Annotated in this window: 59 protein-coding genes and 1 riboswitch (1 of these 60 only partly in view); of the genes, 55 read left to right on the plus strand and 4 right to left on the minus strand. The window is 33.2% G+C overall.

The window, feature by feature from the left end:
* The 10 genes from BMY18_RS14715 to BMY18_RS14760 all read left to right on the plus strand — a co-directional run.
* On the plus strand, window positions 1-955 hold the 3' portion of the coding sequence (locus BMY18_RS14715) for a hypothetical protein (protein WP_092455396.1). It extends 71 nt beyond the left edge of the window; only the last 955 of its 1,026 coding nucleotides appear in the window; its start codon lies off the left edge, out of view; it ends in the stop codon at window positions 953-955.
* Window positions 939-1,775: a hypothetical protein gene (locus tag BMY18_RS14720; RefSeq protein ID WP_092455397.1), complete on the plus strand. Its 837-nt coding sequence runs from the start codon at window positions 939-941 to the stop codon at window positions 1,773-1,775. The genes BMY18_RS14715 and BMY18_RS14720 overlap by 17 nt, the downstream gene beginning before the upstream one ends.
* 364 nt (window positions 1,776-2,139) lie before the next feature.
* Window positions 2,140-2,583 carry a hypothetical protein gene (locus BMY18_RS14725; RefSeq protein ID WP_092455399.1) on the plus strand — a complete coding sequence of 148 codons (444 nt, stop codon included), beginning with the start codon at window positions 2,140-2,142 and terminating at the stop codon, window positions 2,581-2,583.
* A gap of 65 nt (window positions 2,584-2,648) precedes the next feature.
* Complete coding sequence (locus tag BMY18_RS14730; protein ID WP_092455401.1) at window positions 2,649-3,662, plus strand: hypothetical protein; 1,014 nt, start codon at window positions 2,649-2,651, stop codon at window positions 3,660-3,662.
* Entirely contained in the window at window positions 3,646-4,482 is an 837-nt protein-coding gene (locus BMY18_RS14735) for a hypothetical protein (RefSeq protein WP_092455403.1), read from the plus strand. The genes BMY18_RS14730 and BMY18_RS14735 overlap by 17 nt, the downstream gene beginning before the upstream one ends.
* Entirely contained in the window at window positions 4,469-5,278 is an 810-nt protein-coding gene (locus BMY18_RS14740; protein ID WP_092455405.1) for a hypothetical protein, read from the plus strand. Before BMY18_RS14735 ends, BMY18_RS14740 begins: the two co-directional genes overlap by 14 nt.
* Window positions 5,256-6,110, plus strand: coding sequence for a hypothetical protein (locus BMY18_RS14745; RefSeq protein WP_092455407.1), 855 nt, complete (start codon window positions 5,256-5,258; stop codon window positions 6,108-6,110). Before BMY18_RS14740 ends, BMY18_RS14745 begins: the two co-directional genes overlap by 23 nt.
* 10 nt (window positions 6,111-6,120) lie before the next feature.
* A complete protein-coding gene (locus BMY18_RS14750) occupies window positions 6,121-6,804 on the plus strand; it encodes an ABC transporter ATP-binding protein (protein ID WP_092455409.1) in 684 nt (227 codons plus the stop codon).
* Between the two features lie 29 nt (window positions 6,805-6,833).
* The gene (locus BMY18_RS14755) at window positions 6,834-7,436 is read left to right on the plus strand and encodes a hypothetical protein (protein ID WP_092455411.1); all 603 of its coding nucleotides are present in this window, start codon (window positions 6,834-6,836) and stop codon (window positions 7,434-7,436) included.
* 228 nt (window positions 7,437-7,664) lie between these two features.
* Window positions 7,665-9,119, plus strand: coding sequence for an MDR family MFS transporter (locus BMY18_RS14760; protein ID WP_092455413.1), 1,455 nt, complete (start codon window positions 7,665-7,667; stop codon window positions 9,117-9,119).
* 216 nt (window positions 9,120-9,335) lie between these two features.
* On the opposite strand, the gene BMY18_RS14765 is transcribed toward BMY18_RS14760, so the two are convergent.
* A complete protein-coding gene (locus BMY18_RS14765) occupies window positions 9,336-10,148 on the minus strand; it encodes an alpha/beta fold hydrolase (protein WP_092455415.1) in 813 nt (270 codons plus the stop codon).
* A gap of 256 nt (window positions 10,149-10,404) precedes the next feature.
* On the opposite strand from BMY18_RS14765, the gene BMY18_RS14770 reads away from it, so the two are divergent.
* The 15 genes from BMY18_RS14770 to BMY18_RS14840 all read left to right on the plus strand — a co-directional run bounded on the left by BMY18_RS14770 (window position 10,405) and on the right by BMY18_RS14840 (window position 26,384).
* Window positions 10,405-11,208: a DUF975 family protein gene (locus BMY18_RS14770; RefSeq protein ID WP_092455417.1), complete on the plus strand. Its 804-nt coding sequence runs from the start codon at window positions 10,405-10,407 to the stop codon at window positions 11,206-11,208.
* Window positions 11,209-11,326: 118 nt separating this feature from the next.
* On the plus strand, window positions 11,327-12,031 hold the full coding sequence (locus BMY18_RS14775) for a response regulator transcription factor (protein ID WP_092455419.1): 705 nt from the start codon (window positions 11,327-11,329) through the stop codon (window positions 12,029-12,031).
* An 18-nt stretch (window positions 12,032-12,049) separates the two neighbouring features.
* Window positions 12,050-13,378, plus strand: a complete 1,329-nt coding sequence (locus BMY18_RS14780) for a HAMP domain-containing sensor histidine kinase (RefSeq protein WP_170841427.1) — start codon at window positions 12,050-12,052, stop codon at window positions 13,376-13,378.
* A 142-nt stretch (window positions 13,379-13,520) separates the two neighbouring features.
* Window positions 13,521-14,633, plus strand: coding sequence for a M20/M25/M40 family metallo-hydrolase (locus BMY18_RS14785; protein ID WP_092455422.1), 1,113 nt, complete (start codon window positions 13,521-13,523; stop codon window positions 14,631-14,633).
* Window positions 14,634-14,668: 35 nt separating this feature from the next.
* Complete coding sequence (locus BMY18_RS14790; RefSeq protein WP_092455423.1) at window positions 14,669-15,286, plus strand: C39 family peptidase; 618 nt, start codon at window positions 14,669-14,671, stop codon at window positions 15,284-15,286.
* Between the two features lie 126 nt (window positions 15,287-15,412).
* Window positions 15,413-18,559, plus strand: coding sequence for a 6-pyruvoyl-tetrahydropterin synthase-related protein (locus BMY18_RS14795; protein WP_092455424.1), 3,147 nt, complete (start codon window positions 15,413-15,415; stop codon window positions 18,557-18,559).
* Window positions 18,510-19,325: a Firmicu-CTERM sorting domain-containing protein gene (locus BMY18_RS14800; protein ID WP_092455425.1), complete on the plus strand. Its 816-nt coding sequence runs from the start codon at window positions 18,510-18,512 to the stop codon at window positions 19,323-19,325. The genes BMY18_RS14795 and BMY18_RS14800 overlap by 50 nt, the downstream gene beginning before the upstream one ends.
* Window positions 19,325-19,939, plus strand: coding sequence for an exosortase family protein XrtG (gene xrtG / locus BMY18_RS14805; RefSeq protein ID WP_092455426.1), 615 nt, complete (start codon window positions 19,325-19,327; stop codon window positions 19,937-19,939). The genes BMY18_RS14800 and xrtG overlap by 1 nt, the downstream gene beginning before the upstream one ends.
* Window positions 19,908-21,278 (plus strand): TIGR03111 family XrtG-associated glycosyltransferase, encoded by a 1,371-nt coding sequence (locus BMY18_RS14810; protein WP_092455427.1) that lies wholly within the window; start codon window positions 19,908-19,910, stop codon window positions 21,276-21,278. The genes xrtG and BMY18_RS14810 overlap by 32 nt, the downstream gene beginning before the upstream one ends.
* Window positions 21,279-21,292: 14 nt before the next feature.
* The gene (locus tag BMY18_RS21430) at window positions 21,293-22,753 is read left to right on the plus strand and encodes a 6-carboxytetrahydropterin synthase (RefSeq protein ID WP_242941052.1); all 1,461 of its coding nucleotides are present in this window, start codon (window positions 21,293-21,295) and stop codon (window positions 22,751-22,753) included.
* Window positions 22,754-22,829: 76 nt separating this feature from the next.
* On the plus strand, window positions 22,830-23,783 hold the full coding sequence (gene msrB / locus BMY18_RS14820) for a peptide-methionine (R)-S-oxide reductase MsrB (RefSeq protein ID WP_092455428.1): 954 nt from the start codon (window positions 22,830-22,832) through the stop codon (window positions 23,781-23,783).
* A gap of 119 nt (window positions 23,784-23,902) precedes the next feature.
* Window positions 23,903-24,118: a hypothetical protein gene (locus BMY18_RS14825; RefSeq protein ID WP_092455429.1), complete on the plus strand. Its 216-nt coding sequence runs from the start codon at window positions 23,903-23,905 to the stop codon at window positions 24,116-24,118.
* Between the two features lie 15 nt (window positions 24,119-24,133).
* Entirely contained in the window at window positions 24,134-24,823 is a 690-nt protein-coding gene (locus BMY18_RS14830) for a CDGSH iron-sulfur domain-containing protein (RefSeq protein WP_092455430.1), read from the plus strand.
* Window positions 24,824-24,911: 88 nt separating this feature from the next.
* The gene (locus tag BMY18_RS14835; protein ID WP_092455431.1) at window positions 24,912-25,754 is read left to right on the plus strand and encodes a pirin family protein; all 843 of its coding nucleotides are present in this window, start codon (window positions 24,912-24,914) and stop codon (window positions 25,752-25,754) included.
* 30 nt (window positions 25,755-25,784) lie between these two features.
* Complete coding sequence (locus BMY18_RS14840) at window positions 25,785-26,384, plus strand: nitroreductase family protein (protein ID WP_092455432.1); 600 nt, start codon at window positions 25,785-25,787, stop codon at window positions 26,382-26,384.
* 144 nt (window positions 26,385-26,528) lie between these two features.
* Here BMY18_RS14840 and BMY18_RS14845 read toward each other — a convergent pair whose 3' ends face one another.
* On the minus strand, window positions 26,529-29,087 hold the full coding sequence (locus BMY18_RS14845; protein ID WP_092455433.1) for an ABC transporter substrate binding protein: 2,559 nt from the start codon (window positions 29,085-29,087) through the stop codon (window positions 26,529-26,531).
* Window positions 29,088-29,386: 299 nt separating this feature from the next.
* Between BMY18_RS14845 and BMY18_RS14850 the strand changes: the two genes are divergently transcribed.
* From BMY18_RS14850 to BMY18_RS21810, 8 genes are all read left to right on the plus strand, one after another.
* Window positions 29,387-29,962 carry a superoxide dismutase gene (locus BMY18_RS14850; protein ID WP_170841428.1) on the plus strand — a complete coding sequence of 192 codons (576 nt, stop codon included), beginning with the start codon at window positions 29,387-29,389 and terminating at the stop codon, window positions 29,960-29,962.
* 109 nt (window positions 29,963-30,071) lie between these two features.
* On the plus strand, window positions 30,072-31,094 hold the full coding sequence (gene splB / locus BMY18_RS14855) for a spore photoproduct lyase (RefSeq protein WP_092455435.1): 1,023 nt from the start codon (window positions 30,072-30,074) through the stop codon (window positions 31,092-31,094).
* 163 nt (window positions 31,095-31,257) lie between these two features.
* Complete coding sequence (locus BMY18_RS14860) at window positions 31,258-32,871, plus strand: spermidine synthase (protein ID WP_092455436.1); 1,614 nt, start codon at window positions 31,258-31,260, stop codon at window positions 32,869-32,871.
* 147 nt (window positions 32,872-33,018) lie between these two features.
* Window positions 33,019-33,999: an aldo/keto reductase gene (locus tag BMY18_RS14865; RefSeq protein ID WP_092455437.1), complete on the plus strand. Its 981-nt coding sequence runs from the start codon at window positions 33,019-33,021 to the stop codon at window positions 33,997-33,999.
* A 485-nt stretch (window positions 34,000-34,484) separates the two neighbouring features.
* On the plus strand, window positions 34,485-35,435 hold the full coding sequence (locus tag BMY18_RS14870) for a WD40/YVTN/BNR-like repeat-containing protein (protein ID WP_092455439.1): 951 nt from the start codon (window positions 34,485-34,487) through the stop codon (window positions 35,433-35,435).
* 211 nt (window positions 35,436-35,646) lie between these two features.
* The gene (locus tag BMY18_RS14875) at window positions 35,647-36,114 is read left to right on the plus strand and encodes a DUF6323 family protein (protein WP_092455440.1); all 468 of its coding nucleotides are present in this window, start codon (window positions 35,647-35,649) and stop codon (window positions 36,112-36,114) included.
* A gap of 78 nt (window positions 36,115-36,192) precedes the next feature.
* A complete protein-coding gene (locus BMY18_RS14880; RefSeq protein WP_092455441.1) occupies window positions 36,193-37,065 on the plus strand; it encodes a DUF6179 domain-containing protein in 873 nt (290 codons plus the stop codon).
* Window positions 37,066-37,276: 211 nt separating this feature from the next.
* Window positions 37,277-37,690 (plus strand): metal-sensing transcriptional repressor, encoded by a 414-nt coding sequence (locus tag BMY18_RS21810; protein WP_408645278.1) that lies wholly within the window; start codon window positions 37,277-37,279, stop codon window positions 37,688-37,690.
* On the opposite strand, the gene BMY18_RS14890 is transcribed toward BMY18_RS21810, so the two are convergent.
* A complete protein-coding gene (locus tag BMY18_RS14890; protein WP_092455444.1) occupies window positions 37,680-38,270 on the minus strand; it encodes a TetR/AcrR family transcriptional regulator in 591 nt (196 codons plus the stop codon). The two genes, BMY18_RS21810 and BMY18_RS14890, sit on opposite strands and share 11 nt — an antisense overlap.
* 541 nt (window positions 38,271-38,811) lie before the next feature.
* Between BMY18_RS14890 and BMY18_RS14895 the strand changes: the two genes are divergently transcribed.
* The 7 genes from BMY18_RS14895 (at window position 38,812) to BMY18_RS14925 (ending at window position 44,034) form a co-directional block, all read left to right on the plus strand.
* Window positions 38,812-39,543, plus strand: coding sequence for an ABC transporter ATP-binding protein (locus BMY18_RS14895; RefSeq protein WP_092455446.1), 732 nt, complete (start codon window positions 38,812-38,814; stop codon window positions 39,541-39,543).
* On the plus strand, window positions 39,528-40,520 hold the full coding sequence (locus tag BMY18_RS14900) for an ABC transporter permease (protein WP_092455448.1): 993 nt from the start codon (window positions 39,528-39,530) through the stop codon (window positions 40,518-40,520). Before BMY18_RS14895 ends, BMY18_RS14900 begins: the two co-directional genes overlap by 16 nt.
* Window positions 40,521-40,787: 267 nt before the next feature.
* Entirely contained in the window at window positions 40,788-41,357 is a 570-nt protein-coding gene (locus BMY18_RS14905) for a helix-turn-helix domain-containing protein (RefSeq protein WP_092455450.1), read from the plus strand.
* A 308-nt stretch (window positions 41,358-41,665) separates the two neighbouring features.
* Window positions 41,666-41,863: a helix-turn-helix transcriptional regulator gene (locus BMY18_RS14910; RefSeq protein WP_092455452.1), complete on the plus strand. Its 198-nt coding sequence runs from the start codon at window positions 41,666-41,668 to the stop codon at window positions 41,861-41,863.
* Between the two features lie 4 nt (window positions 41,864-41,867).
* Window positions 41,868-42,302 (plus strand): hypothetical protein, encoded by a 435-nt coding sequence (locus tag BMY18_RS14915; protein ID WP_092455455.1) that lies wholly within the window; start codon window positions 41,868-41,870, stop codon window positions 42,300-42,302.
* Between the two features lie 204 nt (window positions 42,303-42,506).
* Window positions 42,507-43,097, plus strand: a complete 591-nt coding sequence (locus BMY18_RS14920) for a pentapeptide repeat-containing protein (protein ID WP_092455457.1) — start codon at window positions 42,507-42,509, stop codon at window positions 43,095-43,097.
* 109 nt (window positions 43,098-43,206) lie between these two features.
* Window positions 43,207-44,034 carry a MerR family transcriptional regulator gene (locus BMY18_RS14925; protein ID WP_092455459.1) on the plus strand — a complete coding sequence of 276 codons (828 nt, stop codon included), beginning with the start codon at window positions 43,207-43,209 and terminating at the stop codon, window positions 44,032-44,034.
* A 135-nt stretch (window positions 44,035-44,169) separates the two neighbouring features.
* On the opposite strand, the gene BMY18_RS14930 is transcribed toward BMY18_RS14925, so the two are convergent.
* Window positions 44,170-44,808, minus strand: coding sequence for a type I phosphoribosyltransferase (locus BMY18_RS14930; protein WP_092455461.1), 639 nt, complete (start codon window positions 44,806-44,808; stop codon window positions 44,170-44,172).
* A gap of 252 nt (window positions 44,809-45,060) precedes the next feature.
* On the opposite strand from BMY18_RS14930, the gene BMY18_RS14935 reads away from it, so the two are divergent.
* The 15 genes from BMY18_RS14935 (at window position 45,061) to BMY18_RS15005 (ending at window position 57,594) form a co-directional block, all read left to right on the plus strand.
* A complete protein-coding gene (locus tag BMY18_RS14935) occupies window positions 45,061-45,531 on the plus strand; it encodes a pyridoxamine 5'-phosphate oxidase family protein (protein WP_092455463.1) in 471 nt (156 codons plus the stop codon).
* 295 nt (window positions 45,532-45,826) lie between these two features.
* Window positions 45,827-46,189 (plus strand): GntR family transcriptional regulator, encoded by a 363-nt coding sequence (locus tag BMY18_RS14940; protein WP_092455465.1) that lies wholly within the window; start codon window positions 45,827-45,829, stop codon window positions 46,187-46,189.
* 60 nt (window positions 46,190-46,249) lie between these two features.
* On the plus strand, window positions 46,250-47,152 hold the full coding sequence (locus tag BMY18_RS14945) for an ATP-binding cassette domain-containing protein (protein ID WP_092455467.1): 903 nt from the start codon (window positions 46,250-46,252) through the stop codon (window positions 47,150-47,152).
* Window positions 47,137-48,432: a hypothetical protein gene (locus BMY18_RS14950; RefSeq protein WP_092455469.1), complete on the plus strand. Its 1,296-nt coding sequence runs from the start codon at window positions 47,137-47,139 to the stop codon at window positions 48,430-48,432. Before BMY18_RS14945 ends, BMY18_RS14950 begins: the two co-directional genes overlap by 16 nt.
* 263 nt (window positions 48,433-48,695) lie before the next feature.
* Complete coding sequence (gene thiS, locus BMY18_RS14955; RefSeq protein WP_092455471.1) at window positions 48,696-48,890, plus strand: sulfur carrier protein ThiS; 195 nt, start codon at window positions 48,696-48,698, stop codon at window positions 48,888-48,890.
* Between the two features lie 5 nt (window positions 48,891-48,895).
* Entirely contained in the window at window positions 48,896-49,552 is a 657-nt protein-coding gene (thiF, locus tag BMY18_RS14960; protein ID WP_278281057.1) for a sulfur carrier protein ThiS adenylyltransferase ThiF, read from the plus strand.
* A 7-nt stretch (window positions 49,553-49,559) separates the two neighbouring features.
* Window positions 49,560-50,330 carry a thiazole synthase gene (locus BMY18_RS14965; protein ID WP_092455473.1) on the plus strand — a complete coding sequence of 257 codons (771 nt, stop codon included), beginning with the start codon at window positions 49,560-49,562 and terminating at the stop codon, window positions 50,328-50,330.
* A gap of 65 nt (window positions 50,331-50,395) precedes the next feature.
* Window positions 50,396-51,562: a 2-iminoacetate synthase ThiH gene (thiH, locus tag BMY18_RS14970; RefSeq protein ID WP_092455574.1), complete on the plus strand. Its 1,167-nt coding sequence runs from the start codon at window positions 50,396-50,398 to the stop codon at window positions 51,560-51,562.
* On the plus strand, window positions 51,549-52,133 hold the full coding sequence (locus tag BMY18_RS14975) for a thiamine phosphate synthase (RefSeq protein ID WP_092455475.1): 585 nt from the start codon (window positions 51,549-51,551) through the stop codon (window positions 52,131-52,133). The genes thiH and BMY18_RS14975 overlap by 14 nt, the downstream gene beginning before the upstream one ends.
* 85 nt (window positions 52,134-52,218) lie before the next feature.
* Window positions 52,219-52,325: riboswitch (TPP riboswitch) on the plus strand.
* A 122-nt stretch (window positions 52,326-52,447) separates the two neighbouring features.
* Window positions 52,448-53,641 (plus strand): putative hydroxymethylpyrimidine transporter CytX, encoded by a 1,194-nt coding sequence (gene cytX / locus BMY18_RS14980; RefSeq protein ID WP_092455477.1) that lies wholly within the window; start codon window positions 52,448-52,450, stop codon window positions 53,639-53,641.
* Window positions 53,634-54,458 (plus strand): hydroxyethylthiazole kinase, encoded by an 825-nt coding sequence (gene thiM, locus BMY18_RS14985; RefSeq protein ID WP_092455479.1) that lies wholly within the window; start codon window positions 53,634-53,636, stop codon window positions 54,456-54,458. Before cytX ends, thiM begins: the two co-directional genes overlap by 8 nt.
* On the plus strand, window positions 54,445-55,086 hold the full coding sequence (gene thiE, locus BMY18_RS14990; RefSeq protein WP_092455481.1) for a thiamine phosphate synthase: 642 nt from the start codon (window positions 54,445-54,447) through the stop codon (window positions 55,084-55,086). Before thiM ends, thiE begins: the two co-directional genes overlap by 14 nt.
* Window positions 55,083-55,742 (plus strand): HAD family hydrolase, encoded by a 660-nt coding sequence (locus BMY18_RS14995; protein ID WP_092455576.1) that lies wholly within the window; start codon window positions 55,083-55,085, stop codon window positions 55,740-55,742. The genes thiE and BMY18_RS14995 overlap by 4 nt, the downstream gene beginning before the upstream one ends.
* 35 nt (window positions 55,743-55,777) lie before the next feature.
* Complete coding sequence (gene thiD / locus BMY18_RS15000) at window positions 55,778-56,557, plus strand: bifunctional hydroxymethylpyrimidine kinase/phosphomethylpyrimidine kinase (protein ID WP_334292369.1); 780 nt, start codon at window positions 55,778-55,780, stop codon at window positions 56,555-56,557.
* A 341-nt stretch (window positions 56,558-56,898) separates the two neighbouring features.
* Window positions 56,899-57,594 carry a F0F1 ATP synthase subunit A gene (locus BMY18_RS15005; RefSeq protein WP_092455485.1) on the plus strand — a complete coding sequence of 232 codons (696 nt, stop codon included), beginning with the start codon at window positions 56,899-56,901 and terminating at the stop codon, window positions 57,592-57,594.
* The last annotated feature ends 77 nt before the right edge of the window (window positions 57,595-57,671 follow it).

Here is a 57,671-nt window from a genome sequence, read left to right on the forward strand (position 1 = left end):
ATTGCAGCAGAATGGTGATAAAGACGCTCAGGAATCAACAACAGCAAGTTCTGAGAATAATAGTGAAAGTGGGCAACTGATAGGTTCAAATGGGCAACCTTATACGCTTGCGGTGAGGGAGGATAAATCTGTTAATATGGATATTACTGATAAAATGGACTATTATTCTAAAAAAGTTTACATTACGGAAAGAAATTTTCTGAGTCAGCAGTATGGAAATATTGGCGACACAGTATATTTTTCTACAGTAATTGGAAATTCACCAAATTATGTACCAGCTTCGGCAAAGGTTACTAATATAAAAATTACAAATGAGATAAGTGATGAAGATATGAATTTAGTAGATAAAAGCGTCAGTCGCGCGCAGAAATCAGGCGGGCTTGGCTGGAACTGCTTTGTGAGGAATTTTGCAAATATGGATGAGACAGTAACAAAAGAAAAGGCAGAATCGTTAAGTTCATATGTGATTGCAGATGTTATTTTAACAAATTATTCAGATAATGATATAATAATTAATTTAAGTCAGCTCAAAATGCCGGTGATTGAAGATAATGGGATAATGTCATGGTATACATACTCTGAATCAGTTAATAAGGATTATGTATCAAGATCAGGAGATGGTAATAATATAGTGCTTCTTCAGACGGATAAGTCTGTTGACTATGTTGGAATGATAAGCAGTGCATCGGGGAATTCTGGTGTTGGTAATTCTACATATTACCATGAGCCTGACCCCAGTATGGCTGTTAGTGAAAGTATGTTTTATCTTGCCAAGGGCGAATTAAAATTAAAGTTATTATATGTAATCACGGATAAAGAATTGGCGACTGGAAAGGTGTGCTTTTGTGGTGGGTATGGAACCGAAGGTATATCAACTAGTGCTACCATAAGATATAGGAATGATGGATTTAGGATAAGAATCAACCAGGGGGCAAGCAATGAAGGCAATAACTAGAATGGAATTATCAAGGGCATTTAAAAATAAATATTTCTATTTTGCAATTACAGTTGGTATTGGGATTACGTTATGGCATTATTTCAGGTACAGTTATGTTTTAGCTGAGGATATATATAAGGTATACAAAGGTACAATGTTTTCAACATTTCTTGAAAAGGTAACCTATGGAACACCAGTAGTAGAAGCATGGATTGGAACTCGAAATATTGGATCTAATATTTACTTTTTTATCCTACCTTTATTGTGTGCAATACCATATGGGATTTCTCCGTATTTGGATAAGAAAAGTGGATACATTAATAATATTACGACGCGGGTGGATAAGAAGAAATATTACAAGGCAAAGTTGTTAGCTGTTTTTTTGAGTGGAGGGACGGTTGCTGTGATTCCTCTCATATTTAATTTGCTATTATGTATGTGCACACTGCCAGTTATGTTTCCACTGGCATCTAGTAAACTGTTTCCTGTATCAACAGCTTCAATATTTGGTGATCTATTTTATTCACATACATTTTTATACATATTTATATATTTACTATTTGATTTTATCTTTTTTGGATTACTTAACTGTTTGTGCATTGTTATGACATGTTTTGAAGATAACAGATTTGCGGTTGTATTGTCTCCATTTATCATCTATTTTGCAGTTCATGTATTTTGTTCATGGGGGTTGGGAAAAGGTGGTTATTCACCTATGGTATATACATTTTTCCCACAATTCCATACACAAAATGTCGGAATAATTTTGGCACAGATATTAATATTGCTTGTATTGGCACTGTTGACTATTAGGGGTAGTAAGCATGATACCATATAATAAAATGAAATTCAGAATAGTCGAGTATTTTTCTAGAATAGTTGAAAATTTGATGATTTTCAGGAATTACATAATGGCGGTATTGTTTGCATAAATTTTGTTAGGTGTCATGTATACTAGGAAAGTCAAAATAAAGTCATAAAGTCAATATAAGTAAATTTGATGAGCGGATTTTAAATTATATTGAAGATTAAATTAGGAGAAATAAGATTATTAATATTAGTGTAAACTTTAATTTTTTACATCAACGTATATAGTTTTTTACATCAAGCGGAATATGATAGTGAAATGTGGTAAGATAAAATAAGTTCAATTTATGAACTTATGATGGCTGGGTGGTATATACGATAAATGGAGGAGAATAATGAAAAAAATATCGAAAGAGCACAAAAAAGGTAAGATAATGTCAGTCCTATTGATAGCAATATTTGTTATGTCAATGGGTACATTATGTTTTGCAAATGATACACCAGGTGGATATGATATATCTCAATATGCGTACTATGGAGAATACAATAATGTTTCCGCTTTTATTGAAAAAGATACATATTCTTCAATGTTTGTAAATTGTAATGCAGCATCGTCAGAGTTTATAATCTATGCAGTGGGATCGACTGCAGGAACTGGAGTACAGAGTGATTATATTGACGCTTCTTATGGCTATTATTATCCAATAAGTAGTGGACAGTCTGTTAATGATATGGTTAATAGTGTAAGAGAAAGCGGTTGCTGTAATGCAGGAATCAAAGGGAAATATGCAGGTGATTCCGCTTTTGCTGCAAATGGATATTTTTTAGCAGACAAGTAAAATAAATAAAAAAATTAATATAGTTATATACTACCTCCAATCATATTGAAAGGAAAATATCTTATATGAAAAAGTTACCAATTGTCGAAGTTGTTATGGGCGCAGTTTTATTAATATCAGTCATAGGATTTTATGTATTACAGCAGAATGGTGATAAAGATGCTCAGAAATCAACAACAGCAAGTTCTGAGAATAATAGTGAAAGTGGGCAACTGATAGGTTCAGATGGGCAACCTTATACTCTTGCGGTGCGGGAGAATAAATCTGTTAATATGGATATTACTGATAAAATGGATTATTATTCTAAAAAAGTGTACATTACGGAAGAAGATTTTCTATATCAGCAGTATGGAAATATTGGCGACACAGTATCTTTTTCTACAGTAAGTGGAAATTCGCCAAATTATGTACCAGCTTCGGCAAAGGTTACTAATATAAAAATTACAAATGAGATAAATGATGAGTATATGAATTTAGTAGATAAAAGAGTCAGTCGTGCTCAGAAATCTGGTGATTTAGGGTGGAACTGCTTTGTGAGGAATTTTGCAAATATGGATGAGGTAGTAACAAAAGAAAAAGCAGAATCGTTAAGTTCATATGTAATTGCCGATGTTACTTTAACAAATTATACAGATAGCGATATAATAATTAATTTAGGTGAACTAAAAATGGCGGTAATTGAAGACAATGGGGTAATGTCTTCGGATACATATTCTGAATCCGTTAATTCTGATTATGCATCTAGATCAGGAGATGGTTGCAATATAGTGCTCCTTGAGACGGATAAACCGGTGGACTATGTTGGAATAATAAATAGTGCATCGACAAAGCCTGGTGTTAGTAATTCTTCCCTTTACCATGAGCCAGACGTTAGTATGGCATTTAATCAGAGTATGTTTTATCTTGCGAAAGGTGATCTAAAATTAAAGTTATTATATGTAATCACGGATAAAGAACTGGCGACTGGAAAGATGTGCTTTTGTGGTGGTTATGGAACCGAAGGTATATCAACTAGATATATCAATAATGGATTTAGGATAAGAATCAACCAGGGGGCAAGCAATGAAGGCAATAACTAGAATGGAATTATCAAGGGCTATTAAAAATAAATATTTCTATTTTGCAATTACGATTGGAATTGGAATAACGTTATGGCATTATTTCAGGTATAGCTGTATCTTAGCTGAAAGTATATATAAGGTATACAAAGGAACAATGGCTGCAACATATTTGGAAAAGGTAACCTATGGGGTACCAGTGGTAGAAGCATGGATCGGAACCCGAAGTATTGGATACAATATATACTTTTTTATTATGCCTTTATTGTGTGCAATACCATATGGGATTTCTTTATGCATTGATAAAAAAAGTGGATATATTAATAACATTACTACACGGGTGGATAAGAAAAAATATTACAAGGCAAAGTTGTCAGCTGTTTTTTTGAGTGGAGGGGCAGTTGCAGTGATTCCACTCATATTTAATTTGTTATTATGTATGTGCACATTACCGATTATGTTTCCACTAGCATCTAGTATGCTGTTTCCCGTATCAACAGTTTCAGTGTTTGGTGATTTGTTTTATTCACATACATTTTTATACATATTAATATATTTACTATTTGATTTTATATTTTTTGGATTATTAAACTGTTTGTGCATTGTTATGACATATTTTGAAGATAATAGATTTGCAGTTGTATTGTCTCCATTTATTATCTATTTTGCAGTCCATGTATTTTGTTCCTGGGGGTTGGGAAAAGGTGATTATTCACCTATGGTTTATACATTTTTCCCGAAATTCCATACACAAAATGCCGGAATAATTTTGGCACAGCTATTAATATTGCTTGTATTGGCACTGTTGACTATTAGGGGTAGTAAGCATGATACCATATAATAAAATGAAATTCAGAATAGTGGAGTATTTTTCTAGAATGTTTGAAAATCCGAAGGTTTTCAGGAATTACATAATGGTGGTATTGTTTGCCTGTATTTTATCAGGTATGCTTTCCTATCAATATCAGAAGCTTTGGGGAGTATTCCAAGGTTGCGCTTGGGACGGAGCATTTGCATGGGCAATGAGAAGTATGCTAACTGCTTATGTGATGACGCCTATAGCAATGTTTTTTTCTATGCATATGATTCGAAATGATTTTACTTCGGTAAATGTGATTAGATATAAGAACAGACGGAAATTATGGAACAAGCAGTGTCTTGAGTTATATGGAATCGCTCTCATAACGATTGCGCTTGATATGATCATATCGTTTATTGTAGCCTATGTATATAATGGAGTATGGTGGAATTTTTCATCAACAAACAGTTTGTTCTTTTGGGCAACAGGAATAATGGATGTTCATTTTTACATTCCAATTAAGATTTTATTGGTGTTGTTCATTAATAGTGGGGAAGTATATGTAGTATTAATTGGGGGCCTATTAATATATTGGCTATTTAATTCAAAGATTATCACAATGTTGGCAACTTTATTGTTTTGCTTTTGTGAAAATAGATATCTTCACGTATTATTTACGAAGAGCGGATGGGGTGATTACTATAATGAACTTGTAGATTCCAAGCTGTATGTTAGTTCATTATTAAGAATCATTATCGGGATTTTAATTATTATGTTGATATCTTTTTTTATAACAGGCAGGAAGGATTTTATAAATGGGGATAAAGCAGAACAATAATAGCAAGTGCGGAGTAGGCAGGTTATTTAGATATGATTTGCGCGAAGGAATTGCCGCTGAGTTGAAAAAGTTAGTTGCAGTGGTAGTTTTCTCGCTAATAGCAGGTTTATATATGTACGTACATATCGTTGGGTTAAAGAAGAACTTTGATGTTTCTACAGATGGAACATTTATAGATTATCTTCTTAATATGCTTCATGGAATGAAGCGTTTTGTAGCATCGTCGGGTGGAGACTTTGAGATACCTATTACATTTTTGGGGATAAGCATTTTAACAGCATTCACAATTGGTAATTATGCGGTAAATGACCTTAGCGCATGTGGAATCCAGATAATTACAAGGAGTCAATCGCGGACGAATTGGATTATAAGTAAGATCTTGTGGAATTTTACGGTTGTTATCATGATTTATCTATGTATCGTAATTGTCGCATACATTTTTGGTGGCGGTGGAATCACACCAACAGAACTGATATGCAGTAAAATACTAGATTTTTCCAATATAAATGCAGGCGGAATATCGAATATGACATTATGCGTGCTAGTTATTTTGCTACCGCTTGTTACATCAATGGCAGTTTCACAACTTCAGATGACTATATCATTGATTGTATCACCTGTTGCGGGATTTTTTGTAGCAATAACCATCATGTTTTTATCCGCATATATTACTTCACCATATTTGTTAGGGAATTATTGGATGATTCACAGAAATTCTATTTTCTTAGATGGTGGAATGAATATGGTAATTGGATTTGTTGTGAACGTTATTGTGATTCTAGTAGCTGTCATATGTGACATTTTCTATTTTAAAAGAAAAAATATTATTTAAGGAGAGCTATATGTACATAAAGGTAACAGGATTAAATAAATCTATAAAAAAGGTTCCGATTTTATTAGATATTAATATCGAATTTCAAAGCGGCAGAATATTTGGGCTAAAGGGAAGCAACGGTTCTGGAAAAACGATGCTTATGAGAGCTATCAGCGGATTAATTCTAGCAGATTCAGGAAGCGTGGATATTAATGGAAAGATATTGGGAAAGGATATTTCATTTCCAGATAGTCTTGGCATATTAATTGAGAATCCATCATTTATTTCTGGATATACATCATTTAAAAATCTGAAAATGCTTGCCTCTATTCAAGGAAGAATTAGTGATGATGAAATAAATCATGCAATTGAAAGAGTTGGCCTTGATCCAAAGGATAAAAGAACCTATAAAAAGTATTCACTTGGCATGAAGCAAAGACTTGGGATTGCATGCGCAATTATGGAAAAACCAGAAATTATAATACTTGATGAGCCAGTTAATGCGCTGGATGAGAATGGTGTTGTGCTGGTAAGAGAGATTTTGCAAGAAGAAAAAAATAGAGGTGCACTTATTATTATTGCTTGCCATGATAAAGAAGAATTAGAGTTTTTGTCGGACGAAATATATATAATATCCGATGGTAAGATATTAGATCACTATATAAAAAAAGACAATAATAAAAAAATTGATGAAGAAATCTTAAGTAGTTGATTTAATAATGTTAGATGGAGGCAATGAAAATGTTAATTAGAGTTAAGGGGAGTATAATAAAAAGGTGGAAGCTTTTATCTATTATATTAATTATATTACTTGTTTCTGGAAGAATCGTATATGTGAATGCATATTATCCCCAGACAGTAAAAAGATATTATGCGCAAGGGGACATATTTGAGTATTCAAAATTAAATATTTCAGTTGATAAAATGACTGTCTATACAAAAGACAGTTTTATGAGCTATGCAAATGATAATCTCAAAGGGTTTAATAAAGAAACGATGGCGAAAATAACAATGGACTATTACGTATATATTGTAGATATAACCGTAAACAATCCAACAGATAGAGAAACGAAAGTTAGTTATGGTCAAATGGCGATTTCCATTGGAAATGTAAGTAATGGTTCAAATACATATTTAAATAAACTTCTAAATCAGGAAGAATATTCAATAATATTTGGACCTAGCACAACCAGGAGCGTCTCAATTGCATATACAATACCTAAGGTTAATGATATGACAGATAAAGAGTTTAAAGCAATCCTTGATAAAAAATGTACATATAGTTTCAAGGAATTCTACCATTTGAATATTGTTTCGATCAGTAAATTAGATAAATATGAATAAGGCACTAGTATATTATTGTGTATTAGAGGTATTAAACATAACACTATATTAAAATAAAATAAGGATTCCATAAATTAAAAATAAAGTCACATCGTCAATATAGTAAAGTTGATGATGTGACTTTTTAATTATATGGAAGATTGACTATTAACAATTTTCATTGTATTGTTAACAAGAAATTAATGCACATAGTATGAGCAAATTTAAAATAATGAGGTTTATTACGTAATGGATACACGCAAAAAGAATATAGTAATTGCACTAATGGTAGCGATGTTTTTAGGTGCAGTAGAAGGAACCGTGGTGACAACCGCTATTCCAACAATAGTAAAGGATTTACATGGGTTTGAAATTATCAGTTTGGTATTTTCTATCTATTTATTAACGTCAGCAATTTCAACTCCCATATATGGGAAATTGTCAGATCAGTTTGGAAGAAAAAATGTACTTTCTATCGGTATTGTTATATTTTTAATTGGTAGTATTTTATGCGGACTTTCGAAAAGTATGTATATGCTCATTGCATTTCGTGCTTTACAGGGGCTAGGCGCAGGCGCTATCTTTACGATTACCTATACAATTATCGGAGATGAATTTAGCCTTGAGGAAAGACCGAAGGTTCAAGGCGGTATAGGAACCGTTTGGGGCGTTGCAAGTCTACTAGGCCCGTTTTTAGGTGGATTTTTAATAAATGTACTTTCTTGGCACTGGATTTTCTTTATCAATATACCTTTCGGCATATTGTCCATTGTACTTCTTCAAAAGAGTTTAAAAGAAACATTTCAAAAAAAGAAGGTTAAAATTGATTTCGCAGGGATTATCGTTTTATCAATGGCGATGATGATATTTTTGAACATTTTTTTAGATAGTGGGAGTTTTGGGCTTCAAAAAAATGTGTTTGTTATCCTATCTATTTGTGTCACTACTTTATTATTAATCGTATTTTATTTTATTGAAAGAATAGCAAAGGAACCAATTATTCCATTTGAAATATTTACGAAGACAATTATAAATGTAAATCTAATCAGCTTTTTGTTGTCTGCGATATTAATCGGTGTAGATGTATATATGGCAATCTATATCCAGAATATCCTTGGATTTTCGCCGACTATTTCGGGGCTGGCGATGGCTCCGATGTCAGTTGCATGGCTAATGTCCTCTGTTATTTTGGGAAAATGCATTATGAGTTATGGAGAAAAAGCCGTAATTATGATATCTGTTTTTACGTTATTTATTAGCACTTTATTATTTGCTACATTGAGTGTACATTCTGCATTGACGTTAGTGGTATTGTTTTCTTTTGTAATGGGATTTGGACTGGGTGGAGCATTTACAACGTTAACAATTGTTGTTCAGACATCTGTAGAATATAACAAAAGAGGTGCGGCAACGGCAACCAATTCACTTCTTAGGACGTTGGGACAAACGATAGGTGTAAGTATATTTGGCGGAATTTTCAATGCAAATATAGTGGATTACTTTAATAAAATAGGCATCAATGGAGTAGACAATCGTAATTTGTATAGTACGGCATCCCAAATGGGCGTTTCAGGGGACCAGATAAAGCTGTCATTAAATAGTTCAACTCATATTATATTTATCATATTTGTATTAATTGCAATTTTATGTTTGGTATTATCGATTGGGTTACCGAAAGTGATTCGAAAGAAATTTGTGGAGTAATGTAAGTTAAAACATATTAGGAGGGAATGGGAAAATATGGTGATAGGGCAACTTTCGGTAATTTGCAATTTGTTGCGGATGTTGCGAAAACTGCTAAGTAGTTCCTAAGATAAGGATTAATTAACAAAATAGCTTTCTATGATATAATTATACTTATCATAGAAAGCTATTTTAATTAGCATATTTCTGCTCGGAGAACGCGATGGAAGAAAAACGCTACTGTTCAATGAATGTAGTTAATTCTTCGTTGAATTTGTCACGTTCTTCCCAGAATAATCCATGGCCACTATTTTCAAAGGGTACAAGCGTAGAATTTGCGATCCCATTTTTCATAGCTTCAGCCAATGGAAACAGACAAACTTTATCATGGATGCCATGAAGAATTAAGGTCGGCACGTTGATCTTTTCTAAATCAGAAAATAAAGTTTCGTCCCTAAAGGTGGTAGCACATGCGGCAGTGGCCCATCCAGCAGCTTCTAGACCCAATTGAAAGAACCAGTCTGAAAGAGGCTGAGTGGCATATTGGAATAAAAATATGTCGCCAAAATCTCTGAGCATTTTAGGTCGGTCATTATATGTTTCTTCAATTAATTTTGTTACAGCTTCTTTAGGCAAACCATATGGAAAATCTGGACGCATAGTTAAGCTAGGTGCAGCAGCTCCAAAGAGAGCAAGCTTTGAGACTCCATAGCCATGGTGGCGAGCCATGTATCTAATTGCAGTTGCGCCTCCCATAGAATGTCCAGCCAATGTGAAATTTTGTAGTTTAAGCGTTTCAACGACGGCTCTAACATCGTCGGCCAGGCTATCGTAAGAGTATCCACCCCAAGGTTTATCGGAGGCACCAAAGCCCCTGGTATCCATTCCGATACATCGATATCCCATTTCGGGGAGCTTATCAAACTGGTATTCATACGCCTTATGGCTTAAGGGCCAACCATGTATAAATAAAATTGTTTTCTTGCCCGTAGGATTAAGATCCTCAACAAAAATATTTACATCAGGTTCAACTTTAATATAATATTCCACTTAAAATTCTCCGGTTATTTAATTTTATTCATTAGCATATTATGCATTTATGGGCTAATATGTGAATGGCAAATTAAGCAATTGTTAAGTTTTAAAACACATAGTATAATAGGTATAATATTAGGATGAGGTTTGGTCAGATAAAAAAATGAAATAGGTTTAATGTTTTGTTAAGGAAAAGTGATTTAACCGTTAAGGAATAGATGATATCTTATATACATAACAAAGAGGCAATATATCGTGAAGGAGACAATTTATGTGGTCAAGAGAAGAATTAAAAAGTAAAGCGAAGGAATCATTTTATAGGAATTATTGGAAGGCAGTATTGGTAGCGCTTTTCTCATTAATATTGACGGGCGGTCTACAAGCTAAATATACTTTCGACTCAAATCATTCATTTCCTAGTTTTAACAATAATAGTGGAAATAGTAGTGATCTTGCCGAAGTAAAAGAATTATTAGATGCAAACGGACTTGATGGAATTGTGAATAATGCTTTACAAAAGATTCCCGAATCAGATCGAGTGGCAGTGATTGTAGCCATTATAGTGGTAGTGATTGTGATTGTTTTAATTGCTGTAGCCATTGGTTTGACGCTTGGAGCATTACTGATTAACCCATTGATAGTTGGAATTAAAAGATTTTTTGTGCAGGATTTGGATCATAAAGCAAACATAGGCGAACTTACCTACGCATTTGATAATCACTATAAGAATATTGTTATCACTATGTTTTTTAAGAATCTATTTATATTTTTTTGGACGCTTCTCTTGATTATTCCTGGTATTATTAAAGCATATGAATACCGAATGATTGATTATATCTTGAGTGAGAATCCTGATATGGAGAGACACAATGCATTTGCGTTAAGCAAAGAAATGATGACAGGACAAAAATGGAATGCATTTGTTCTTGATTTATCATTTCTTGGTTGGGATATTTTGAGCCTTTTCACAATAGGATTATTAAGTATATTTTATGTAGCACCTTACCAAAATCATACAAATGCTGCATTGTATGACGCTTTAAAAAATGAAATAAAGAATGGCGCAGTTCAATAAAAGGTAAAATTAATATATATTTTAATAATGATGCCAAGTGAAAATATAATCGGCAGTCCAGAAATAGGATTGCCGATTTTTAGATGTTTATTGAAAGATGGACAGAAATGAGGAAATTATGGTTGATGAGAAATCTGGACATACAATATTAATTGCAGATGATGAGTTGGAAATAAGAGATTTGCTGCGGCTTTATCTTGAAAAAGAAGGTTATCAGGTAGTGGAGGCAATTGATGGATTAGATGCCTGGGTAAAATTTGAAACAATGGATATAGACCTGGCTGTTTTGGATGTTATGATGCCTGGGCTGGATGGATTCCGTCTTTTAAAAAAAATCCGTGAGACAAGCAACATTCCAGTATTGATTTTATCAGCAAGAATCGCGGATAATGATAAAATATTGGGTCTTGACCTTGGCGCCGATGATTATCTTACAAAACCATTTAATCCGTTGGAAGCGGTGGCACGCATTCAAGCAAACATAAGGCGTTATGATTCCATGTGTGGAAAAAAGCAAGAAGTTAGAGAACTTCAGGTCAGAAATTTGAGATTAGATACGGATTCTTGCGTGCTATATAGGGAGCAAAATGCCATTGAGCTAACTTCTGTGGAATACCGATTAATGAAACTGTTTATGGAAAATCCAGGAAAGGTATTTACCAAGCAACAGTTATTTGAACATGGTTGGGGAGAAGAGTTCTATTTATCTGATAATAATATTATTGTTTGTATCAGCAAACTGAGAGCAAAATTGTCTAATGACGTCAATGAGTATATTAAGACAATTCGTGGACTTGGATATCGCTTGGAGAAACTAGTATAATAGAAAATGAGGACAGATATGAGAAAATCAGGAAAAATAAAGAGAAAAGATAAATCTTTGAAACAGTTTTTGAACAGAAGATTTATACTGATCATCCTTTTGCTCGCACTTAGTGAAGGGGTTATTAGTGTGCTCTTTTCTGAATTTCTATATCCATTTATTTCTAAACTCTTAGTATTTACAGATATCAAAATTACGAATTTCTCTTCTGGGGTATTATCTAATATGACCCAGGTTATTTTAGTACTCATTATTATATGTATTCTTTCTCTTTTGCCAAGCTATCTTTCGGAAGCAATGAAAGTGATCTTTCAAAGGGTTAGCGCAGATGTGTTACAAATCAGATTGGATACAAAAATACCGGAACAACTTGGTTCTCCAATATTAGTACAATTATATTATTTCGGGCTCCTCCTATTATTTTTGATTATTCTATTTGTAATATTATTGCCCTATTTGGTTGCGGCGCTTGCGTTTGGACGGATGGTTTCTAAAAAAGTAGAAGGACCAATACATCGATTGACAAAAGGGATGGAACAGGTTAGCGAAGGAAAGCTAGATACTAGATTAACCTTTGAAACAGAGCACGAATTCATTCAAATGCGCAATACGTTTAATGAAATGGCAGAACAAATGGAGCAGAATGCAAAAGATAAAATAGAAATTGAGAACCGTAAAAATACACTTCTTTCTGATATTGCTCACGATTTGAAAACACCGATAACGACGATATCTGGATATGCAACGGCATTGATTGACGGATTGGTCAAAAGTCCCGAAAAAGAAGTGCAATATCTGGAGGCAATCAAAGCAAAATCTCTTCGCATGGATGAATTGATTATGCTTCTATTTGAATATGTAAAATTGGACAGTGTGGGATTTGCACTGAGTAGAGAGAAACTGGACTTAGCAGAGCTTTTGCGGGAAAACATTGCATTGCTGTACACAGATTTTGAAACAAAGAAAATGGAAATCAATATGGATATTCCAACAGAGGCGGTAAACTATGAGGTGGATCGCATTCAATTTTCGCGTGTGATTGCTAATTTATTAAATAATGCGATTCGATATAATCCGGAAGGAAGTTTGGTCACAATCAAATTATTTGTAGGAGATTGTATAAAAATTGTGATTGCCGATAATGGAGCTCCAATTGGGGAAGAAATCGTGGGGCATATTTTCGAACCATTTGTAACAGGTGATGAATCGAGAAACACAAAAAGTGGAAGTGGACTCGGATTAAGCATAGCAAAGAAAGTGGTAATTATGCATGGTGGTGATTTGGTATTAGATCACGAAATAAATGACGAGTATACGAAGGCCTTTGTCATAACGCTACCAATTTGACTTTTATTGTAAATATCTATTGACAGATAACAAGAAATAGCTTATCTTGGATATCATACTAATCCTATAAAATAAGTATGAAAGAAGCACTGCCTTTCATATACAAGATTTGTGAATCTAAAATAATAGTAAGGAGAATCACATGGTAAATAAATCACGTATCTTAGAAGAATTTTGCATACTTGTAGGTATTGATGCATTGTCTTATCAAGAGAGAGAAATTGCAGATATATTAAAAATATACTTAACGGAACTGGGCTTTGAAGTGAAGGAAGATAATGCAGGGACGTTTTACGCTGGAAATTGTGGAAATATCTACGGATATTTAGCAGGTGACCTGAAAGAAGACCCTCTATTGTTTTCTGCACATATGGATACTGTAGGACCAGGTCATAATAAAAAGGCTGTGGTTCATGAAGACGGTAAGATTACTAGTGATGGGAATACAGTACTGGGTGCGGATGATTTATCTGGAATTGTAGCAATACTAGAAGCTGTCAGAACAATAAAAGAAGGCGGACTTTCTCATAGAAGCATAGAAGTATTATTTCCAATAGCAGAAGAAGTATATATTCGCGGAAGTGAAGTATTTGATTATAATATCATAAAGTCGAAGGAAGCTTATGTGTTAGATTTAAGTGGACCAGTAGGTACGGCTGCGTTGTCAGCACCTACGTTAGTATCATTTACAGCACAAATCCAGGGAAAATCTGCTCATGCAGGATTTGCACCGGAACTTGGAATCAATGCAATTGCAGTTGCTGCACAGGCAATTGGTCTGATTAAACAGGGACGAATTGATGATGAAACTACAGTTAATATCGGTTTAATTGAAGGTGGAAAGGCAAGAAATATTGTATCAGACCAATGTATCCTTAAGGGAGAAATACGAAGTCTGACACATGATAAAGCCCTATCAGAAGGAAAAAACATTGAAAGAATCTTTTCTGACATCACCGCGCAGAATCATGCTACGTTAGATTTTTCAACAGAATTTGGATGCCTTTCTTATAAAGTGGAAGAGAAACATCGCGTTGTAAGAAGATTTCAAAAAGTGTGTGACGAATTAGGCTATGATACACAATTAACGAGCACATTTGGTGGTAGTGATAATAATAATTTTATGAGGCATGGTATAACGGGAATTGTAATTGCCTGCGGTATGAATCAGGTACATTCATGCGACGAATATACCCATATAGATGAATTGGTAAAATGCGCAAATATTGTAGTAAAACTGATGACACAAACTTGATATGCACAAAGCGTAATGCAGAAATGAGGTAAACCATGAAAAACCCACTAAGTTATCAATCAACTGAATACGACTGCGGCCCAACATCGATGCTGAATGCGATAAACTTTTTATTTCATAGAAAAGATATTTCACCTGATGTTGTTAAAAATATTATGCTATATTGTCTGGACAGTTATAATAAAAAGGGGGAAGCGTATAAGAGCGGAACTACAGGAATGGCGATGATGTTTTTAGCTAATTGGCTGAATGAGTTTGGAAAGGTCAAGAAGTGGCCGATTAACTGTAGTATGATAAATGGTGAAAATGTACATATCAATCAGAGCAGTAAGATTGCAGAGTGTCTTGGTCAAGGAGGCGTAGCAGTTGCACGCGTGATGCTTGGAGGTTGGCATTATGTACTTTTGACTGGAATTGATGATAAGTATGTCTATTTGTTTGACCCATATTATAGAATAAAATCATTTGCTGTAGACGGAATAGAGATGATTAAGGACGCCCCTACGAAAATGAATCGTAAGATCACATATGATACTCTCAATAGTGAAGGTAGAGGTTATTATGCACTTGGGAAGCTAGAAGATAGAGAGTGTATGATTTTATATAATAAGAAAACAAAGACTTCAATGGACTCCATTGAATACTTTATTTAATAGAAGTGTTTATCTATGACATCATTTTCCATTTATATCCGATTGTAAGCAATAGCAAGTTCACATATAATTAATGTGTATCTTTATATTTATGTATGAGATATTTACAGGAGGTATGTGATAAATATGGGCTTTTGCGGATATAAATATAAATTTGAATTATATGCTTCACATTCTAATATTATTAACAGTGGAGAAAATATACATTTTCATAATTTTACAATGGCGTTATATATTAATACAACGAATCTTAAATTAGATGATAACTTCGCAATTGAAAAAGTCGTGCAGGATTGGTTGAAGCCGTTTCAAGGACAACAATTAGACAACATGGAATTGTTTGTTTCAAAAGAGACAACGGTAGAGGGGATTGGAAATACGTTCTTTGAACCTTTATATTCCTTAATTGAAAAACTAGGATATGAACTGGTGAAATTAGATATATATGAGAATCCTATCAGAGTATATTCAGTGTCAAGAAAATTGCTAGATAGTTCAGTGAATGAAATTAGTAGCGTTCCACTGGTATGTCTCCCATTGATACAAATTGATGAAGACGAAGAAGTATTAATTGATTACAATAATAAATTTCAAAAAGAGGCAGCAGCAACACAAGAACCATTAGTAGAACCATTAGTAGAACCATTAGCAGAAGAGATATTAGAAGAAGTCACACTAGAAGAAATTACATTAGAGGAAATTTCTAATCATAAGAATAGATTATCACCACATAAAACAAGTACTTATAGAGCAAATAAAAGTTCAGTACATAAATCAAATAAAATATTTACAGCATTGAAACTTATACTGGGGTTTGGATGCTTTGTTTTGTTGGCCATGTTAACAATGTATATCGTGAAAATAAGCGGAAGATATCCACAAGGTTCTGACACATTTTGTCACTTATATAGAGCAGATTTGATTTTGAAAAATATAGGGCAGGGGAACTGGTACCCACTATATGATAGTACATGGTACAACGGTGTAGAAATAATGAGATATTGGGGACCAATCCCACTATATATAATTGCAGGATTGGAATGGATTGTACAAAGCACTGTGTTAGATGCATATGTATTATTCCTTGGAGTTCTAGTATTGATAGGTGGCTGTGGATGGATTTTATGGGGGTATCGATATAATAGAGTAGGATTATCTGTGTTTTTGGGGCTGATATGGTTCTATATGCCAGAAAATATTAGAGTTGTCATATACGAGGGAAATCTTCCAAGAGGTGTCATAAATGCATTATTACCATTTTTCTTTTACTTTTTTTGGAGAGTAATAGAAGATAAAAAGAAGAATGCAATATGGCCACTAATGGTAGTTACAGCTTTGATCACATTGTGTCATCTAGGTATTACAATTATGCTTATTGCAACAGTAGCGATTTTTACCGTTATTTATGCAAAAATGAATCACTGTGGAAAGTGGGCGTTGGGCGCAGTGCTAGCGAGTATATCTGGAGTGATGTTAGCAGGAGTATGGGTTGTTCCAGCGTTGATTGGAGGTGCGGCCAGTGGCTCATCAACGAATCAAGTAATGAAGAACTTCTTTGAAAGCGCGACTGTTTCTTTAAATCCAATGATTAGATTAAATGGCGATGCGTTATCGTTTTATTTTGGACTTTCCATATTTATTATTTGTTTAATGGGAATTGTTTTTGGTACAAAGAAAGTAAAACCTGGATTTATTACTGTAGTAATATTGTATTTGTGTACAACGAAATCAATATACACGCTTTTTTCAAAATTACCTTTTAGCCAGTTTTTGTGGATGATTCGATTTATTCCAATTGCGCTAGCCGTAGCAATGGTTTCATTTATTATGTGGAAGCAGTTAAGAAAATGGATGATAGTGCTGTTTGGTATCATGTTGCTTGCAGATTGTTTTGCATCAGCTCAGTATTTATATTATCCCAAGGAAGATAGAATTGAAAATGTTCAGGCTGACTTGGATGCCAAAGCAGAAACGATGATTTTGACTGAGGCTAAAAAAATAACGAACCAACGAATGGCCCTTTTGGATCTGAGTAAATATGGTTCGTTTGCTCCCTATTATATTGCTGGTGTGGGTAAAACCGTCAAATATACCTTTGGAGCAGGATGGGAAGGCGCCAGTACGGCTTCTAATATCGTTAATTTGAATGCAGCAGTTGAAAATGGCTGGTATGTATATTTATTTGATAGAGCATTGGAACTTGGAAATGACACCGTGCTGATTCCTATAACATGTCTAAAAGAAAAAGCGAAGGATATGGAAAAAGTTATTAATTCTGCACAAATAAGTGGATATAATTTAGTTAAAAATAATGGAAGCAGTTTGCTGTTTCATAAAGATACGATAGAACAGTTTGGCGTTATAACACAATACAAGAATATTGCCATAGGAGATTCTGCATCTGGGATAGCAATGATTTTTCCTAGCTTTGAAGAGGGGTCAAAAACCAACATAAGTGATTATACGTTTGAAGAGCTTTGCAAATATAATACCATCTATTTATCGGGTTTTACCTATGATGATAAGGCTAAGGCAGAAGAACTTTTGTTGAAATTATCTAAAAGTGGTGTACAAGTTTATATAGATATGAACAAGGTTCCAGAAGATAGAGCTAAGAAACAGATGGAATTATTTGGAGTGAATGCACAAATCATAACATTTACAGAAACGTATCCTGAATTTCAATATAAAGCAGACACTTATAAAAGTTTGGACTTCTCTGCTGATACGCCTGCGTGGAATACGATATATCTAAATGGTCTGGAAAATGTCGAAGGATATTGTAATATGCCAGAGAAGAATCTTCCGTTTATTGGAACCTCCCAAAATGAGAACCTACATTTTATAGGATTAAACATTGTTTACTATTTGCAGACGACAAAAGATTTAGAAATCAAAAATCTTGTGGGATCAATATTTGGAATGGATGAATTTTCTACTCCGAATAGAAAAGTGGTTCCATTAAGTATTAAGACAGACAGCAATAAGATAACCATATATTCGGAATATAACAATGTGAATACCACATTATCAAGTATTGATATATTTAGTAGCGACAATAATTATAAAACAAATAATAATCTTATTGTAGTTGATTCTGGTGTAACTGTAATTGATATTGGATATCCACATTTTAAAATGGGTATTTTAGTTACTGCTGTTGGCATAATTTTAGCAATTATAACTTATGTTTTAATGCTGAAGATGAAGGAGAAAAAAGAAAATGACGATAATGATGAAATTAAAGAAGAAGACGATAATGACAAAAACTAAGATTATGACGATGGCTAAGAGCATTATGAAACAAAAAAAGATGAAGACAGTTAAAAAATTATTGGCTCTTTGCAGCGTTATATTCATTTTAAGTATGTATTCAGCAGCTACAACATATGCTAGCAACAGTGTTCAGCTACAAACACAAACATCACAGTCAAATACAGCGGGTATAGCTGTAGATGGATATTATGATGATTGGGTGGATAAGCCGATGTCAAAGCTTACATGGAATTCTAATAATGGAACGGCAAATCATGATGTTTCTTTGATAAAGGACGATAATTATATCTATATTTATGTTGGAATGCATCCTAATTATAATAGTCCCATGCCAATTGATGCTATTTATTTATCAATCAATAATGTGGAATGCCAGCTATTTGTCAGATATGTAAATGCTCAAAATACAGTTGATTGGGGCCATCAAGTAAATTTAAATCAGAATGGGACATTTTTGGGATTACATCCCTTTACTTATTATCCAAATAATTCATTAGGAGATGCTGCAATTACTGTATCTCAAGGAAACCCCAATGATAGAATGGAAATAAGAATTAACATTAAGGACTTGGAAAAAGTTATGAGCTTAAAAAGCGGAACGATTAACAATGGTTCACAGATTAAGTTAAGAATGCCAAATGTAGGAGGCGGTTCAATTGAATTACTTGGAACGTCAACAGGTGCATTATTAGGAATTATATTATGTGCGGGAACAGTAATTATTGTAAAATTACGCAGGAATAATAAAGCGAGGTTAGTATAATGAATTGGCTCATTATAGTATGCTTTATAATCTGGTTATATTTTCTTACTGTATTTCATCGCGGTAAGCTGAATTATTTTCAATATCTATGGGGAAGTGTTGGGCTATTCGTTTTTATGTGTATATTTATACAGCCAGCGTTGACGGTGATATTGAAACAATATGTGACTTCGGTTGTTGGAATAATTGGTAAAGTAACGGGAATATGCGAAGCGTATTACGAATATAGCATACTATTTATACCAAAGCAGAGCGTTCTTTCATCAATATCATTGTATATTGATTATGAATGTTCAGGTGTTATAGAAATGATGGCTTTCGTTTCACTGCTTGCATTTTTTCAGGTATATGAAGTTGGACAACGAATCATTGTAGGTATTGTTGGATGTGTATGTATATTCTTTTTCAATGTTATTAGAATCGTGGTCATATGTGGAATTATATTTCGATTTGGAAGTGATTCCTATTATGTTGCACATACTATAATCGGAAGACTTATATTTTATGCTCTTTCAATATTGCTTTACTACTATGTTTTTACAAAACAGCAGATAGTAAAACAAAAGATTGGAGGATTTAACTATGCAGAACATAATGAGAATGCTGACAAGTGAAATGGTATTTTGGACAGCCTGGATTATAATACCTCTAATAATGGAAATTATTCCAGCTGTTTTTGGGTTTTTAGTACTGATTAAGAAGCGACTACGTTATAGAAAAGATATTGAACTGAAATATTTCCCCGAAATATCTGTAATTATTCCCGTTTATAATTCCGCAAGTACTTTAGAAATGTGTATTAATTCTATAGTAGAATCCAATTATCCCTTTGATAAGATGGATATTCTTTTGGTTAATAATGGTAGCAAAGATAATAGCTTTGAGATTTTTAAAAGGTACCAAAAAGAACACAAAGGCGTTAATATAAAATGGATGAATGCGCAGCAAGGAAAATCGAAAGCACTAAATATGGCGTTGTTTAATAGTCAAGGAAAATATATTATACATCTAGATAGTGATGGAATCGTGCATCAAGATGCATTGCTCAATCTAATCAAAAGATTTGAGTCGAATGATAACATTCATTGTATGACAGGCTCAATATTGACAAATCCAGAGCTCATTTCTAATGCAAAACCTGGTTTTATGAGATTTGTTCAAAAACTAGAGTTTTTCGAGTATGCGCAGGCATTTTTGGCAGGACGTAACTTTGAAGCTGAATGGAATAGCATATTTACGATGTCTGGAGCATTTTCGTCATTTCGGAAGTCTACTATTTTAAAAACGCAGTTATATAATACGGAAACAGTGTGTGAAGATACACATGTTACATTTCAGGTTCGACGTCTGTTGAAAAAGAAAATTGATATTTGTGAAAAAGCAATATTTTTTGTTGAGCCCATCGATAGCATTGATACTTTGTATGTGCAACGACAGCGCTGGCAAAGGGGTGAGCTTGAAGTCGCTCATATGTTTCCAACAAATGTTGGGGCAATAAAAGGGTTTTTTACAAATTTTATGACAAGACTTCTTATGTTTGATCATACTTTTGCCTTTCCTAGAATGATATGGTATTTTGCTTTGATTTGTCTTACATTTATGAATTATCCATATATGTTTATTGTTCAATCGGTGATAATTATTTATGCATTGTATACATTTTCGGCATTTTTGTATTATCTGAATGTGTTTTCATATCTTAGTTGGGATAAAAAATTAAGAAGGTATTATGCAAATAAGATACTTTTAGTATTCTTTTTACCTATGTTTAATTTCGTTGTATATTGGTTCCGAATGGCGGGTATTATCAATAGTATTAAAGGTACTAGTACTTGGAAAACAAAGACGTTTCAAGAAGAATGTGAAACTTGTAAAATAATTATAAAAAAAGATTTTAATGTAGTGATAATTGTTATAGATAAATTAAGAGGATTTATTACTACGCAAAAGTAGAATTAGAGGTTTAAGTGGGAAGAAATAAAGACAAAAAAAATAGATTTATCATAGTAGCATCGGTAATTGTACTAGGTGTTATTTTGTTAGTGCTGCTTATATTAGATATTAATAATACAGTGAATAAAACGCTGTCTGCATATAACGATAATCAAAATTTACTCGCGAATACACTTCTTAAGACCGCTGTTGTGCAGGCAGAAAATGATAGTAGTGAATTAAAAGATATCATTCAATTTAATGTAGATGAAAATTTTCCAACATCGTCGAGCTCCTATTGTATTTTCGCGAAAAATGATAATATCATATTCCTAAAAGATGAAAATACTTCATCAACACTAATTGATGAAAGAATTAGCAACTATTTTGATGGAAATAATGTATCTTCAAAGGATAATCAAAAGTATATTATATCAACAGCTCAGACACAAAACGATGGAGACAATTATACGTTTGTAATTTGTACAAGGCAAAACTATCTTTTAAAACAAGTTAAATTTAATGAATTGAGGCTCCATGCGCTTGGATATTTTATTATATATGGAGTTATATTATTAATGATTATTATATATTTACTTTATAAATCACGCGCTGATGAAAAAAGAAATAGAACTTTAGGTGAAGCGGCCAAAAACAATAGAATGATTATTGAAAAACTAGGAAATGATAAAACTAAGAATTATGTAAACCTAGATCGAGATGAAGTAGATTCTTTTTATAGTAGAACTATTGTTGATGAAGTAATCGCATGTATGAGTGAGGAAGAAAAAAAGAAATGTATTGAAATAGATATCCTTGTTCAAAACTTGAAAATCGAACATTTTATATTGATAACGATTATTCTTGGTAGAATTAAGGCAGGTGGTAGTTTGGCATGCTACTGGGAAGAGAATCAGTTTAAAGTGCTATTGTTTAATTCTAATAAAGAAGAAGTAGAAGAATTTATAGATCGATTTATGAATAAATATCGAACAGATAGTGAAGAAAAAGTAGAAGAACTAAAAATCATAGCAACTAGATTTGGGAGAAAAATAATGGAATATAGTCAATACAAATATAATTTTTATCTCAATGCCAGCCATTCTATATATATCAATGGGAATAAGGGCGAAAGACATCCTCATACATGGCAAATATCATTATATGTTGTAAATAGTAAGGACACATTTATAATGTTTAATGAGGTGGAAAAGTTAATTGAGGATTATCTTGGACAATATCAGGAAAAATATATGAATGAGTGTCCTCCATTTGACACAATGAATCCTACTTTGGAAAACATTGCGCATTATTTTATGGAGGAGCTTCAGAAAAATCTTAATCCACTTAATTGGGTTATATTTACGATGGAGATTAGTGAAACACCCTCAAGATCTTATATAATAAGTAATGTTGAGAATAATATTATAAGTGATGTAGAAAAGAAAAATATTGCGGAAAAGATTCTAGAAAAAAATCGAATTAAGAATCAGTAGACAAAACATGAAAAATAAACTATTGTTGAGCTAAATCACCTAGGCTTGTAAAAGGTGCAAAGAAGTGAGGCGAAATATGAAAAAAGAAATTTATTTAGCTGGAGGATGCTTTTGGGGAACTGAGAAGTATTTTGAAGATATACAGGGTGTTATAGAAACGCAAGTAGGATATGCAAATGGAAATACGAAAAATCCTACATATGAAGAGGTTTGTAACAAGGAAACAGGACATGCAGAAACTGTAAAAGTTATCTATGATGAAGAGAAAATTGGATTAGCATTCATTTTAAATCTGTATTACGATGTGATAAATCCAATAACGTTCAACCGTCAAGGTGGAGATGTGGGATCGCAGTATAGAACAGGGATATATTATGTTGACCCTCAAGATGAAAATACGATTGAAAATTCAATTTTAGAGCTTCAGAAGAAATATAAAGAAAAAATAGCAATTGAAGTGAAGCCTCTATTAAATTATTATAAAGCAGAGGAATATCATCAAAAGTATCTAGATAAGAATCCAAACGGATATTGTCATATAGGAAAAGAGAAATTTGATAAATCAAAGCAAGCAGTTGATTATAGTAAGACGTATACCCCAAAATCCAAAGAAGTATTAGCAAGTAGTTTAACGGAAATGCAATATAATGTAACGCAGAATAGTGCCACAGAGCCAGCATTTCAAAATGAATATTACGATGTGTTTAAAGAGGGAATCTATGTTGATATCACTACAGGAGAACCGCTTTTTGTTTCTAGTGATAAGTTTGAATCCGGTTGTGGTTGGCCAAGTTTTGCAAAGCCAATAAATAAAAATGCGATTATAGAAATAAAAGATAAAACTCATGGAATGGTACGTACTGAGGTGCGAAACAAGGTAGGAGATGCACATCTTGGACATGTATTTTCTGATGGGCCAATTGAATCAGGAGGACTTCGCTATTGTATCAATAGTGCATCTTTAAAGTTTGTTTCAAAAGAAAAGATGGAGATGGAAGGATACGGATATCTATTATCACTCCTGAATTGATTGTACAGAAGGAAAAATATGAAAGATTAGTTGGAATAAAAAAAATTTAGATGTATAATGAAAGCTAGACATTTATGATAGAAAAAGAATTTATAAAACATATGAAATGGAGAAAAAACATGGGAAAATTTAATGGTGTTGAAAAATTAGGATTAAGAAATAAGGAAACAGGGAAATTGATTGCGGTTTATCCTAATAAGGCAGAGGGAACAGACGAAGAGATTAGCAAAACTGTGAAAGATTGGTATTACAAAAAGAATTGCTCTGCAGAAGATGAATTATTAAGTGCATATGTAGATTTACTAACAGAACATGAACTTAAAGAACATCAATAGAGAGGCCATAACTCAATGTCAAAAGATAAAACAGATTGCAAAATTAAAATCATAGAGAATGGACCATATATTGTAACCGGAAATATTCCGCTACAAGAGAAAATAATAGTCAAAAAAGGGAAAGGCTATGAATACAAAGATGGACAAGAGTTACCACAAGCAGAAGAATATCATCTATGTCGCTGTGGCAAGTCTAAAAATCCTCCTTTTTGTGATGGCACACATTCTACAATTAATTTTAAGGGTACTGAAACAGCTTCAAGAGACAAGTATGAAGACAGAGCGGATATATTTGAGGGGCCTGGTATAGATCTCTTAGATGATGGCAGATGTGCTTTCGCACGTTTCTGTCATAGCGACAAAGGTAATACTTGGAAATTAGTAGAAAACTCTGATAGGCCTGAATATAGGGAAAAAGCGATACAGACTGCATGTGATTGCCCAACAGGTAGGTTGACCGCGATTGACAAAGAAACTGGAGAAGCAATTGAACCATTTTATGAACCTTGCATTGATATTATTCAAGATCCAGAAGAAGGTGTTAGCGCTGGAATATTTGTAAAAGGTAATATTCCTATTGAGGCTGCTGATGGAGAGCTATATGAGATAAGAAACCGTGTTGCATTGTGTCGTTGTGGTAAATCATATGACAAGCCTTTTTGTGATGCTACACATGTATTAATAGGATTTTTAGACGAATTATAATAATAGAATATCTAAAGTTTCCATATTTGTATTTCAGGATGGAAACTTTATTTTTTAGAAATACTAGAAATGAAAGGAGTTCTTAAAAATGAGTAAAATTAGAACGGTAAAAAAAATCACAAAAGGAATACACGCAGTTGATGGCGCGGGCGTAAATCTCGTTCGTGTGGTTGGATATAATGATACAAAGGATTATGATCCATTTCTAATGTTAGATGCTTTTGACTCCACAAATCCAGACGATTATACAAAAGGGTTTCCATGGCACCCTCACAGAGGAATTGAAACAATAACATACCTAATACATGGAGATATAGAGCACAGTGATAGTCTTGGTAACAAAGGAAGCATAAAAGATGGCGATTGCCAGTGGATGACAGCAGGATCGGGGATTATTCACCAGGAAATGCCAAAACCCACTGAAAGAATGTTGGGCGCACAGATTTGGCTTAATTTACCCTCAAAAGATAAGATGACAGCCCCTAAATATGGCGATATTAAGCGAGAAAATATTCCGGTGATTGATGAAGGAGGAACTATCGTTCATGTAATTGCAGGAAATTATATGGGAAATCAGGGTGCGTTTGAAGGGAACTATGTGAAAGCGACATATTTAGATGTTGAATTAGCAGCAGGCAAAGAATGGCACTTTGATACACAAGAAGATGCGACACTATTTATATATATTGTTCAAGGCGAAGGAAGATTCGACCAGGATAGCGAGGAAACAATATCAGAAAAACAGGCGGTATTATTTAATGCTGGGCTTAGCTTCTGGGTTAAAGCAACGGATAGTGACATGAGATTCTTACTTTTAACAGCGAAACCGCTCAAGGAACCGATAGCATGGGGAGGTCCAATTGTTATGAATACCAAAGAAGAATTGAATTTAGCGTTTAAAGAACTTGATGATAATACATTTATAAAATAGAAATATATTATATCAATTGGAGGAAATAATATGAAGAAGGACTTTAATACTGCGGTAGCAGAAAGACGAACATTTTATGGGATTGGTAAAGAAGCAGTTACGACGGATGAGGTGATTCAAGAAATTATTGCACATGCAGTTAAGCATACGCCATCCGCTTTTAATTCTCAAAGTGTAAGGGTAGTTTTATTATTGGGAAAACATCATGATAAACTTTGGAATATAACAAAAGAAGCTTTAAGGAAAGTAGTCACTGCAGATCAATTTGCGTCTGCTGAGGATAAAATAGATTCGTTTCGTAATGGACATGGAACAATATTGTTTTTCGAAGATATTAGTATAATTGAATCTTTGCAAGAAAAATTCACTCTTTATAAAGATAATTTTCCGATTTGGGCTCAGCAATCAAGTGGAATGCACCAATATGTCATTTGGACGGCCTTGGAAATGGAAGGATATGGTGCTTCATTACAACATTATAGTGAATTGATTGAAGCTCAGGTCAAAGAAGAATGGGATATTCCAAGCAACTGGAAGCTCATAGCACAAATGCCATTTGGAAAGCCAACTGCGCAGCCAGATGAAAAGCAATATCTACCATTAGAAAATCGTATTAAGGTATTTAAGTAAGAAAAAAAGCTGTATGATTTTTCATATAAAATCATGCAGCTTTTTTATGTAATTAGATAATATAGGCAGATAATACAAGTAGATAATATAATTAGATAATATAGGCAGATAATGCAAGTAGATTATACAGCTTGATATCCAGCTTTAGTGTCCATAAGTTTTTTTATGTTCTTCAATCATACATTCAAGTTCCGTTACAGGAAGTGGTTTAGAAAATAAATAACCTTGGATTTTATCACAATTATTTTTCTTTAAATATTGAAGCTGTTCCTCGGTCTCAACACCTTCTGCTACTATCGTTAAATTCATTTTGTGTCCAAGGTCAATAATGGCATCGGTAACATCTGTATTAGATTTAGGGTTGGAAATATCATCTATAAACAATTTGTCTATTTTTAAGGTCGTTATAGGTATATTTCTTAAATAGGAGAGGGATGAGTAACCAGTCCCAAAATCATCTAAAGCAATTTTAATGCCGATACGTCGAAGAACTTTAATCTTTTCTACAACTAATTCAGGAGATCCCATGATAACTGATTCTGTAATCTCAAGTTCTAATAGTTCAGGAGATAATCTTGAGTCAATCAATACTTGCTTTACGATATCTACAAAGTTATCTTGAAGCAGTTGAATTACAGAAATATTTACGGATATTTTAAATTTAGCATTTTTTCTATTATTTAAATCTTTTATATAATGACAAGCAGATCTTAAAATCCATTCTCCTAATATCTTGATAAAGCCGGTTTCTTCTGCAATAGATATAAATTTTAAAGGGGGTAACATACCGAGTTCAGGACTATACCACCTTATTAAAGCTTCAAAACCGTCAATAGCATTTGTAGTTGTGATAATTTGCGGTTGGTAATAGATTTGAAATTCGTTATGGGATAAACCCTTCTTAAAATTGTTTTCAATATTGACTCTATCAAGTAACATATCTTTTAAAATGTTGTTAAAGAAGAAAAATCCATTTTTTCCATTATTCTTAACTTTATACATAGCCATATCCGCATTACGAAGCAGAGTATCTACATTCGACCCATTATCAGGACATAAGGCAATGCCAATACTCACAGTAACGGTGAGATGATTCGCCAAAATATCAAACGGTTTAATAAAATATTTGCTTATTTTATTTGCAAAATTTTGTGCAATTGCTTTGCTTTTTATATTACTAGAGAAGAATACAAATTCGTCACCGCCTAAACGTATAAGAGAATTGCTTTTAGAGGAAAGATTTAAAAGCCTAAGGCTGATCGCCTTTAATAGTTCATCACCCAAATTATGTCCTAAAGCATCGTTTACAAATTTGAAATTATCTAGATCAATAAAAAATAAAGCACCGATACATGAGCTTAAAGTCAGTTTTTGTTCAACTACTTCATAAAGATACAATCTATTATAAAGGCCGGTTAAAGTATCGTGATAGGCAAGATGGTGAAGTTCACTGCTGTATTCTACTAATTGGGTTTGTGCTTCTGTAACATCCTCATATTGTGCGCGAAGTTCTTCTTCTGTTGCAGTTAACTCTTCGTATAATTGGGTTAATTCTTCATTATTTGCTGAAATACGGAGTTGCATAAGTCTTATCTTTCTAATATAGAATAGTAATATTATAGTAAATGAAATAAGTAGTAAAAAAATAAATAGTACTACATATACTAATTTACGATATGTTTCTATAAAAGAAAATGGTTTGTTGATTATTTGGCTATCCTTAGGTAGTAGAGATTTGGATATATTATATTTTTTCATTATATTGTAATCAAAAGTATATTTATTTGTTTTTCTATCTATAATCGGAATGGAAGAAGCTTGTTCACCAAGTAGAATCCTTTTAGTTAATAAACCGGCTTCTTCGCCCTGAATTTTTCCTATAATGAGATTACCACCGAATATTCCATGATTTAATCCAAAATCATATAGATGATATATAGGGACAGGGGATGAATTGCTTAAATTTTCACAGAACGCGTGATGATCAATATTATTTCCATATATATCTACAAAATAGGAGGTTACAAGAACCATACTGTTTTTATCCACTCTTGATATAAAATCAATAATACCACTTTTACTTAGATTATTTAATGGTTGTACATTAAATGTATTGCTAATATTTTTCGCAGTGTCAATGCAGAGTTGCCCAGTTGATATTCCACTTTCCGTATTGTCATATATTATATAAATGTTTTTTAAGGCAGGATTAATAGCTAAGGCCGCATTAATAGTACTTTCGGGATCTAATTCTTCTAATACACCAGTAAAGTTAACTTGATCCTTTGATATATCGGCTAGCCCATTCGAATTAACACCACAAAATACTATGGGCGCATCAGAAAATAGTTCACCACGATATTTTAATGCAAAGTTTAAAGCGGCATCGTCAGTACACATTATAACATCCATTTTAGTATTCGAATATTTTGATTTCATATTATTATAGGCGTTAGCTATGTTGACTTCTGTAGGATATCGCTTCCAGTCTAAATATTCTATAGAAACATCATAATTGATATCTAGGGATGAAAGAGAAGACATGATTCCTGAGGATTGATCATCAGTCCATTGAAATCCCTGGTGGTAAGAATTTATGATAAGTACATTTTTTGCTAGCGTGGTTGCAGCTTTTACAGGAAAGTTTGAACTAGAAATAAAGATTAAAATAATCATAAATAGTATCGTTATTTTTTTAGCCATAGAGCCCCTCTTTAATGGTTTTTTTGAGTTACTTTTATCTACAAATTATAACATAATTACCCATAAAAATACACTATATTTAATAGTGGAATTTATTTGTATTTTATGTTATTGGTATGATGTTTTGTGCAGTCGCAAAGCTTAGCAATATTATAAAAATTAATGAAAAGATAGGTATTTAATATTAATAAATATTCGTCAATTGCGTATATATATAAAGTATAAAAACTTTCTATCATTCATACTTAAAGATCCGCAGAACGGTAATAAATATAATGCATAAATGGGAGGTTCGTTTTATGGAATTCGTAAATATTGATTTTCAATATTCAAAAGAGGTTACGGTAATTAATGAGGAACAGTTTAATGCACACATGAGATTGTATGAAGGTTATATTAACAAGATGAACGAGATTGATAAGTTACTTATGGAAGATACAGATTTAGTGCAAGCAAATTCTACATATAGTAAATACAGGGGAATTAAAAGAGGAGAGACGTTTGCATTAAATGGAGTTATTCTTCATGAGCTTTATTTCCAAAACATTGGTGGTCCAGAAAGTAATCCAGATGAGACAGTAAAAAAATATTTGAGCCGGGACTTTGGAAGCTTTGAACAATGGGAAAAAGAATTTGTGGCTACTGCAAAGGCAAGTAGAGGCTGGGTTGTTTTAGCATATGATGTTCGTTCTAAAAGATTTAGAAATATTAGCTTAGATGCGCATGACGTAGGAAATATTGCCTTTTCAACGCCTATACTAGTATTAGATATGTACGAACACGCCTATTTCCTTCAATATGCAGATAAAAAAGTAGATTATATCAATAATTTCATGAAAAATATTGATTGGAATATTATAAGCGACAGGATGTAAATTTCGTTTGTTGAATGGTTACAAATCTTTTTGACAATAATTACATTAGTAGTAAATAACTACTGTGATTATTGTTAAAATAGAGGATCTAAAGAAAGGGATTGTAGAAATGTTTATACCTAAAAGGATTATAATTGAAAAAGATGCAATGGAATACGAAATGGCTAGACAAATACTGGATACATTTAAGAATAATAGCGACATAGAAATAATATATTTAGATTCTAATAAATTTAAGCAACACATTCCTGGTGACGACTTGTATTCTTGGTATAGGGAAAGTAAAAAGTCTTTAGTTATAGGTGCAAAGAAAAGTTTGAAATTTCAAACCTGCAAACCGTCAGCTCATTATCAATTGCCCTTGGTGTCAGGTTGCATGGGACATTGTGAATATTGTTATCTTAATACAATGTTAGGAGATCGGCCTTTTATTAAGGTTAATGCTAATATAGAGGACATACTTCTTCAGGCACAAAAGTATATTGATGAAAGGTTACCAGATGTCACAATATTTGAGGGGGCGGCTACCTCTGATCCGATACCAGTAGAGCCATACACTCATTCACTAGAAAATTCAATTCTATTCTTTGGAAAAAATAGCAAAGCCAGATTTAGGTTTGTAACAAAATATAATGATGTAGAATCTTTGCTAAACTTAGAACATAATGGAAATACAGAAATTAGATTTAGTATTAATACGCAACACGTTATTGATGAATATGAACATTTTACATCCTCTTGTAATAAAAGGTTAGAGGCAAGTATCAAAGTGGCAGAGGTAGGATATCCTATGGGTTATTTGATAGCACCTGTATTTGTTTATCCAAATTGGAAAGAAGAGTACCATAGTTTATTGCTAAAATTACGAGATATACTCCCGGATAATTTGAAATATCCTGTCACTTTTGAAATCATATCTCATCGTTATACAATGACAGCTAAAAACAGGATAAACCAAGTATTTCCAGACAATCAGTTGCCAATGAACGAGGAAGACCGCAAGTTCAAATATGGTCAATTTGGTTATGGAAAATATGTGTATCCCAAAGAAGATCTTGACGAAATCAAACAATTTTTCTATAAAGAAATTGAAGAATTATTTAAAAATAAAGAGGTTAAATATATCATATAGTATAGATTTAAAATTATTGAAGTTTGCAGAGGGATAAGTTATAATATATTTATATTCTACCTATTAAAATTTAGCCGCAAAAAATGATAGTTTATTTTTTGCGACTTTTTAATTTATATAAATCATCAGTCAAAAGAAGAATCAGTAATTGGAGGGGAACAAAGTGGATAAAAAAACAATATTACAAAATAAGTATTTCTTATATGCTACAGAATTTTTTGCGGGAATGGCTGTAATGGCAATTGAATTAGGTGCAAGTAGATTGCTTGCACCATATTTTAGTTCGTCACAAATCGTGTGGACAGTTATCATCGGGGCCATCATGATTGCTATGGCACTAGGAAATATCTGGGGTGGAAAGATGGCTGACAAGAATCCAGATCCAGGGAAATTATATAACCGTATTTTAATCGCATCTATATGGATCGCTCTCATTCCATTTGTTGGAAAATATATAATAGCAGGCGTGTCGTTATTGGTTGCAATGGTGGTTACAGATAATTTCCTAGTATGGGCATCGTTAGCATGCTGTTTGGTTATTTTTGTATTTCCACTCATGCTTTTGGGGACGGTGACACCATCACTCGTAAAGTATGCAGTACATGACTTGGAGAAAAATGGTGAAATTGTTGGACGATTAGGGGCGCTTAATACGATTGGTAGTATAATTGGAACATTCATTCCTACATTTGTTACGATTCCGACAGTTGGAACTGCAGCTACATTCTTGATATTCGCGGGAATTTTAGCGATATTAAGTATTTTATATTTTATATCAATTAAAAAATTTAAAAAAAAGGCAGTCGTTTCTATTGTTTTAATTATCGGTTTAAGCTTTGGTTGCAGTAGTTATACGTTTGCATTTTGGGAATCAGATGTGGTTTATGAAGGTGAATCTATATATAATTATTTGCAGGTAAAAGATACGAATGAAAGCGTGATTTTGTCTACAAATGTATTGGCGGGAGTTCAGTCAATCAAGATGAAAAACAAACAACTTACTGGAATGTATTATGATTATGCAATTGCAGCTCCATTTATGGCAAATGTTCCTCAAAATGAGAATAGTGATATACTGGTTCTGGGACTTGGAACAGGAACGTTTGCATCAATGTGTACAGAGTATTTTCCAAATGTACATGTGCAAGGTGTAGAAATCGATCAAAAAATTGCGGATTTAGCAAAAGAATATTTTGAATTGCCTGAAAAAGTTGATGTTAGCGTGTATGATGGAAGAGCCTTTCTTAGTACGGCTAAGAAATATGATGTTATAATGGTAGATGCATATCAAGACATAACGATTCCATTTCAGATGTCTACAGTGGAATTTTTTACCTTGGTAAAAGAGCATTTAAGTGAAAATGGTGTCATGGTAGTAAATCTTAACATGGCGTCATCAAAGGAAGGATCAATCAATGATTATCTATCCGACACCATTGCAAGTGTATTTACGGATGTCTACACGGTAAATGTAGATAATGGAACAAATACAGAACTTTTTGCCTTTCAAAAAAAGGGAGGAATTGAGACATTTAGTAAAACCTACACAGAATACTGCAGTAAAAATAATAATAAACAACTTTTAAACATGATGAATAAAGTTGCTACCGGATTAAATAAGGAAGAAAAAGGTGAATTGATTCTTACAGATGACAAAGCACCAGTCGAAGTACTTGGAATGAAAGCCATCGATGAGATTATTGAGGATGAATTGAGTTATTATAAAGGGATATTGAAATCTGGAAATTGGGAAAACATAAAAGGTCTTTTAAATTAAGGATTATAAAGTAATGTTCAGATGTTACATCTATAAAAGAGCTTTTCTGTAAATTGAATTAATAGCAGATAAAAAGATTATATTATATATAATATTTGCGGTATAATAAAAGTCATATTGAAATAATGAGAATTGAGGAGAAATATTATGCAAAAAAGAAAATTTGGTGATACAAATGCAATGATTACAGAAATAGGTCTCGGAACTTGGCAGTTAGGAACAAAGTGGGGCAATCCATTTGATGCAGTAGAGGCCAGAAAGATACTCGAGACGGCATATGAAGAAGGCATTAACTTCTTTGATACAGCGGATGTATATAATGGAAATATGAGTGAAAAAGCAATTGGTGAATTTATTAAAGATAAAAAAGATGAAATATATATAACAACGAAGTGTGGGCGGGCATTAAATCCACATGTTGCCGAAGGTTATACAGCTCAAAGTATAAGAGGGTTTGTAGAAGGAAGCTTGAAAAGACTTGGCGTTGAAAAGCTTGATATGATATTACTTCACTGCCCACCAGAAGAAGTCTATAAAAAAGATGAAGTATGGGATGCACTTGCAACAATGAAACGAGATGGAATGTTAGCGAACTATGGCGTAAGCATTGAAAAAGTCTCAGAAGGTATTGCGGCTATGGATTATGGTATTTCTGCAATAGAAGTTATATTTAATATGTTTCGTTTTAAACCCAGTGAGCAACTTTTTATAAAGGCGAATGCAAAAGACATCGGCATAATCGCACGAGTTCCATTGGCAAGCGGAATGCTGACTGGAAGATATAGCAAAGATACTATATTTGGTGCAAAAGATCATCGTACATTTAATCGTAATGGAGAATCGTTTGATAAGGGCGAAACTTTTTCGGGCGTCGATTATGAATTAGGACTAAAGGCGGTAGAAGAATTAAAGAAATTATTCAACACGCAAGACTTAATACCATTTGCACTTCGCTGGATACTGATGTTTGATGCTGTTTCTACAGTGATTCCTGGTGCAAGCAATGCGGATCAAGTCATAAGTAACATACGTGCAGGCGAGATTCCACCACTTACGGATGTTCAGATGGAAGGCGTTAGAAGTATATATAATCAATATATAAGAGAAAGTGTCCAAGATTTGTGGTAGAACTAAATATTTGATAAACATATGGCATCTGTGGGACAGTAGTTTACTACTTGTCTCGCAGGTGTTTTTTTTTAGCCCAAAGAAATAAATATTTATGAAAGTTGGATGAAAGTAATCATAAGACACTGAAATCTGTGGAAATTTATGGTAATATTAAAATGTTTGTATTATAATTATAATTATTAATAAAGAGGGTATATAATTTTCAAGGGAAAAGTAGATAACAAGCATATACGATATTTCAGTGGAAGAGATATCCAAACATTGTGCATAGTATTTATGAAGTGAGATTAGTAATATGTCAAAATACGAAATCGTTAAAGCACGCACACATTTTTACATCGAATATTAATGTAGCGGTAAACAAAAAACGGAAATAGTATGAAAAAGCGATGAGAAATTTACAGATTTTATAAAAATATAGGAACAACTAAATAAGCGCAAAAATAAGCGTAATAATTAATGTCAAGGGGGAATATAAAACATTGAAAAATAAAATAAAGATTGGAATATGTATTTTTACGATTCTTATATTGGTGTCAGCGGGTATAGTGACATATTACTTTTCGGGTAATGGTGAAAACTATATAAAAGATAGCAAGGGATATAGTCCTACATATTCATTGTCAGATAAACATGCTACAGCTATTGAGGATATGGGAGAACATTCTACAGCAGCAGATTCTTCGGATTCAGATCAATTAAAGAGTAAAGACGTTGCTTTTTATGATAGTGATGGCGGTCCTCAGATAGAAAATAAGGTTAATAAAAAAATACTTCCGGAAGCGAATGACTTGATTTCGTATAACGCAAGTGGTCAGGCAGAGATAGACAAACAGGCAGAGATAGACAAACCGGCAAAGATAGACAAACAGGCAAGTAAAGATGCTAAAATAGAAAATAGTATACAACCTGATAGTGAAGGAAAAGTGATAGGTCGGCTCGATGGAAGTAAGTTCTGGGTCACTTCTTTGGTTGGATATGATGCAAGACTTTTGGATCGAACAATGGGTCAAGAATCTAGAAAAATTTATAGGTCCGAAGATGGAGGAACCACATGGTTAGAGATTGGGTGGGCACCTTCAAGTTGGACAATGCGTTCTTATTCATTTATAACTGAAAAGTTGGGCTTTTTCTGTTATAAATGGGTAGAGGGTGAACCTACTAATTTTTATAGGACTGAAGACGGTGGCTTAACATTTAGTGATATCTTTTTGCCGAAAATAGAGGTTGCGTTCTTGGGAGATATATATACACCATTTATTATTCCAGAAGCTCCGTGGAAAGAAGACGGTGTACTATATATGTATTATGCACAAGATGAAAATGGAGATTATAAGGGTGGAAAATGCAAAGCACTTTTAAAATCAGAAGATGATGGAAATACATGGATTTACACAGATAAAATTGTTGATTTTAGGGACGATAAGGGTTAAAGAGTAGGAACTTTGGCACTAAAACCATAATATTTAAGATAAAAAAGAGATAGAAAATCAAATATAATTCGTTTGATTTTCCATCTCTTTTATATATGTATATTACCACAAAAACAGTATTTTTTCAAGTCTTGTAATGAAATCATTCTGGTAGTAAAATCAACAATTATCTAAGTGATATTCATAGCGATGTCTAGAAAGGAATGATTATATGGATGAATTTAAGTTTTTAAGTATTTTGGGTGAAGGGCAGTATCAAATTGAAAAGGTAACTGACTGTAATCAGTATTCACAAAAGTTTGGAGTATCTCTAACAGAAAAAGATGCATTGATGCTACTGGAGGCTAGAAAAAACAGCTTGAAGGAACAAGAAAGAATTGAGTTTGGTGGAGGTATCTTGCCTAAGTTAATATTTGCTTTTTGTGACTCTCCATTCATTTACCAAGATAATTATGTGGATACGCTGGAATCGCTACAAGATATATTTTATTTGTATAAAAATGAATCACTGGATGAACTTACAGATGATGAATTGATTGAATATATGAAAAAGCATTTTGACAACGATTGTCAGGGCTCATTGGAGTACTTAGAAGATACCTGCCTAGAAGATTTCGCAAGAAGCATTCGTGAGGGAACGCGTGGATTTATAGGAAAGTATGAGGACCTAGGCGAGTGATGATTTTCAAAACGCATATCAGAGTTTGAGTTTCGCAAAATAATGCGAGTACTATTCGCATAGCAGACAGGAGCAAAGGTGAATAAATTTGAAATGGAAGAATTAATTCCAATTGTTGCAGAATTGACAGAAAAATATACAAGCAAAGAGAGCACTTCTGTGTCATACAATACAGCGAAGCAACTCATGAATGCGGTTATTTACTGTATGAATGAAATCGATTTGGTCAATTATGAACTAGATTCCGGTGCAGCGAAGGACATGGCGGTGAAGGATATGACAGAGCAACAAGATTCAAAGTTAGCATATCGTACAGGCTATGAGTTGGTGGTAAAAAAAGTATTTAAGACAAAAGCATTGTTTGAAGAGATAGCACTTGATTTTAATGCATATAGAAATCGTGCTTATTATGAAACTGTTATGAAAGGAATGCCAGCTTTTTTTCTATATTATGACCCCAAATTCAATCCACAAAATCATATTTTAACGCTAGATTACCCGACAATAAAGAGTGTTCAGGATTCGTGTGGCATAGATGCAATTTATGAATATTTATCATACACAAAGTTAGAGCAAGAACTTTTGAAGGCATTTCCAGAGGAATATATTACAACATTACTTTCTTCCTATCATGCAGACTACGAGGAACTATTTATTAATGTTGGAAGTATTGTATTACGTAATATTATTGTATGCATGATTCTTGGAAAGAATATTACAAATCACTGTTTTGAAAAAAAAGATGCTGTTGTTTTGAAAAAATATATTGAAAGTTCTTCGCAGGAAGAATTGGAAATCAAACTATGCAATTTAGTTAAAATATTAGTGAATCAAGGATATAATCATAATGAACAGTTATATGAATATTTGAAGGAAGATGTAAAAAATATTAGCTTTGAACTTATAAATGCAGTTGAACATGATTGTCTAGATATCATGTTCTTATTATGAAAAAAGAATACATTTCAGGTAATTATATGATATTATAATGAAAAGATATTGTACAAAATTCAATGCTATCTAAAAAATGAAAAAAATAAAAAGTCTTACTATATATGGGGGCGCTATGGATATAAGCAAAAAACAAAAAGAGAAAACAATCGATATAAATCAAAGCATAAATTATGCTGACGCTACTAAGAAAGATTTTATTGGCCCAAATATTCAATCACAGGAACATTGCCATGATCAATCGCAGGAACTTGGACGTGATCAATCACAGGAACATTGCAATGATAAATCACAGGAACATTGCCATGATCAATCACAGGAACATTGCCATGATCACTTACAAGAGGAGCATAATCATCAACATACTCATCAGAATACGAAAGCAGTTATCAATCGATTAGCAAGGGCAATTGGACATCTAGAATCGGTTAAAAAGATGGTAGAAGACGGAAGAGACTGTAGCGATGTTTTAATACAATTAGCAGCAGTGAAGTCAGCAATTAATAATACGGGTAAAGTTATTTTAAAAGATCATATCCAAACCTGCATTGTAGATGCGATTGAAGAAAGAGATTGGGAAAAAATAGTAAAGATGAATGAGGCAATCGATCAATTTATAAAGTGACCGGAAATACATTTTTGATTAATTCGCGTTGTACTCCATTCGTGCTTATACTTAATAGTAATTGGATAAATTCTTCATCTGGTATGTCTTTTTCATTGGCATACCAGTTTGCGATTGTATTAAAAATCGCTGCACTTTGATACTCTAGAATATATTTTGTGCTTTTATTAGAATCGATAGATATATGGAAATGGCTAGAAACCACGGGAATTAGTTTGCTCATAAGCTTGTGTCTAAATGCTGAATCTCCATGGTCACCAAGAAGCACAGGGATATAGCCACTACTTTTTTCAAATAGCAGTATAATCTGTTCGAATGCAAGCTTCTTATTGTCTGATAATAGATATGAAACCACAGACTTTTCAAGCATTTCGGGCGTTATTATCTGTTCTTCGATTTTGTCGAGCACATCGTACACATCTAAGAAATATTTATAAAAGGTTGATCGGTTATATCCTGCACGTGTGCAGATTTGTGTCACTGTTATTTTCTCAATTCGTTTTTCGGTATATAGGTCCCAAAAAGCTGTCATAATATTTTGCCTTGTTTGGTTCGCTGTTAACGATAAATTAGAATCCATTTTTATACACCCCTTAAATTGTTATTTATTGTTTACATTATAAAATGAGTTTAGATACTCAAATGAAGTTATATAATTATATAACTTAGGACACTATATTAGCAACTCAAAAAATCCAACAGATTCTTATTTATTGTTGATTGATTTAAGTTGCTGAAAACCTATAATTATATTTAGGTTTGAGAGGAAAAGGCGGCAGGAACGTATCGAGTGAATATAAATTTATCATGGTGTATTTGCCTTGCCTTTCCTTCAAACAGTAAAGGGACACTGTTTTCAGCCGGTCTGCGGCGAAATGCACCATGATAAATTTATATTCACAGTTACATTTTGTGAGGCGCTTTCACACTCAAACGGGGGTAGGCGCTAAGGGAAAAAAGAAGTAAAGAAATAAAAGAAGTAAAGAAATAAAAGGAGTAAAGAAGTAAAGAAATAAAGAAATAAAGAAATAAAAGAAACAAAAGTAATAAAAAAACATAAGAAATAAAGGCACAAAGGTGCTGAAAGTTGCGCAGAAAGATGTGCGGGAATGGGGAGCTTTATGAGGATAGAAATAGTTGAAATAGTGAAAAGGTATAAAGCCAATGTTGTGTTAGAAGATATTTCATTGACTGTGGAAAATGGGAAAATATATTGTTTGTTGGGGGCATCTGGATCTGGGAAAACTACATTGTTGCGAATTATTATGGGCGCGATTACTGGAGAAAAGGGGCAAGTTCTAATTGACGGAGTTAAGATGCCGAATAAGAAAATGCTCGCACAGATTGGATTTATGCCACAAGAGGATGCGCTGTACAGTGAGCTTTCAATACTTCAGAATATGAAATTTTTCGCTGGAATTCAAAATTTAAAAAAAGAAGAAATTATAAAAAGTGCAGAAAAACTATTACAAGTGGTTGGGCTACTAAGCGAAAAAAACAAGTTAGTGAGCAATTGCTCAGGTGGCATGAAAAAAAGGGCATCATTAGCTACAACAATGATACATAATCCTAAGATTTTAATTCTCGATGAACCTACAGTAGGAATTGATCCTGTACTTCGCAGAAAAATATGGGCTTATTTACATTCGCTAAGAGATAATGGAGTTACGATTCTAGTTACAACACATGCAATGGATGAGGTAACCGAATGTGATAATGCAGCATTACTGCGAAATGGAAAAATCATTATTGCCGATTCTGTAGTGAATCTATTGAAGAAGACCGAAAATGGAAAAATAGAAGATTTATTTTTTGTAGACGAAGAGGAGGAATCCACATGTTTTCAATTATAAAACGAATTTTAGCGCAAATAATAAATGATAAAAGGTCACTGGCAATCTTATTTGTTGCCCCAATTTTAATATTTACACTGCTCTATTTCATATTAGGCGATTCAGGATATGTGCCTAAGATTACTGTGTATAATGTAAGCGATACTGTTCTTACTGGGTTAGAGAAATCTGCAGATGTAGAAGTGACAGATTCGATGCCTGAATTAAAAGCGTTTTTGGAATTACAAGGACAAGATGCTATCATATGGGCTAATCAAGAGGGCCTTCACCTCTATATGCTTGATAAGAGTGCAAAGACTTCGAAAGTATTAAAAGCGGTTCAAGATATTAACGCTTCCAATATACATATAAACTATGAGTATGAAACAAATAGCGAAAACCAGCTAGATTCATTAAGTTTCGTATTTCTCGGTGTCATTTCATTTTTCTTTGTATTTATATTATCAGGAATGTCATTTGTTCGTGAGAGGACAAATCAGACTTTAGAGAGAATGCTGATGGCTCCAATTAGAAGATCAACTGTGATCGGCGGATATACGCTTGGTTATGGTATCCTTTCTGCCATACAAAGTGTTGTGATATTTTTGTTTTCTGTATATGTATTAAAATTACATGTTGAGGGTTCCTATATTTTATGTACACTGATTATGATTATATTGTCATTTGCAGCAGTATCGGTTGGTGCATTAATGTCAATTTTTGCAAATAACGAACTCCAATTAGTTCAATTTATCCCTATCGTATTAATTCCTCAGATATTTTTCTCAGGGTTAATTCCACTAGATACGATACCATATGGACTTGGAAATTTATGCTATTTGGCCCCTATTTATTATGGCTGTGCGGCGTTACAAAAAGTCGTGATATTTGGAGATGGAATTGATGTGATATATCCTTGGATTTTAGGGTTGCTCGGAATGATTGTAGTGCTTTTTGTACTAAATACATTTTTGCTAAAGAAATACCGTAGACTTTAAAAAGTGCAATGAGAATTTCTTTATAATTCTGTGTTGAATCAAGTTTATAAAATATATTTGACCATACCATTGACAAAAATTATTAAACATATATTATTTTAGATAAGCTACATGAGTATTTTATATAATCCGAAAAGGAATTAGATGAGATAAGTAGAAAAAAGCGGATTGCAACTGCTGGTTGCGAAAATTCAAGGTCATATAGGTAGATTGCAACTACATTTTGAGGTTAAATATAATTATCAATAATAAGGAGATAATACTAATATGACATTGGGTGAGAAAATTTTAAAGCAAAGAAATAAAAATGGCTATTCGCAGGAACAGTTAGCCGAGAAAATAACTGTTTCAAGGCAGGCAGTTTCAAAGTGGGAACTTGACCAATCAACACCAGACCTTGAATGCGTGATTCAATTGAGTAATATATTTGGGGTTTCTATTGACTATTTAGCTAAAAATGAAATTGAAAGCGAAACTGGTGAGCAACATTGCAACGCTGAGGAAAAATCCCCAAAAGAAGAACAATCAGGGAATGATAATTCAAAAGTAAAATCTAGAAGTACGGTATTTAATAAGGTACCATTTCCATTTGTTATTCCAGTCTTTATTATAAGTAATATGTTTGGAATGCACAGTGGATGGAATTGGTTTGGAAAAGGAGAACCAAATGCGCCTCAGCGCTTCCCTTATCCAATTATTGTAGGCGTAATTTATACAGTCCTTTGCTTATGTGGAATTATTAACTGGCATCCAGGATGGATACTATTTTTGACGATTCCGGTGTATTATTTACTAGCAACCTACATAGGTGTGAAAAAAATTACAGAGGTCGAATAGAATTAACTAATAAAAATTAATATTATAAAGCCAGCTAAACAGTAGATACAGAACTGTTTAGCTGGCTTTTTGTTTAAATGATCATGAGAAAATTTTAATTGTACTAGAAGAAAAAAGTATATAAAATATAATTATAAAAAATGTAAAGCTTGCTTGACAAAATCAAAATAATCACATATAATACATGTAAAGCTAGCTTTACAAAAATGCATTATAATCTGCATGTAATTTTTATGATTCAGATTTGAAAGATCCTTTTAATCAAAAAGATGTTTTAAATCAGAAGAGATAGGAGGTATCAATATCGAATGGAAAATCGGTTAGAAGAAATAAGAAATGAGCATGGTATTAATCAAGAAGAACTAGCAAAAGCACTGGAAGTTTCAAGGCAAACGATTAGTTCACTTGAAAATGGGCGTTACAATCCATCCATTCTTTTGGCTTTTAAAATTGCCAGGTATTTTAAAATGAGCATTGAACAGATATTTATATATGAGGAGGAATAAAAATATGTTACGTAAATCAAATCAGAATAAGAAAATATACATTGGATTAATTGTGCTTGGAATTCTGTCAATTATATTTGGAACGGTTTTTCAACAATATGTGGAGAGCACTCCGAATCTTAAAATGACAGCAGGAATGATAGTAGGAGTAGGCGGAGCATTTGTGGCAATTGGAGTGATACGTTTAATAAAGTTTAAAAAGAGTACTCCAGAAAAATTAAAAGCCGAAGAAATTGAATTAAAAGATGAGAGAAATATTCAAATATTGAGAGCAACATATAGTGTGGTCGCAGCAGCTTCGATTCTTATATTTGCCATAATGGCATTTGTATTTTTGCTAATGGATTATATGGTACCTGCATGGATTACAATAAGTGGGATATATGTTGAGGTGGTTATATTTTTTATTGCTTATAAAATTATTTCTTCGAAAATGTAACTGAAATATATGGTTGTATGAAAGGATGCTTGTCTCAAAGATTTTCGAGAAAGCATCCTTTATTTATGTTAAAAAATAAAGAATCATGCTAAAATGACATATAGATTAATATATATGGATTAAAATAATCTAGGGTATGAAATTCATTTATCGATTAAAATCAGCAATATTATAATAAAAATATGAATCACACTGAGAGACTGTATGGGAGAAAACATGGAATATTTTGAAGAACAGGAAATAAAAGATCAGCAATATGAGGATCAAAGCTTTGAAAATTTTGAATTCGTAGAGTGCAATTTTACCAAATGTCAATTTCTGAATATCAAACTAACAAATTGCAAATTCAAGAATTGTAAATTTAACAATTGTGTGATAGGAAATGTTAAATTTTTGTATAGTGAAGCCAAGAATTTAGAATTTACAAATAGCGTATTAATAGGAATTATATGGAACGATTTAAAAAACAAGGGGATAGAGACTGCTATTTTTAGAAGCATGAAATCATGCACGATAAAGTATAATTACTTCACAAATCTGAAACTTGTGAAATACGATTTCAGTGGCTCTCAATTTGATGAAAGTTATTTTGAGGAGTGCAAGTTAACAGACGCAAAATTTAATGGTGTGAACTTACATGGCACCAAATTCATAAAATGCGACTTGAGTGGAGCAGATTTTAGGGATGCGTTAGAGTATGAGATTGACATTGCAGATAACAAATTAAAGAAGGCAAAGTTCTCATTTCCAGAAGTGATTAGTCTTTTGTCATCCTTAAATATAATTATAGATTAGTGAAAAATACCTACAAAAAGGCATAAAACCACTTTCAAAAAAAGTTTGAAAAGTTACTTGACCTTACCCTGCACGGGAGGCATTATACTGTTTTTAGAGGAGATAGAAGATGTATAAAATCGGCGAATTTTCAAAGATAACAAGTTTAACAGTAAAAGCACTCAGATATTACGATGAAGTGGGGATGCTAATACCATCCGCTCGATCGGATAATGATTACCGTCTGTATGATAGGTCGGATTATGAGAAGGCGCAACTCATAGTTCTCTTAAAAGAACTTGGATTTTCCATATCAGAGATGAAAGATATGCTTACAACCTGTGAAAGCAGGCAAGATATTTCATTTTATTTGGCGGAAAAGAAAAGTTTTATTAAAAATAGGATCCAAAAAGAAAAGATGCTGATTAAAGAAATCGAAAAACATCTCCTCCAGAAAGAAAAGGAGGATAATGTGTTAAACTTAGCACATAGAACAAAAATGTATGAAATAGAAATAAAGGAAATCCCATCCATGACAGTTGCCAGTATAAGGTTTAAGGGTAAATACAGTGATGTTGGAAAGCACATTGGAAAGATTTATCAGGTTGTAAAAGAGAAAGCCAACGGGGCGCCACTTAATTTGTATTATGATAAGGAATATCAAGAGAATGCAGATATTGAACTCTGTGTACCAATAAAAGGTACGATATCTGGTAGAGAGGGTATCAATGTTAAGGTACTTCCTGCGATGAAAGCAATCACAACAATGCATACTGGAGATTATCAGAAATTAAATGAAGCATATATGGCAGTCCTTGATTATGCCAAAGAAAATGGACTTGAACTCTTGACGCCGTCAAGAGAAGTTTATCAAAAAGGCCCAGGAATGGTATTTAAAGGGAACCCAGATAAATATGTTACCGAAGTAATTGTACCATATCAGATGCGTGAAAAATAGAATGGAAACAATCTGAGGATTCCTGTGAAATAGAACCAATAAAAATGCCGGTTTAGCCCAATTTCTTATCTTAATAAAATTGGGCTAAGCCGGCAATTTAAATTTTATAATCGAGCAAATCCGGCAATTTAAATTTTATAATCGAGCAAATCCATGACCATTTGCAATCGCGTCAATCGGTTTTCCTTCTTTGCAGAGCGTACAGTTGGAAGATTCATAAGTATGATAATCAGGCATATCATGTGTTGTAAATAATGCATTAATAGGATAGTCATATATTTTAGTGGCTGCACTAAAAATAGCTGAAATACCAACAATTGTTCCACCATAATGCAGAATAACATCAACGGCGGATGTGGCTGTTTTACCTGTGGTTGCTGATGCAAACAATAAGATGACGTGCTTATTTTGTATCATATGTTGAATGTTTTCCCGAAACAGTAATTCTCCGGTTCTGCTAAATTCTGGTGTGACAATGTACATGGTCTGGTGGGAATTAATAGAAACAATGCCGGTTTCAGTCAAATAATTTGCAAGGTAAGCACCTATTACTTCACATCCGTCCATGCATACAATTGTATCAACTATTGTAGAAGCAATATATCGACTTGCGATGGCGTGGGCAACCTTAGTTGCTTCACTTTGTCTAGACTTCAAAAGTGACATATCAACGTAATAATTAATATGTGAATTTACTGTCACAAAGTGTCCTGGAATTACTCTCAATGTGAGATTAGAATAATTCTTTGATACAATTTTCTTATAATTTTCCATAAAACCCTCCTTATTGGTATGGAATTAAAATTAATTAGTTATAACAAGTATTTACATATATTATACTTGTTTAAATAATAGATAACAAGATAACATTTCAATAGTTATAAAACATTTTATATTAAGATAATTAAGTTTATTACAAAATAAAACTATTAAATTAAGTAAATATAGGTATTAATAACTACTTTAAGACTTGTATGTTATGATTATGATAAAATTTCTATATTATATGAAAATGGAGCGTGTGAAATGAGAAGAAAAGACAGAGAAATTACTGAAATAAGTGAAATTATGGAGATTATAAAAAAGTGTGATGTATGTAATCTTGCTTTCTTTGATGAGAAATATCCCTATATAGTTCCGTTAAATTTTGGAGCAGCCAATACCCACAATCAAGTTACGTTGTACTTTCATGGGGCGAAAGTAGGTAAGAAGATAGAATTGTTAGAAAAGAACAATAGGGTAGCTTTTGAAATGGATTGTTCGCACAAATTATTACTTGCTGAAACAGCTTGTGATTCAACGATGGAATTTGAGAGTGTTTGCGGTAACGGAACGATTGAAATATTAGAAGAAGATCAAAAAATAGCAGCATTGACTATATTAATGAATCAATATGAAGTGAAAGAGAAGCATGAATTCAATGAAAATCATCTGAAAGCTATCGTTGTATTAAAGTTAACGGTAGATGAAATTACCGGAAAAAGATTAATGAAATAAACGTTTATAATTGCTTTTAAAGAATATGAATCGCTGATTGAAAAACTAGTTGAACCGTTCGTTATGAACAGTTCAGCTGGTTTTTTATGTTATTTAGACGATACCATTAAAATCAACTTTGATTTCTCATATATTTTAATTAAAAAAATAATATCCAATTAATTGACATCGAATAATATACATGATATCATTGCTGCATTACATGAGTAGTGTAGTGATAATAATAACAGTAATAATATTACAATGAGTTACAGATGTATCTTATAATTCACTGTAATATCCAGGAGGTGTAACGTTGAACATTGATTTCAACAATGTGGTACCTATTTACATTCAAATTGCGAATGCCATAGAAGATGATATATTAAGCGGTAAATTAAAAGAGGGTGACAACTGTTATTCTCAGATTATCCTTGCTAAGGAACTTAATATAAATCCAGCGACAGCTGCAAAAGGTATCCGTTTATTAGTCGAACGAGGAATCCTAAATAAAAACAGGGGTCAGTCAATGATAGTATGCAATGATGCAAACGTTCTAATTAAGGCCAGGAAAAAAGAAGAGATTTTAAATACAATCGTTGAAAATCTAGTTTCTGAGTCAAAAAAGTTGGATATTTCGGAAAATGAATTGATATCTATAATTAAAGCGCATTTTTAAGGCTAGTGGTGAAAAGTATGAATGAATTTATCATTCAAGTGAAATGAGAGGGGATTTTTAATGGGTGAATATGCAATTAAAGTATCAAGTCTTAATAAGTACTATAATAAAACACATGCAATAAAAGATTTTAGTATTAATATTAACAAAGATAATATTATAGGTTTAATTGGAGCAAATGGTTCAGGAAAAACAACATTATTTAAACTGTGCAATGGATTTTTAGAGGAATCAAGTGGGACAATAGAGGTGATGGGCGGTAATCCTTTGACAGAGATCGCAATCAAGGAGCAGATGATTTATTCCATGCATGACCTGCCAATTGGCGATAATGAAAAATTGATGAATGTCATCAAATATTACGAAGAAGCTTATCCAACATTTGATATCGAATTTGCCAACAAGCTTATGGAACTTTTTCAAATCAAAAAAAGAAATTCGTACAGGAGACTATCACAAGGAACAAAAAGTTCATTTAATTTTATATGTGCACTTGCAACAAGATGTAATGTTACAATGTTTGATGAACCATTTATAGGGATTGATATTGTAAAAAGAAAAATAGCTTATCAGATTCTACTTCGCGATTATATGGAACATCCAAGAACAATCATTATTTCAAGCCATAATTTAACAGAACTAGACAGCGTTTTATCGGAAATGATTTTGATTGATGATGGCAATCTGATTTTCTATAAGGATATGGATGAAGTTAGGGAACTGGCATTTCGAGTTGAAGGAAATATGGATATCATTCAGGAATTTTCAAAAACACATAAAACAATGCATTTGAGTGACAAAACAGTTGGTAGCTTTGGGATATTTGAAGGTAGTCCTAATTCAAAGGCAGCAATTGAAGCAAAAGATGTGGGGCTTGTAATTTCAAATGTTTCACCAGAAGATATTTGCATTTATAGCACATCACATTTGAAGGAGGGGGACTTAGAATGCTTATGGAATTAATCAAGAATATTAAGTCACTAACAAAAATACAACTGAGGCAAAATAAAAATTTAGTGGTAGTAGCTATAAGTGCATTGGCCCTATGTATGCTAATATCGAATCTTGGCCTGATCTTTAATCACAATGGCGAATCGACATCGTTGTTTATAAGTATTAATAATATAATACCTGGTATACTTTTCTTGATATTGTTGGCGATTATACCAATTTCAACAAATATGCTTACAAATAAGAAAATTAGTATGTATCCTAGCACCGGAATTAGTCGGTTTGCTTCACGGATTTTGGCTGATCATATTTGCATTTTGATTATTCTGGGTTTTACTTTTTTAATGTATTGTATAGAATATCCAATACTTATGGCAATTAGCGCTGGTGGCTCTGATATGGTTGTATCATTTGCATTTGATATCAAATATGCGCTTGTTGGAACGATTAATGTGTTGTCCTATTATTTATTAGCATATGGTGTTTCTGTCCTAATGTATTGCATTGCAACAAAACTTGGAGTCATAAAATCGATATTTTTTTATATAGGATTCTTTATGATTGTGATATTTCTTTTTAAAAGTAATATTATAACATTCATAGGTATTAGAGATTATTTTGGTGAAGAAAGATATTTGGGTATGTATGTATATAAAACATGGAGTATATGGTTTATTACAATGATAATTTCTTTTCTAGTTGCTAGTAGCACAAAAACAATAAAAGAAGAATTGCGTGGGATAAGGTTTGTTGTATGTATTGCTATTATTGGATGCTTTATCGTTACCGCATTTTTACCATTATCAAGCAGATCGTCGAAAAATTTTGGAAATATTTCCATTTATTCTTCCGCCAGCAAATTTAATGAATTAAAAGAAACAAATATTTACAAAGAAACAGTAGTTAAATGTGATGCGTTTAATCGGGATAAAATTGCAGCATTATCTATAAGTCCTCAGATATATTTCATGACAGAAACCGAAGCCATGAAAGGGGGAATCTTAGAGAATGATTCTTCTTTGAAAGGTGAAATAGTAGTTGTTACATTTTTCCCGGATGAAAAATATAACAACCAATATATTTATCAATATTACCTCGATAATATGACTATATCATGTAAAAATTCAATAATAGATTATAGTTTTTCAAATACGAAAACAGTCATAAACTTTTTGTGGGGCGACAGTTATAAATTTTTAGACAGTTATGATTTAGAATATAGCGGTGTTTATCCAGATATTAATGAAAAAAGTGTTATGATTATAGCACCTGAAAGTGTTATGATTAATTAGGATTAGCGAAAAATACGAAATAAGTGTGGCGCGTTCATAAAAATGTTTTGTTAGTCAAATAAAGATAAATATTTTGTTAATCAAATTAAAGTATTTTGTTAGTCAAATAAAATATTGACATATTAGAATAAATATATATAATAGTTCAAAGAGTGTGAAAAGTCACACGAAGGGGTACACCACCATGGGTGTATCTTTTCGTGTGGCTTTTTTTGTTTTATTGGAAATTATGTACTCTTATAAATGTGATTGGAGGTGACACGATGCAAGTAAATGGAATAGAAAAAAATATTGATAATGGAGTAACATTAATGCAGTATTTATCAAATGAAGGCTATAAAATCGCAAGAGTTGTAGTCGAAATTAACGAAGAAATTATTTCAAAGTCAAATTATGAGAACGTAATACTAAATAAAAATGACTTGATAGAAATAATAAATTTCGTTGGAGGAGGTTGAAAAAATTGCCAAGTAAAAAAGAGGAATCGATACCGTCAGAAAAAGAATTTGAAAAAATAATGGACAAAAGATTTTCAAGTGAAATATATGAAAAATTAAAATGTGCAGAAATAGCTATATCTGGACTTGGAGGACTGGGTTCAAACATCGCTATAATGTTAGCCAGAACAGGAATTGGACATCTGCATCTTGTGGATTTTGATATGGTTGATATATCGAATCTGAACAGACAGGTCTATTTGATACAACATATTGGAATGCGAAAAACAGATGCATTAAAAATAATAATAAGTGAAATCAATCCATACATAAAAATAACAACAGATCATGTATATATTACGCAAGATAATGTGAAAAGCGTATTTAGCGGATATTCAATTATTTGCGAGGCATTTGATAAACCTGAAAATAAGGCAATGCTTATAAATGAGCTGTCAAGAAGCTGTCCAGTAGCAAGGATTGTATCAGGCTCAGGAATGGCTGGTTACGGAAGTAGTAATACAATCATGACTAAGAAAGTATTTAAAAATCTATATTTATGCGGAGACAGAGTTACAGACATAGAAAATGGTATAGGACTTATGTCGCCAAGGGTAAGCATTTGCGCTGGGCATCAGGCCAATATGGTGGTAAGACTAATATTAGGATTAGAAGAGGAGTAATGAAAAAATGAAAAATGATAAGCTGATAATAGGAAACTATGAATTTGATTCGAGATTCATTTTGGGTTCGGGAAAATATAATGTAGAACTTATAAAAGCGGCCGTTGAACATGCAGGTGCAGAAATTATAACATTAGCAATGCGCCGTGCAAATTCCAATGCAGAATCCAATATTCTTGATTTTATTCCCAAAGGAGTAACACTTCTTCCAAATACATCTGGTGCAAGAAATGCTCAGGAGGCCGTTCGTATAGCGAGACTTTCAAGAGAACTTGGGTGTGGAGATTTTATAAAAGTCGAAATCATAAGAGATTCCAAATATCTTCTCCCTGACAATTATGAGACGATTAAAGCAACGGAAATTCTAGCAAAAGAGGGCTTCATCGTAATGCCATATATGTATCCAGACCTCTATGCAGCAAGAGATTTAGTAAATGCAGGGGCGGCAGCAGTAATGCCTCTTGCGGCACCAATTGGTTCAAACAAGGGTCTGGCATCAAAAGAATTTATACAGATTCTTATAGATGAGATTGAATTACCAATCATTGTTGATGCAGGAATTGGACGCCCTTCACAGGCATGTGAAGCAATGGAAATGGGAGCAGCAGCAATCATGGCAAACACTGCAATTGCAACAGCAGGAAACATACCAGTTATGGCAGGCGCATTTAAAAAAGCAATTGAAGCAGGTAGAGAAGCATATCTTGCAAAAGTTGGACGTGTGATTGATCAAGGCGCTTCTGCTTCATCACCACTTACAGGATTTATAGCAATATAGAGGAAAAAGTTTAATAAAGCGAATCAAAGATTCACTTGTAAGAATGGGTAGAAAGATTGGAAGAAATGAGGACAATTATGGAAAGAACAAACCACATGGAATATATGGAGGAGATGGAAGTTATTCCATCAATGATAATGGAACAGGTTATTAGCGGTATGAATTTATATGATTATGAGAAATATAGCGCTGAAGATGTGAAAAGGGCTCTTGCAAAGGATATTCGTTCCTTAGAAGACTTTGCTGCATTATTATCTCCCGCAGCAGAAGCATTTCTTGAAGATATGGCAATGAAAGCAAAAGAAGAGAGAATGAATCATTTCGGTAGTTCTGTATATATGTTTACACCTATATATATTTCAAATTATTGTGATAATTATTGCATTTATTGCGGATTTAACTGTCACAATATAATAAGACGTGTAAAACTTGATGAAGCAGCAATAGAAAAAGAAATGAAAGCAATTGCCAAAACAGGGCTTGAGGAAATACTAATTCTAACCGGAGAAAGTAAAAAGATGTCAGATGTTGCATATATAGGACGGGCATGTGAGATAGCAAGCAAGTATTTTAAAATGGTAGGTCTTGAAGTATATCCAATGAATGTAGATGAATATAAACATTTGCATGCGTGCGGAGCTGATTACATTACTGTATTTCAGGAAACGTATAATTCTGATAAATATGAAAAATTGCATCTAGAAGGACATAAACGAATTTTCCCATATCGTATGAATGCACAGGAAAGAGCTTTGATGGGAGGAATGAGAGGAGTGGCCTTTGCAGCGTTGCTTGGACTCGATGATTTTAGAAAAGATGCATTTGCGGCGGGGATGCATGCTTACCTTATTCAGAAAAAATATCCATATGCTGAAATATCATTTTCGTGTCCTCGACTAAGACCTATTATAAACAATGATAAGATTAATCCCAAAGATGTACATGAGGCTCAGCTTATGCAGATAATGTGTGCATTAAGACTATTTATGCCATATGCAGGCATGACTATTTCCACAAGAGAAAGAGCTGAGTTTCGTGATAATGTCATAGGTATTGCTGCTACAAAAATATCTGCTGGTGTAAGTACTGGCATTGGAGGGCATACGGAAAAGCAAGAGGAGCAGGGCGATAACCAGTTTGAAATTGCTGATACACGTAATGTGGATGAAGTATTTGCAGCAATCAAGGAACAAGGACTTCAGCCGGTGATGAATGACTATGTCTACATTTAAGAGGATTGCAGTAACTAACAGAAAACTGAGCAGATTTGAACTACCTGAACAAATTGATAGAATTATGGAAATTTCTAGAACTGCCTCGAATATAGAAAAACCAGATATGATAATATTACGTGAAAAAGATTTATCAGAAAAAGAATATGAAATATTAGCCGCAATGGTTATAGAGAAATGTCGAAACTATGATATTGAATGTATTCTCCACACCTATATAAATGTTGCCCTAAGATTAAAATGTCGAAAAATACATTTGCCTGTTTCGTTATTAAAAAAAAACAGCGGTTATTTAAAATGTTTTGATGAAGTAGGAGCTTCCATTCATAGTGTGGAAGAGGCAGTCTGGGCAGAAAAAAATGGTGCAGCGTATATTACAGCAGGCCATATCTTTGAAACAGACTGTAAAGAAGGTGTTCCTCCGCGGGGACTGATTTTCTTGAATGAAGTGTGCAACAGTGTTAATATCCCAGTGTATGCAATTGGAGGAATTGATAATGAAAAAATTGCATTGCTTAAAGCTTTCGATATTGCTGGTGTATGCATCATGTCAGGATATATGATATTATAGTGAAATTTACGCTCAGAAAATTATAGTGATATTTACGCTCATCTTGACAAGACCCCCTATAAATGCTACAATTCAGCCAAATTTAATATTTGAACAGGGGAGCTTGTGTTTCAAGCTGAGAGGAAGTAATGAACTTCGACCCTTAAACCTGATTTGGATAATGCCAACGTAGGAAGTGATTAGAAGTTGATCAATTTGCGGAAAATATCTTATCAGGTATTTTCCGCTTTTTAGTTACCCAGAATGGGTTTATGCTTACAAAAGAAATATGTAAAAACGGAAACTCCTGCTCAAAAAAATAAGGAGGAATTATATTGGAAAATTCAAAAACATCAGTATTTAGTAACGGTTTAATATGGTTTGGGGCTGCAGTTTCCATTGCAGAGATTCTTACAGGAACATTAATTGCTCCACTTGGATTTGGCAAAGGAATTGCTGCAATTCTTTTAGGGCATTTGATTGGGTGTGTGCTTTTGTATTTTGCTGGTCTAATAGGAGCAAAAACAGGACGAAGTGCAATGGAAACTGTGAAAATGTCATTTGGCGAAAAAGGCTCGCTTTTATTTGCCGTACTTAATGTATTACAGCTTCTAGGCTGGACTGCAGTTATGATAGTAGCCAGTGCGGCAGCAGCAAGTTCAGTGATAAGTTTTGGAGGAAATGCTTTCTGGAGTATCGTTATAAGCTTGTTGATTATTGTATGGATTCTTGTAGGAATCAAAAAGCTAGGAAAACTTAATTTTATTGCAATGGGAGCATTATTTATTCTTTCAATTATGCTTAGCGTAGTTGTATTTTCTGGAGATAACGTTGTTACTACATTTACTGACAGCATTAGTTTTGGAACAGCAGTTGAACTTTCAGCTATCATGCCTCTTTCATGGCTTCCACTGATTTCTGATTATACACGTTTTGCAAAAAAACCAAAAGCTGCAACATTTACAAGCGCAGCAGTTTACTTTTTCACTAGTTCGTGGATGTATATTATTGGTATGGGAGCAGCAACATTTACTGGCGAATCAGATATTTCTATTATCATGGTAAAAGCTGGACTTGGGGTTGCAGGGCTTATAATCGTAATTTTTGCAACAGTAACAACAACATTTTTGGATGTATATTCAGCAGGAGTCAGCGCTGTAAGTATTTCGAAAAGATTAAATGAAAAATGGACTGCAGTTATTGTTTGCGTAATCGGAACAATATTAGCGATATTTACACCAATTGACCAGTTTGTGGATTTTTTAAATCTTATAGGTTCCGTCTTTGCACCGATGATTGCGATTCAAATAGTTGACACCTTTATTTTGAAAAAGGATAGCACCAAAAAGAAATTTAATGTTGTGAACTTGATTTTGTGGGTGATTGGATTTACAATTTACCGTATATTTATGTATATCGATACACCAGTGGGCAATACACTGCCAGTTATATTGATTACGATTATCCTTAGCGTTATTGTAGAGAAAATTATTATAGAAAAAATTTTTGGAGGAAAAAAGAATGCTTAAAGAAATGTTTGAGAATGTAAAGAAAAAGACGCCACTAATCCACTGTATTACAAATTATGTAACGGTAAATGACTGTGCCAATATCTTATTAGCTTGCGGGGGTTCGCCTATTATGTCAGACGATGCAGCAGAAGTAGAAGAAATCACTTCTATATGCAACGCACTTGTCATCAATATCGGAACGTTGAATCAAAGAACAATTTCATCTATGTTACTTGCAGGAAAGAAAGCAAATGAACTAAATCATCCTGTAATTTTTGATCCTGTTGGCGTTGGAGCCTCCAAACTTCGTAATGAAACGGCAGAAAAATTGCTTGAAGAAATAAAGTTTCAAATAATTAGAGGAAATATTTCAGAAATAAAGATGTTGGCACTTGGAAATGGTTCTACAAAGGGCGTAGACGCTGATATTGCCGATGTTGTAACTAGTGAAACGCTTGATTCAGTTATTGCTTTCGCAAAGGAATTTTCAAAAAAGACTGGAGCAGTAATTGCAATAACTGGTGCAATAGATATCGTATGTGATACAAACAATGCCTATGTGATTTATAATGGTCATCCAATGATGTCACGAATCACAGGGAGTGGATGTATGCTTACAGCAATGATGGGTGCATATCTTGCAGCAAATCAGGAAAATCCGCTTGAAGCAGCAGCTTCAGCTGTATGTGCTATGGGAATATGCGGTGAACTCGCATATGAGAAATTGGAAGAGACAGGCGCTGGAAATTCAACTTACCGCAATTACCTGATAGACGAAATCTGTAATTTGACAGCCGACAAATTTGAAAGAGGCGCTAAATATGAAGTGCGATAAGAAATCGATGTTATTATATGCTGTAACTGACCGCACATGGCTAGGAGTTCAAACCCTTGCCATGCAGGTTGAGGAAGCACTAATGGGTGGTGTTACATTTGTTCAATTAAGAGAAAAGAATTTAGATTATGCTCTATTTTTGGAAGAAGCCAAGAAGATGAAAGTATTATGCAAAAAATATCATGTACCTTTTGTAATCAATGACAACGTAGATATTGCCATTGCCAGTGATGCTGATGGCGTTCATATTGGACAAAGCGATAGGAAAGTAAGTGAAGTTAGATCCTGTCTTGGAGCTGATAAAATTATAGGTGTATCTGCACAAACAGTTGATCAGGCAATTCTTGCACAACAAGAGGGCGCTGACTATCTTGGCGTTGGTGCAGTGTTTTCTACTTCTACAAAACTCGATGCGGATTCGGTTTCTTTTCAAACACTGAAATCCATCTGCAAAGCAGTAAATATACCGGTTATTGCAATAGGTGGAATTAACGAGAATAATATCTTGGAGCTTTCCGGTACAGGCATAGATGGTGTAGCAGTTATATCCGCTTTGTTTGAGAAAACGGATATAAAATCAGCAACTGAAAATCTTTGCACTTTATCAAAGAATATGATAAAATTATGAAAATAAAAGGTGCAATATTTGACTTAGATGGTGTACTACTTGATTCTATGTTTATCTGGGATACACTTGGTGAAACATATCTTAAAAGTCAAGGCATAAAACCACGAAAAGATGTTCGTGAGACACTTCGACCTATGAGCTTGTTGCAAGCAGCAGAATATTTTCGCTATGAGTATGGAATGATAGAATCTGTACAGGAAATTATAGATGGAATTAATCGTTTGATAGAACATTTTTATTTTGATTTAGTTAAGTCAAAGCCAGGTCTACTTGAGTTCCTCGATAAACTCGAAGAAAAGAATATAAAAATGTGTATAACGACCGCCACAGATCGTTTTATGGTGGATGCAGCACTGAAACGCAATAAAATGGAACGATATTTTGGTAAGATTTTTACTTGTACTGAGGTTGGTCAAGGTAAAGATAAACCAGATATATATCTTCAAGCACTTGAATTTCTGGGCATGACAAAGCGAGAGGTATTTGTGTTTGAGGATGCGCTATATGCCATTAAGACTGCAAAAGATGTAGGCTTTTCAGTTGTGGCTGTATATGACAGCACTGCGCAAAATCAACAAAATGAAATAAAAAAGCTTGCAGATGCATATATTACAACATTTCAAGAGATAGAAAATGAAGTGCCTGCATTCAAATGAAATTTGACTACATCAAGTAGATTGGAGTTGTTATGATAAAAAAAGTATTGACAATTGCCGGTTCAGATTGTAGTGGTGGTGCGGGTATACAGGCAGATATTAAAACAATTACTGCACATAAAATGTATGCAATGAGCGTCATTACTGCACTTACAGCACAAAACACAACTGGAGTTTATGGAATTGAAGAGGTTACCCCTGAATTTGTAGGACAACAGATTGACTGTATCTTTAATGATATTCGACCCGATGCAGTGAAAATCGGCATGGTATCTAGCAGCAAAATCATTGAAATAATCGTAGAAAAGTTAATCCAGTATAAGCCAGAAAACATAGTAATTGACCCTGTTATGGTGTCAACCAGTGGTAGTAAACTCATCTGTGATGATGCAATGAATGCATTGATTACAAAACTTATTCCAGTCGCGACCGTGATTACACCAAATATTCCTGAAGCAGAGGTATTATGTGGCTTTTCAATTAAAAATGAAGATGATATGATTAAGGCAGCTCAGGAAATATCTAAAACTTTAAAAGGTGCAGTATTAGTAAAAGGTGGTCATTTGGTCAATGATGCAATTGACCTTCTTTATGAAAACGGAAATATTCATTGGTTTAGATCAAAGCGAATTGACAATCCCAATACTCACGGCACAGGATGTACGCTTTCTTCTGCAATTGCATGCAATCTTGCGGAGGGGAAAAGCCTTTCAACAAGCATAGAAAATGCAAAAGTATATTTAACAGGTGCATTAAAAGCCGGTCTTAATCTTGGACAGGGAAGCGGACCGTTGGAACATACTTACTTAATTTGATCATCTATAAAATAATGTGAATTGCATTCGCAGGACAGATAGATATATATTTTAGAAAGATTACAATAATAAGGGGCAGTCACATAATAAAAAGAGTCTCTGAATAAGAAAATTGTAAAATTATGAAAATCACACAAAAAAATAACAAAATTAGCGAAAAAAAATTAAAAAAATGCTAATGCAATGTATTACATGTAGGCCATAAAAGGGCTTCAAAAAAAAGAAATTGACAATATTCAAAAATAGAAGTACTGTAATTTGAAGCCATAAAAAAATGTGAATAAGAATTATTGAAGTATTGCAAAAAAACCGCTATATAAAAAATATATTAACGAAGGGAAGTGAGGAGAACGGATGAATTAGTTAAAAATCTATTAGAGGAACTAAATTGTGAAACAGCATTTACAATTCCTCTGTTTGGCGGAATAGAAATATCGGAATCGGTAGCAGTTACATGGATAATCATGGCAGTTATGACGATTGCATCAATATGTCTAGTTAGAAACCTGAAAGTTAGTAATCCAGGAAAAAAACAGCTAATTCTTGAAACCGTAATTGGTGGGATATACAATTTTATTGGAGAAACAATTGGAGAACATGGCAAAAGATATATACCATATATGATGACAGTTATGTTGTATTTAGGAGTATCTAATATAATAGGCGTGTTTGGATTTAAACCACCGACCAAAGATTTGAATATTACAGCGGCTCTTGCACTTATGAGTATCGTGCTGATTGAATATTCAAGCATTCATAAAAGAGGTTTTATGGGATGGATCAAAAATTTTGCACAACCAGTTGCAATTATAGCACCAATAAAGGTATTGGAATTGTTTATAAGACCGTTATCATTATGTATGCGACTTTTTGGTAATATCCTAGGCGCATTTGTAGTAATGGAATTACTGAAACTAGTTACACCAGTATTTGTGCCAGTTGCATTTAGCTTTTATTTTGATATATTTGATGGGTTAATACAAGCATATGTATTTGTATTTTTAACATCACTATTTGTAGATGAGGCATTAGAATAAAAAATTAAATCACAAAAACACACATTACAAAAACACGCAATACAAAAACATACAATACAAAATGAAAAGGAGATTCA

It is taken from the genome of [Clostridium] fimetarium, from assembly GCF_900111235.1.
Taxonomy (GTDB): domain Bacteria; phylum Bacillota; class Clostridia; order Lachnospirales; family Lachnospiraceae; genus Clostridium_N; species Clostridium_N fimetarium.

Excerpts from the sequence above, each read along its gene's own strand:
- BMY18_RS14720 (WP_092455397.1), top strand. The coding sequence starts at position 939 with ATGAAGGCAATAACTAGAATGGAATTATCAAGGGCATTTAAAAATAAA.
- BMY18_RS14725 (WP_092455399.1), top strand. The coding sequence starts at position 2,140 with ATGAAAAAAATATCGAAAGAGCACAAAAAAGGTAAGATAATGTCAGTC.
- BMY18_RS14730 (WP_092455401.1), top strand. The coding sequence starts at position 2,649 with ATGAAAAAGTTACCAATTGTCGAAGTTGTTATGGGCGCAGTTTTATTA.
- BMY18_RS14735 (WP_092455403.1), top strand. The coding sequence starts at position 3,646 with ATGAAGGCAATAACTAGAATGGAATTATCAAGGGCTATTAAAAATAAA.
- BMY18_RS14740 (WP_092455405.1), top strand. The coding sequence starts at position 4,469 with ATGATACCATATAATAAAATGAAATTCAGAATAGTGGAGTATTTTTCT.
- BMY18_RS14745 (WP_092455407.1), top strand. The coding sequence starts at position 5,256 with ATGGGGATAAAGCAGAACAATAATAGCAAGTGCGGAGTAGGCAGGTTA.
- BMY18_RS14750 (WP_092455409.1), top strand. The coding sequence starts at position 6,121 with ATGTACATAAAGGTAACAGGATTAAATAAATCTATAAAAAAGGTTCCG.
- BMY18_RS14755 (WP_092455411.1), top strand. The coding sequence starts at position 6,834 with ATGTTAATTAGAGTTAAGGGGAGTATAATAAAAAGGTGGAAGCTTTTA.
- BMY18_RS14760 (WP_092455413.1), top strand. The coding sequence starts at position 7,665 with ATGGATACACGCAAAAAGAATATAGTAATTGCACTAATGGTAGCGATG.
- BMY18_RS14770 (WP_092455417.1), top strand. The coding sequence starts at position 10,405 with ATGTGGTCAAGAGAAGAATTAAAAAGTAAAGCGAAGGAATCATTTTAT.
- BMY18_RS14775 (WP_092455419.1), top strand. The coding sequence starts at position 11,327 with ATGGTTGATGAGAAATCTGGACATACAATATTAATTGCAGATGATGAG.
- BMY18_RS14780 (WP_170841427.1), top strand. The coding sequence starts at position 12,050 with ATGAGAAAATCAGGAAAAATAAAGAGAAAAGATAAATCTTTGAAACAG.
- BMY18_RS14785 (WP_092455422.1), top strand. The coding sequence starts at position 13,521 with ATGGTAAATAAATCACGTATCTTAGAAGAATTTTGCATACTTGTAGGT.
- BMY18_RS14790 (WP_092455423.1), top strand. The coding sequence starts at position 14,669 with ATGAAAAACCCACTAAGTTATCAATCAACTGAATACGACTGCGGCCCA.
- BMY18_RS14795 (WP_092455424.1), top strand. The coding sequence starts at position 15,413 with ATGGGCTTTTGCGGATATAAATATAAATTTGAATTATATGCTTCACAT.
- BMY18_RS14800 (WP_092455425.1), top strand. The coding sequence starts at position 18,510 with ATGACGATAATGATGAAATTAAAGAAGAAGACGATAATGACAAAAACT.
- xrtG (WP_092455426.1), top strand. The coding sequence starts at position 19,325 with ATGAATTGGCTCATTATAGTATGCTTTATAATCTGGTTATATTTTCTT.
- BMY18_RS14810 (WP_092455427.1), top strand. The coding sequence starts at position 19,908 with ATGCAGAACATAATGAGAATGCTGACAAGTGAAATGGTATTTTGGACA.
- msrB (WP_092455428.1), top strand. The coding sequence starts at position 22,830 with ATGAAAAAAGAAATTTATTTAGCTGGAGGATGCTTTTGGGGAACTGAG.
- BMY18_RS14825 (WP_092455429.1), top strand. The coding sequence starts at position 23,903 with ATGGGAAAATTTAATGGTGTTGAAAAATTAGGATTAAGAAATAAGGAA.
- BMY18_RS14830 (WP_092455430.1), top strand. The coding sequence starts at position 24,134 with ATGTCAAAAGATAAAACAGATTGCAAAATTAAAATCATAGAGAATGGA.
- BMY18_RS14835 (WP_092455431.1), top strand. The coding sequence starts at position 24,912 with ATGAGTAAAATTAGAACGGTAAAAAAAATCACAAAAGGAATACACGCA.
- BMY18_RS14840 (WP_092455432.1), top strand. The coding sequence starts at position 25,785 with ATGAAGAAGGACTTTAATACTGCGGTAGCAGAAAGACGAACATTTTAT.
- BMY18_RS14845 (WP_092455433.1), bottom strand. The coding sequence starts at position 29,087 with ATGGCTAAAAAAATAACGATACTATTTATGATTATTTTAATCTTTATT.
- BMY18_RS14850 (WP_170841428.1), top strand. The coding sequence starts at position 29,387 with ATGGAATTCGTAAATATTGATTTTCAATATTCAAAAGAGGTTACGGTA.
- splB (WP_092455435.1), top strand. The coding sequence starts at position 30,072 with ATGTTTATACCTAAAAGGATTATAATTGAAAAAGATGCAATGGAATAC.
- BMY18_RS14865 (WP_092455437.1), top strand. The coding sequence starts at position 33,019 with ATGCAAAAAAGAAAATTTGGTGATACAAATGCAATGATTACAGAAATA.
- BMY18_RS14875 (WP_092455440.1), top strand. The coding sequence starts at position 35,647 with ATGGATGAATTTAAGTTTTTAAGTATTTTGGGTGAAGGGCAGTATCAA.
- BMY18_RS14890 (WP_092455444.1), bottom strand. The coding sequence starts at position 38,270 with ATGGATTCTAATTTATCGTTAACAGCGAACCAAACAAGGCAAAATATT.
- BMY18_RS14895 (WP_092455446.1), top strand. The coding sequence starts at position 38,812 with ATGAGGATAGAAATAGTTGAAATAGTGAAAAGGTATAAAGCCAATGTT.
- BMY18_RS14900 (WP_092455448.1), top strand. The coding sequence starts at position 39,528 with ATGTTTTCAATTATAAAACGAATTTTAGCGCAAATAATAAATGATAAA.
- BMY18_RS14905 (WP_092455450.1), top strand. The coding sequence starts at position 40,788 with ATGACATTGGGTGAGAAAATTTTAAAGCAAAGAAATAAAAATGGCTAT.
- BMY18_RS14910 (WP_092455452.1), top strand. The coding sequence starts at position 41,666 with ATGGAAAATCGGTTAGAAGAAATAAGAAATGAGCATGGTATTAATCAA.
- BMY18_RS14915 (WP_092455455.1), top strand. The coding sequence starts at position 41,868 with ATGTTACGTAAATCAAATCAGAATAAGAAAATATACATTGGATTAATT.
- BMY18_RS14920 (WP_092455457.1), top strand. The coding sequence starts at position 42,507 with ATGGGAGAAAACATGGAATATTTTGAAGAACAGGAAATAAAAGATCAG.
- BMY18_RS14925 (WP_092455459.1), top strand. The coding sequence starts at position 43,207 with ATGTATAAAATCGGCGAATTTTCAAAGATAACAAGTTTAACAGTAAAA.
- BMY18_RS14930 (WP_092455461.1), bottom strand. The coding sequence starts at position 44,808 with ATGGAAAATTATAAGAAAATTGTATCAAAGAATTATTCTAATCTCACA.
- BMY18_RS14935 (WP_092455463.1), top strand. The coding sequence starts at position 45,061 with ATGAGAAGAAAAGACAGAGAAATTACTGAAATAAGTGAAATTATGGAG.
- BMY18_RS14945 (WP_092455467.1), top strand. The coding sequence starts at position 46,250 with ATGGGTGAATATGCAATTAAAGTATCAAGTCTTAATAAGTACTATAAT.
- BMY18_RS14950 (WP_092455469.1), top strand. The coding sequence starts at position 47,137 with ATGCTTATGGAATTAATCAAGAATATTAAGTCACTAACAAAAATACAA.
- thiS (WP_092455471.1), top strand. The coding sequence starts at position 48,696 with ATGCAAGTAAATGGAATAGAAAAAAATATTGATAATGGAGTAACATTA.
- BMY18_RS14965 (WP_092455473.1), top strand. The coding sequence starts at position 49,560 with ATGAAAAATGATAAGCTGATAATAGGAAACTATGAATTTGATTCGAGA.
- thiH (WP_092455574.1), top strand. The coding sequence starts at position 50,396 with ATGAGGACAATTATGGAAAGAACAAACCACATGGAATATATGGAGGAG.
- BMY18_RS14975 (WP_092455475.1), top strand. The coding sequence starts at position 51,549 with ATGTCTACATTTAAGAGGATTGCAGTAACTAACAGAAAACTGAGCAGA.
- thiM (WP_092455479.1), top strand. The coding sequence starts at position 53,634 with ATGCTTAAAGAAATGTTTGAGAATGTAAAGAAAAAGACGCCACTAATC.
- thiE (WP_092455481.1), top strand. The coding sequence starts at position 54,445 with ATGAAGTGCGATAAGAAATCGATGTTATTATATGCTGTAACTGACCGC.
- BMY18_RS14995 (WP_092455576.1), top strand. The coding sequence starts at position 55,083 with ATGAAAATAAAAGGTGCAATATTTGACTTAGATGGTGTACTACTTGAT.